Origin of the sequence: Paeniglutamicibacter antarcticus, from assembly GCF_039544305.1 — a bacterium.
In the GTDB taxonomy this organism is placed as follows: domain Bacteria; phylum Actinomycetota; class Actinomycetes; order Actinomycetales; family Micrococcaceae; genus Paeniglutamicibacter; species Paeniglutamicibacter antarcticus_C.
The window spans coordinates 283,122-324,436 of record NZ_BAABLK010000034.1 but is presented as its reverse complement, the minus strand read 5'-3'; the positions used below and the strand labels follow the sequence as shown (position 1 = coordinate 324,436).

Annotated in this window: 37 protein-coding genes (1 of these 37 only partly in view); 20 read left to right on the top strand and 17 right to left on the bottom strand. The window is 63.6% G+C overall.

The features are described 5' to 3' along the window. Positions 1–486: 486 nt before the first annotated feature. The 3 genes from ABEA12_RS13085 to ABEA12_RS13075 all read left to right on the top strand — a co-directional run bounded on the left by ABEA12_RS13085 (position 487) and on the right by ABEA12_RS13075 (position 3,056). A complete protein-coding gene (locus ABEA12_RS13085) occupies positions 487–918 on the top strand; it encodes a hypothetical protein (RefSeq protein WP_210099907.1) in 432 nt (143 codons plus the stop codon). Positions 919–933: 15 nt separating this feature from the next. After that, positions 934–1,158, top strand: a complete 225-nt coding sequence (locus ABEA12_RS13080) for a hypothetical protein (protein WP_210099908.1) — start codon at positions 934–936, stop codon at positions 1,156–1,158. A gap of 767 nt (positions 1,159–1,925) precedes the next feature. Further along, positions 1,926–3,056 carry an FAD-dependent monooxygenase gene (locus ABEA12_RS13075; protein WP_210099909.1) on the top strand — a complete coding sequence of 377 codons (1,131 nt, stop codon included), beginning with the start codon at positions 1,926–1,928 and terminating at the stop codon, positions 3,054–3,056. A 762-nt stretch (positions 3,057–3,818) separates the two neighbouring features. Here the strand turns inward: ABEA12_RS13075 and ABEA12_RS13070 are convergent. Beyond that, positions 3,819–4,082, bottom strand: a complete 264-nt coding sequence (locus tag ABEA12_RS13070) for a YdeI/OmpD-associated family protein (RefSeq protein ID WP_345468545.1) — start codon at positions 4,080–4,082, stop codon at positions 3,819–3,821. 421 nt (positions 4,083–4,503) lie between these two features. Between ABEA12_RS13070 and ABEA12_RS13065 the strand changes: the two genes are divergently transcribed. Both ABEA12_RS13065 and clpB read left to right on the top strand, forming a co-directional pair. Next, positions 4,504–4,830, top strand: coding sequence for a GtrA domain-containing protein (locus ABEA12_RS13065; RefSeq protein ID WP_210099911.1), 327 nt, complete (start codon positions 4,504–4,506; stop codon positions 4,828–4,830). 1,034 nt (positions 4,831–5,864) lie between these two features. After that, positions 5,865–8,456 (top strand): ATP-dependent chaperone ClpB, encoded by a 2,592-nt coding sequence (gene clpB, locus ABEA12_RS13060; protein ID WP_210099912.1) that lies wholly within the window; start codon positions 5,865–5,867, stop codon positions 8,454–8,456. A gap of 101 nt (positions 8,457–8,557) precedes the next feature. On the opposite strand, the gene ABEA12_RS13055 is transcribed toward clpB, so the two are convergent. Further along, positions 8,558–9,100 carry a hypothetical protein gene (locus ABEA12_RS13055; RefSeq protein ID WP_210099913.1) on the bottom strand — a complete coding sequence of 181 codons (543 nt, stop codon included), beginning with the start codon at positions 9,098–9,100 and terminating at the stop codon, positions 8,558–8,560. Positions 9,101–9,347: 247 nt separating this feature from the next. Here ABEA12_RS13055 and ABEA12_RS13050 point away from each other — a divergent pair, with 247 nt between their 5' ends. The 3 genes from ABEA12_RS13050 to ABEA12_RS13040 all read left to right on the top strand — a co-directional run bounded on the left by ABEA12_RS13050 (position 9,348) and on the right by ABEA12_RS13040 (position 10,941). Next, positions 9,348–9,575, top strand: coding sequence for a DUF3073 family protein (locus ABEA12_RS13050; protein WP_210099914.1), 228 nt, complete (start codon positions 9,348–9,350; stop codon positions 9,573–9,575). Positions 9,576–9,747: 172 nt separating this feature from the next. Next, positions 9,748–10,665, top strand: coding sequence for a Sir2 family NAD-dependent protein deacetylase (locus ABEA12_RS13045; RefSeq protein ID WP_210099915.1), 918 nt, complete (start codon positions 9,748–9,750; stop codon positions 10,663–10,665). 84 nt (positions 10,666–10,749) lie between these two features. Beyond that, positions 10,750–10,941 carry a hypothetical protein gene (locus tag ABEA12_RS13040; protein WP_210099916.1) on the top strand — a complete coding sequence of 64 codons (192 nt, stop codon included), beginning with the start codon at positions 10,750–10,752 and terminating at the stop codon, positions 10,939–10,941. Positions 10,942–11,051: 110 nt separating this feature from the next. Here ABEA12_RS13040 and purM read toward each other — a convergent pair whose 3' ends face one another. The 6 genes from purM to ABEA12_RS13010 all read right to left on the bottom strand — a co-directional run bounded on the left by purM (position 11,052) and on the right by ABEA12_RS13010 (position 16,180). Then, positions 11,052–12,194 carry a phosphoribosylformylglycinamidine cyclo-ligase gene (purM, locus tag ABEA12_RS13035; protein WP_210099917.1) on the bottom strand — a complete coding sequence of 381 codons (1,143 nt, stop codon included), beginning with the start codon at positions 12,192–12,194 and terminating at the stop codon, positions 11,052–11,054. 18 nt (positions 12,195–12,212) lie between these two features. Continuing rightward, positions 12,213–13,763 carry an amidophosphoribosyltransferase gene (gene purF, locus ABEA12_RS13030; RefSeq protein ID WP_210099918.1) on the bottom strand — a complete coding sequence of 517 codons (1,551 nt, stop codon included), beginning with the start codon at positions 13,761–13,763 and terminating at the stop codon, positions 12,213–12,215. A gap of 62 nt (positions 13,764–13,825) precedes the next feature. After that, entirely contained in the window at positions 13,826–14,152 is a 327-nt protein-coding gene (locus tag ABEA12_RS13025) for a hypothetical protein (RefSeq protein WP_210099919.1), read from the bottom strand. A gap of 13 nt (positions 14,153–14,165) precedes the next feature. After that, a complete protein-coding gene (locus ABEA12_RS13020; protein WP_425571783.1) occupies positions 14,166–14,540 on the bottom strand; it encodes a sterol carrier family protein in 375 nt (124 codons plus the stop codon). Between the two features lie 6 nt (positions 14,541–14,546). Next, positions 14,547–15,554: an asparaginase gene (locus tag ABEA12_RS13015; RefSeq protein ID WP_210099920.1), complete on the bottom strand. Its 1,008-nt coding sequence runs from the start codon at positions 15,552–15,554 to the stop codon at positions 14,547–14,549. A 5-nt stretch (positions 15,555–15,559) separates the two neighbouring features. Then, entirely contained in the window at positions 15,560–16,180 is a 621-nt protein-coding gene (locus ABEA12_RS13010; protein WP_210099921.1) for a class I SAM-dependent methyltransferase, read from the bottom strand. Positions 16,181–16,365: 185 nt separating this feature from the next. Between ABEA12_RS13010 and purD the strand changes: the two genes are divergently transcribed. The 3 genes from purD to ABEA12_RS12995 all read left to right on the top strand — a co-directional run bounded on the left by purD (position 16,366) and on the right by ABEA12_RS12995 (position 19,003). Further along, a complete protein-coding gene (gene purD, locus ABEA12_RS13005; protein WP_210099922.1) occupies positions 16,366–17,652 on the top strand; it encodes a phosphoribosylamine--glycine ligase in 1,287 nt (428 codons plus the stop codon). Next, a complete protein-coding gene (locus ABEA12_RS13000) occupies positions 17,653–18,558 on the top strand; it encodes a phosphoribosylaminoimidazolesuccinocarboxamide synthase (RefSeq protein WP_210099923.1) in 906 nt (301 codons plus the stop codon). A 193-nt stretch (positions 18,559–18,751) separates the two neighbouring features. Further along, on the top strand, positions 18,752–19,003 hold the full coding sequence (locus tag ABEA12_RS12995; RefSeq protein WP_210099924.1) for a hypothetical protein: 252 nt from the start codon (positions 18,752–18,754) through the stop codon (positions 19,001–19,003). Positions 19,004–19,140: 137 nt separating this feature from the next. Here the strand turns inward: ABEA12_RS12995 and ABEA12_RS12990 are convergent, their stop codons facing one another. The 4 genes from ABEA12_RS12990 to ABEA12_RS12975 form a co-directional block, all read right to left on the bottom strand. Continuing rightward, positions 19,141–20,949 (bottom strand): ABC transporter ATP-binding protein, encoded by a 1,809-nt coding sequence (locus ABEA12_RS12990; RefSeq protein ID WP_210099925.1) that lies wholly within the window; start codon positions 20,947–20,949, stop codon positions 19,141–19,143. Further along, positions 20,946–22,736, bottom strand: coding sequence for an ABC transporter ATP-binding protein (locus tag ABEA12_RS12985; RefSeq protein ID WP_210102459.1), 1,791 nt, complete (start codon positions 22,734–22,736; stop codon positions 20,946–20,948). Before ABEA12_RS12985 ends, ABEA12_RS12990 begins: the two co-directional genes overlap by 4 nt. Positions 22,737–22,870: 134 nt before the next feature. Next, complete coding sequence (locus ABEA12_RS12980) at positions 22,871–23,824, bottom strand: metallophosphoesterase (protein WP_210099926.1); 954 nt, start codon at positions 23,822–23,824, stop codon at positions 22,871–22,873. Positions 23,825–23,828: 4 nt separating this feature from the next. Further along, positions 23,829–26,225 (bottom strand): transglycosylase domain-containing protein, encoded by a 2,397-nt coding sequence (locus ABEA12_RS12975; RefSeq protein WP_345468538.1) that lies wholly within the window; start codon positions 26,223–26,225, stop codon positions 23,829–23,831. 37 nt (positions 26,226–26,262) lie between these two features. Between ABEA12_RS12975 and sp36 the strand changes: the two genes are divergently transcribed. From sp36 to ABEA12_RS12960, 3 genes are read left to right on the top strand one after another with little or no spacing between them, the layout of a single operon-like run. Next, positions 26,263–26,418: a Sp36 family protein gene (gene sp36, locus ABEA12_RS12970; protein WP_181578252.1), complete on the top strand. Its 156-nt coding sequence runs from the start codon at positions 26,263–26,265 to the stop codon at positions 26,416–26,418. 21 nt (positions 26,419–26,439) lie between these two features. Then, positions 26,440–26,916 (top strand): RidA family protein, encoded by a 477-nt coding sequence (locus tag ABEA12_RS12965; protein ID WP_210099927.1) that lies wholly within the window; start codon positions 26,440–26,442, stop codon positions 26,914–26,916. 22 nt (positions 26,917–26,938) lie between these two features. Continuing rightward, positions 26,939–27,889: an NUDIX hydrolase gene (locus ABEA12_RS12960; RefSeq protein ID WP_345468536.1), complete on the top strand. Its 951-nt coding sequence runs from the start codon at positions 26,939–26,941 to the stop codon at positions 27,887–27,889. Between the two features lie 124 nt (positions 27,890–28,013). Here the strand turns inward: ABEA12_RS12960 and ABEA12_RS12955 are convergent, their stop codons facing one another. Continuing rightward, positions 28,014–28,691 carry a Crp/Fnr family transcriptional regulator gene (locus ABEA12_RS12955; RefSeq protein ID WP_210099928.1) on the bottom strand — a complete coding sequence of 226 codons (678 nt, stop codon included), beginning with the start codon at positions 28,689–28,691 and terminating at the stop codon, positions 28,014–28,016. A gap of 209 nt (positions 28,692–28,900) precedes the next feature. Between ABEA12_RS12955 and ABEA12_RS12950 the strand changes: the two genes are divergently transcribed. Continuing rightward, positions 28,901–30,085 (top strand): MarP family serine protease, encoded by a 1,185-nt coding sequence (locus tag ABEA12_RS12950; protein ID WP_210099929.1) that lies wholly within the window; start codon positions 28,901–28,903, stop codon positions 30,083–30,085. Positions 30,086–30,115: 30 nt separating this feature from the next. On the opposite strand, the gene ABEA12_RS12945 is transcribed toward ABEA12_RS12950, so the two are convergent. From ABEA12_RS12945 to acs, 3 genes are all read right to left on the bottom strand, one after another. Next, entirely contained in the window at positions 30,116–31,117 is a 1,002-nt protein-coding gene (locus ABEA12_RS12945) for a DUF2332 domain-containing protein (RefSeq protein WP_210099930.1), read from the bottom strand. A gap of 41 nt (positions 31,118–31,158) precedes the next feature. Then, positions 31,159–31,611 carry a type II 3-dehydroquinate dehydratase gene (gene aroQ / locus ABEA12_RS12940; RefSeq protein WP_210099931.1) on the bottom strand — a complete coding sequence of 151 codons (453 nt, stop codon included), beginning with the start codon at positions 31,609–31,611 and terminating at the stop codon, positions 31,159–31,161. A gap of 129 nt (positions 31,612–31,740) precedes the next feature. Further along, a complete protein-coding gene (acs, locus tag ABEA12_RS12935; RefSeq protein ID WP_210099932.1) occupies positions 31,741–33,726 on the bottom strand; it encodes an acetate--CoA ligase in 1,986 nt (661 codons plus the stop codon). 420 nt (positions 33,727–34,146) lie between these two features. Between acs and ABEA12_RS12930 the strand changes: the two genes are divergently transcribed. From ABEA12_RS12930 to ABEA12_RS12920, 3 genes are read left to right on the top strand one after another with little or no spacing between them, the layout of a single operon-like run. Next, positions 34,147–36,093 carry a hypothetical protein gene (locus ABEA12_RS12930; RefSeq protein ID WP_210099933.1) on the top strand — a complete coding sequence of 649 codons (1,947 nt, stop codon included), beginning with the start codon at positions 34,147–34,149 and terminating at the stop codon, positions 36,091–36,093. Positions 36,094–36,095: 2 nt separating this feature from the next. After that, entirely contained in the window at positions 36,096–36,881 is a 786-nt protein-coding gene (gene nth / locus ABEA12_RS12925) for an endonuclease III (protein ID WP_210099934.1), read from the top strand. After that, complete coding sequence (locus ABEA12_RS12920) at positions 36,878–37,579, top strand: NUDIX hydrolase (protein WP_210099935.1); 702 nt, start codon at positions 36,878–36,880, stop codon at positions 37,577–37,579. Before nth ends, ABEA12_RS12920 begins: the two co-directional genes overlap by 4 nt. Positions 37,580–37,616: 37 nt before the next feature. Here ABEA12_RS12920 and ABEA12_RS12915 read toward each other — a convergent pair whose 3' ends face one another. Then, positions 37,617–39,329, bottom strand: coding sequence for a bifunctional 3'-5' exonuclease/DNA polymerase (locus tag ABEA12_RS12915; RefSeq protein WP_345468533.1), 1,713 nt, complete (start codon positions 39,327–39,329; stop codon positions 37,617–37,619). A gap of 220 nt (positions 39,330–39,549) precedes the next feature. Between ABEA12_RS12915 and ABEA12_RS12910 the strand changes: the two genes are divergently transcribed. After that, positions 39,550–40,878 (top strand): CpaE-like family protein, encoded by a 1,329-nt coding sequence (locus tag ABEA12_RS12910; RefSeq protein ID WP_210099936.1) that lies wholly within the window; start codon positions 39,550–39,552, stop codon positions 40,876–40,878. Then, positions 40,875–41,315 carry the start of a TadA family conjugal transfer-associated ATPase gene (locus ABEA12_RS12905; protein ID WP_210099937.1) on the top strand. Its footprint extends 828 nt past the window's final position, so only the first 441 of its 1,269 coding nucleotides appear in the window; its start codon is at positions 40,875–40,877; its stop codon lies off the right edge, out of view. The genes ABEA12_RS12910 and ABEA12_RS12905 overlap by 4 nt, the downstream gene beginning before the upstream one ends.

The window sequence follows — 41,315 nt, the reverse complement described above, 5'->3', positions numbered from 1 at the left end:
GTGACAGCACCCCCCGGATCATGAAAGAACAGGGGGAGTGAATCATGCCGAGACCGACAGGCCAGCAACCCCAATTCTTCCTCAATGAGTCCGTTTAAGGGGCTAGTTAAAAGGTAACGGGGGGGGCTTCTTGTTGCCCGCAGACACCAGCTTGTGGCAAGACCGGAGCATAGCGACGATGGCGATGCCTGGGGCGCCGTGTAGTCCGTGCTGCCAGCTGCTGGCGCATGGCATTGCTCCGAAGCCTGCCTGAACGGGCCTTGGGCGCGGTGTCCCTCCGCAAGAACCGCAGGTCGCCGGACGGGCAACTTCACGGCCGCTCGGAGAGGCGCAAACCGCCACATCCTGGTCCTTTGAGCGATGGTTCGGGTTTCGAGGTGGGGCGACATTTGGGAAGACCCAGGGCGCTCCTCCGTCAGAGCCCGCGCCTCAAGTAGGCGGTGGTGGTACCTAGAAGAGTTCGATCCCCACTTGAAAAGACTCGAGTTGCCCGAATCCAGAGCCAGGCAATTCGGTCGCCGGACGGTGTTGTCCGCCGGCGCCATCTCGCTGGCGGCGGTCTTGGCCGGATGCGGTTTCTCTGTGCGCGGGGCAAGTGATCCAACCGGATCCACTGATGGGCAATTCGTTGACAGTGCGGAGTTTTCCACGCTTGATAAGCAGGGGATCGCCAGGGCGTTGAATTCAAAATCCTTGAGGCTCGACTTTCGCAAGGGTTTCATTGCCAAATCCGATGTCGGGCTGCAGGATTCAGATTATGCATCAGATGTCATGGCGGACAAACGCAGGGGAGAGAAGTTCCGCCTGACCGTCAAGGGCACCGCGGGCACCCTTGAAGCGGAAACCGACCATGTTCGATTCCTCACCTCGGATTCCATCCCGACGTTGGAAATGGTCACCTACTTCCTCACCACCTAAAGCTTGGACGAGTATGTGCAGCTACTTCGTGCTGCTGTGCAGGACTACGGTCTCTCGTCGGAACCCGTGGAGCGCTGGATCGAAACGACACGCAACAACCCGGGACGACAGTTCGACTACTCACTCAATGTTGGCAGTAAATTGGGATTCGATGTGGGCTACGAACTCAGCTACGACGGCAGCAAGAACGTGCAGGTCATCATTGTTTCCGTTTCGACGCTCGATCACGTAGTTGGATAAAGAATTCCCCGGTTCCCGAAGGCCTTCGGGAACCGCCCGGAAATCTAAGGCCGTGCCGCGCAGAAGAGCAAGGGTTCTCGTTGGCGGACGGTGTTTCCCGCGGGGGATGAACCGGTGATGTCCCGATTGTTTGGCACGCTATAGGCATGGCCGCCATTCAACCTGATGTCGACTTGTGCGCATCCACTGATGACCCCACACTGCCTCTTGCCCAAGTAGTGGTATCCGCAGACACCATTGGAGAGATAGTAGTCCGAGACGGTCTCCACCTCGTGCAGGGCAGGACGGGGCCGGATCCCGGCGGAGAAAAGATGTTCTCCTTCCGCACTGACCTTGGCTGTTGTCCTCCGCCATCGAGGATCAAGGAGCAGCAGGATTGCACACAAAAGATCCATCAAGGGCAACGAGATCACTCCATTCGCTGCTGGAGGATTCACCCGACGGTAGAAAGCGGTCCCAGCAGAAAGAAGCCGAGGACCAGGGCCCCGGCGCAAGCAGTCACGGTGTGGTGGCACAGTCGATCCGATCGAACTATGCCCCGGAAGAGGAACGCCAAATAGACCCATAACTGGTAGCACTTTGATCGGCGCAACCGGATGAAGTGCGCCATCCGCGAACCAACTCGAACGTCGCTCATTGCCAGGTATATGGTGGCCAGACCTGGTGGCTGTTGTTCCAATGGCCGAGGCGCCGACGGGGTGGACGAATCGCGACTGTGTGGAAGCCACCAGGTTATTCGACAACATCCCTGCAGGAAAGGGAAGAACGTGACCCAAGCAGAAACGACCGTTGGGGCGGTTCCGCAAAGGGGCACTGCCGTCGTGGTGGGTGCGTTGCTGGCAGGTTTGGCGTTGTCCATATCACTGGCCCGGTCGGGACTGGCCGTGACCGTTATTGAACGGGCCATGGAAAAACGAAACGGCGGTACCGGGCTTCGGCTTTGGGGAGGAATGGGTGAGAGCGTCCAGAGGCGGGACGGTTCGGGACCCAGGGTTCCCACCATCGCCTCGATCGCCTCGGCCGGTGTCCCGGGCCCCGAAGGCTGGGCTACGGTCCTCCGTCGCCTTTCCGCTGCTGCTGCCGATGAACCGGGCATATCGATTCACTACGAGATAGAGGTCGCCCAAATCGGGCAGGATGCCGACTCGGCGTGGGCCACGGACACCACTGGCACGGTCCATGCGGCGGACATCCTCTTAGGTGCGGACGGACACCGCAGCCTAGTGCGTCGAAGCGTGGACCCGGAACACCCCGATGCCACGTATGCGGGGTATGCGATCTGGACCGGCAAGGCGCCCTACGATGCGGCGCCCGGGTGGCAGGAAGGCTACAACTACATGAACATGATCACCCTGCCCAACGGGGATGGGGCAATGATCGTGGGAGAAACACAGACCAACGACGAGCCTCGACGGTACTTCTGGCAGTGGTACGACCCCACCAGTGATGATTATTTGCGCGAAGCCGGTGCCGTGGTCGGCAAAGTCTCCCGGTATTCACTGGTCAACGAGAATATTGCAGGGTCGAAATATGATGACATCCGACGCCGTGCGGCGCACTGGCCGGCACCGTGGGATGACATCGTCCGCCACAGCGTTGAACGGCATAACGTCATCGCCACACCGATCGCCGAGTACGTCCCTCGGCGCCTGGCCCGCGGCAGGATAGCGATCATCGGAGATGCTGCACATGTGCCCTCGCCCATGACCGGCGCCGGCTTCGATACCGGGCTGGGGGACGCAGAGACGTTGGGTGAGCTCACCAGCCACGGCGTCATCGGCGAGCAGGGCAGGAAAGTTCTCAGGGCCTATGAGAAACAGCGGCTAAGGACAGCGCAAAGGATGGTCAGATCCGGGCAGGGCTTTGGCCAGAACCTGCTTGAGGGTACCAACAACTGACGCGGGATTCACTTGGCGTGCTTGCCCATTTTGAACATCGTTCATGGAAGACCGGCATTCAATGCAGGCGGTTTTCCAGGGCAATACCCGACACCGCCTCAAAAAAACGGTTTCATAAGACATGATGCGCGACGTGGCTGAGATACCGCTCCAATGGAACGCGACACTCGACGAATGCTTGGTGGCGAGCTCAATGCCCACGAGCGAGCTTTGCCGGACCTCTTGTGCTCGGGGAACTGGCGGGGAACCAGCGAAGCACGCCAGCAGGCGGCTCATGCCCGCTGGGACGGGTGGCAGTTTGATGAGTGTGAGTGCTTTCTTGTCGATGTGCCCGAAGACCTGAACCTTGCCCGGGTTCCGTCACGTTCGGGCGGGCCGTTCGCGACCTTGGATGTCGTCGATGGCGACACATTGCTTGGGCATCTGAACCTCTGGCAAGCCAACGGAGTCATTCACTCGGTGGACTATATGCCGTTCGATGCTTCCGATGAGAGGCTCCCGGTCTTGGAGCAGATCGTTGGCGGACCGTTTGGATGGCGGTCACGCCAACAAGGAGGAGCGCTTCGATGGGGACCCTTTCGGGCGAACAGCTTTCCAAGGTGGGGGACCTTAGGCCTGTGTCCAAATCCGCACCGACATGGTTTTTTGGAGGCAACCACGCGAGGCTGATGGCTGCGCGGGCGACGTCGGCCCTGCCGCCAAGGATCCGGCTCCGAAAGTGCATTCGGGAAGGCTCATGGACCTTCACATGTCATTGACCTGTTACCCGTTGCGCTCGCGGTGCTTGCAGCCCGGCCAGCAGCAGGGCCGGCGCTTGCCCTCCTCGAGCTCCTCCTGGGTCCGGCGAATCCGGCGCTCTCGGGTCGTGTCCTGTTTGGCGTCCTGGACCCAACAAATGAATTCGTTGCGAGCCAACGGAGAAATGTCGTTCCAGGCAGCAAGCACCAAGTCGTTGGCAAGGAGAGCCGTGCGCAGGTCCTCTGGCAACTTGTGGACTACTCCACCGGGCACTTGTTCACTACTCATACGACTACGATAACGCCCAAGTGCCGCAACCGTCGGGGCTTTGGCCATCCAACTTCAGCTCACCCGTTGATCCACTGCATCACCATCGGGATCATCACCAGAGCACGCTGCCCAGTGGGACCGGTACGTTCCAGGGCCTTCACAAGCTACAAGCCCTGGTCACCGGGCTCCGAGCGAACATGGACTGCGATTCCACTGATTTCTGTTGCTGGCACAGCTCGGCGAGAACCAGTGAGAGCGCATCCTCGCTATCGTCGGGACATGGAGTTCACTATCCCGCCAAGGCTGGCCTCAGGGCATTTGCTGCGCATCATCGCTCCTGCGCAAAGCCGGGCCGTGGTCAACGAAAACAACCATGGTGCGCTCGTTGAGCAAAGACTCTCCGAGACGGGCCTGAGGGTTTCATACGGTAACCACGTCGATGAACGGGATCAATTCGAATCTTCATCAATCGCCTTTCGCGTGGCAGACCTCCACGACGATCTGCTTCATCGTCCCCGGAGGCCGTACTTGTCATGTGCGTCCCCGGGCTGACACCCTGATGGAAATGAAACAGTACCTGATCGTCTTTCTGGCTGCGCTGGTTGTTCTTGGTGTCAATATCGGTCTGGGTACGAACCCTGACGTTCCGATGCTGCTTCGCTGGATTGTGGCCCTCGGCGTCGGACTTCTCGTCACTTTCGTGCTGAGCAAGTGGTCACAGCGCTACCAAAAGAGAAGCAACCGCGATGCATTGGAGCCTCGGTAGCCCGTTTACGTCAATGGCGGACCCATTTTGCGACTACGGCGTTCCTCCAGCTCCGGGCACGCCATGGATACGTGTCTTCCACGAACCAGCGGCAAGTTTCTCAGGCAAGGGTCCTTTCAGGCACTGCACAGCTGCGTGGTTGGCTGCTAAGGCTTCAAAGGTGTTGGTACCAGCCAGGCGACTGTTGGATTCGAGCCTTGGCACCGAATACGGCCGAGCGAAATTCGTCTGTGGATTGGACGCTAGCGGTGTACTCGCGGCCGTCCCTCATGCCGATGTCGACTTGCGCCCCTCCACTGATGAACCCGCGGTGGCCTTTGCCTAGGTAGCGGTATCCGTAGCCCCCACTGGGAAAATGGGAGTCCGTGACAGTCCCAACCGCTTCCAGGGGCAACCGTGCTCGTATGCCTGCGGAGGATAGCAGAATGTCATTCTCGCCAACTTTGGCTGTCGTCCTGAGCCACCGCGGCCCAAGAATGACAAGGAGCGCCCCAAAGGCTGCCAACACGGAGATCAAAATGGCTTCTTGCCACGTCGTTGTCGTTGGTGGTTCCGACGGCAGGAGTTGCCCCAGAAACAGGGATCCGATGGTCAGGATACCTGCACCACGCATGAGGATCCGGGCAGTGAAGTCGGCGTCGACCCTTGAAACGTGGTTCCACTGCGGTGACGAGGAGTTTTGCTGGTCGATGCAGCGATGTCCCAGGTGAATCCCTCGGCCTGCTTCAATGCTGTTTCTCGCGGTGCCCGGCGGGCGCGCCCGGTGTCATCGCGTTAGCTCCGTTCATCTCTTGTTCTCACCGTATTACGAAAGCCGGGGCAACCGGTACGTGGGCAGGGGCTGGAACGGTGTTTTTTGGGATGTGCCGAGGTGGCACTAAGAGCAAGCTACCGGCTGTACGCGCGGATACCGAACGAGAGGATTAAAAACTGAAAACAGAAACCCCCTGCGCGACGGGAATAGGCCTATGCATTTCAAAGTTGAGTTAGGTAGACTCAAGTTTGAGTAGTCTCCCTACTTTGAAAGGACGAGCGTGGATACTAAGTTCACTACCAAAAGCCAAGAGGCGCTTTCCGCTTCGGGAATGAACGCTTCAACCGCAGGCAACCCGCAAGTGGAACCCGCGCACTTGCTCAAGGCGCTGGTCGATCAGCGTGAATCCGTCGCGGTTGCTCTGTTGAAGGCAGCCGGAATTGATCCCGAGCAAGTGTCGGCCCAAGCCAGTGCCGCTATCAAGGCCCTGCCGGCCTCCTCGGGGGACAGCGTGGCCCAGGCCCAGTATTCCCGCGGCATCCTGCAAGTTATTAGTTCCGCACAGCAGGCAGCCGGCTCGATGGGCGATAGCTACGTTTCCACCGAGCACCTGTTGCTCGGGCTCAGTGAAGACACCGGTGCCGCCGGCAAGGCGCTCCGCGACTCCGGTGCGACGAGGAAGGCGCTGGACAGCGCGCTTCCCGGAATCCGTGGGGATCGCAAGGTCAACAACCCGGATCCCGAGAACACGTTTGAGGCCCTGGAGAAGTTCGGCACCGATATGACGGCCATCGCCCGTTCGGGCAAGCTCGATCCCGTGATCGGCAGAGATGCCGAGATCCGCCGCTTGGTGCAGGTCCTTTCACGCCGTACCAAGAACAACCCGGTGCTCATTGGTGATCCCGGGGTGGGTAAGACAGCGGTTGTCGAGGGCCTGGCGCAACGGATGGTGGCTGGGGACGTCCCTGAATCACTGCGTGGCAAGTCCTTGATCGCCTTGGACCTCGGAGCAATGATTGCCGGGGCCAAGTACCGTGGTGAGTTCGAGGAGCGGCTCAAGGCCGTCCTGGAGGAGATCAAGGCTTCGGATGGACAAATCGTCACGTTCATCGATGAGATCCACACGGTTGTGGGCGCCGGCGCCTCCGAAGGCGCCATGGATGCCGGGAACATGCTCAAGCCCATGCTGGCCCGTGGTGAGTTGCGCCTGATCGGTGCCACCACGCTGGATGAATACCGCGAGAATATTGAGAAGGATCCGGCCCTAGAGCGCCGCTTCGCCCAGGTCTACGTCGGGGAACCCAGCGTGGATGACACTATTGCAATCCTGCGCGGGCTGAAGGAACGCTATGAGGCACACCACAAGGTGACGATTTCCGACTCTGCCCTGGTGGCGGCAGCGACCCTGTCGAACCGCTACATCTCAGGGCGCCAGCTTCCGGACAAGGCCATTGACCTGGTCGACGAAGCTGCCAGCCGGCTGCGCATGGAGATCGACTCCGCACCCGAGGAAATCGACCAGCTGCGCCGCTCGGTGGACCGGCTGACCATGGAAGAACTCGCTCTGGCCGGGGAAACCGACCCAGGGTCTCGCGAGCGCCTCGAGGTGTTGCGTGCTGACATGGCGGACAAGAAAGAGGAGCTGGATGGCCTGAACGCCCGCTGGGAAGCGGAGAAAGCAGGCCTGAACCGCGTCGGCGATCTCAAGGTCAGTCTGGATGAGCTGCGTTCCCGCGCCGAGAAGCTGCAACGCGAAGGTGACCTGGAGAGTGCCTCGCGCCTGCTCTACGGTGAAATCCCTGCCTTGGAAAAGGACATGGAGGACGCGGCCCAGGCCGAGGCCTCTGCCGGAACCGAGGACCTGATGGTTGCCGAGGAAGTCACTGCCGACGGTATCGCCGAGGTTATTTCCGCCTGGACCGGGATTCCTGCAGGCCGGATGCTGCAGGGCGAAAGCCAGAAGCTCCTAGAGATGGAAAGCTTCTTAGGCCACCGGTTGATCGGCCAGAAAAAGGCCGTTGCCACGGTGTCAGATGCCGTGCGCAGGGCCCGGGCAGGGATCTCGGACCCCGACCGGCCAACGGGCTCTTTCATGTTCCTGGGCCCAACGGGCGTGGGCAAGACCGAGCTGGCCAAGGCATTGGCGGATTTCCTCTTCGACGACGAACGCGCCATGGTTCGAATCGATATGAGTGAATACTCGGAGAAGCACTCGGTGTCCCGGTTGGTCGGTGCTCCTCCGGGTTACGTCGGCTACGAGGAAGGCGGGCAGCTCACCGAGGCGGTGCGTCGCCGGCCCTACTCCGTGGTGCTGCTCGATGAAGTGGAAAAGGCCCACCCCGAGGTCTTTGACATCCTTTTGCAGGTCCTGGACGATGGACGCCTGACCGATGGCCAAGGTCGCACCGTCGACTTCCGCAACGTCATCCTGATCATGACTTCGAACCTTGGTTCCCAGTTCCTGGTTGACCAGACGATGGAGCAGGAAGCCAAACACGCGGCCGTGATGAACGTGGTCAACGCGTCGTTCAAGCCCGAGTTCCTGAACCGGCTTGATGATGTGATCATGTTCGATGCGCTGTCGCTGGAGCAGCTTGGATCCATTGTCGCCCTGCAGGTCGACCTGCTGGCCCAGCGTTTGGCCTCCAGGCGGCTGACACTCGAAGTCGATGACGGGGCCCGGGACTGGCTGGCGTTCACGGGGTTCGACCCGGCCTTCGGTGCCCGGCCGTTGCGCCGCTTGGTGCAACGTGAAATCGGTGACCGGCTGGCTCGTGAGCTGCTCGCCGGAGCCATTCAGGAAGGCGACACGGTGATGGTCGGCGTCAACGAGGCCGGTGACGGACTGACCCTTGGTTCACGCCAGGGCTAGCCGCAGGCCAAGTACTGCCGGGATGAAAAGTCTCCATGACCCACCCATCCCGGCAGTACTGCGTGCTCCAGTGGGCATGGCCTGCTGGCGGGGTCTTGGACTCAGCTGCCCAGCTCGGGCCCCTTGGAAGGTAGGACTGACTCCCGCACGCTTCCCTCATCGAGCGCCACGAAGCAAGCGACCAGTCGGTCGCCCTCTTTCCACGTGGCTTCGGAGGGTCGGGAGAAATGATAGGACCAACTGGTGTCCAGGGGGCTGGCCGGATCCAACGGAACGGACTTGCACAGGTCCTGTGACTCGGCCAGGATCCCCGCGGGACCGGGGAACACATCGCCATTGAGCTTGAACGTCTCGACCAGCTGGGCGTTGTGGGCCGTCAGGCAGGTCACTACCGTTGTGTCCTCCAAGGGACTGACGAATCCCTGCAGGCAATCACCGATCCGCAATTGATTGGGCGGAACATCGGTGGCAATGATGCCGTCGAGGCCAGGAGATGCATTTCGGGTAACCTCGTCGACCGGCGCCGCCGTCTGGTCATGGGCGAAGAACTTATTGGCGCCGTAGATCACGATCAAGAGGATCCCCAACGCGCCCAGCAGGGCCCAGAGCGCAGGCGCGCGCCACCACGAACGCTTCTTTGACAAGGCACTGCGAGCGGGAAGCGCGGCTCTTGGCTCTGGTGATGGCTGGTCAGGCAAGCAAGCTCCCGGGTGGCTGGCAGTCGACTTGGTGGATTAAATAATACTCTACCGGCGGAACGAAGGTTCCGGGCAGGCACTCGCCGCGGAATCATGTTAACCTTGAAATACGAAAGAATTAGTCACATATTCTGGGGCCTCCGTCTGATTCAGGTGGACCACCTCCAGATCTACTGAAAAAGGGGGTCACGCCATGGGGCGCGGCCGTCAGAAGGCAAAAGCGACACGACAGGCCAGGGACATCAAGTATTTCTCCCCGGCCACTGATTTGTCCGCCTTAGAACGCGAGCTTGGACGGAATCGTGGGCACAGCTCCTCGAGTCCAAGCCCAGTCGACGTACCTTACGAATCCGATTATTCGGATTACGAGGACAAATACGCAGATGACGATGACGAGGACGACCAACGGCGCATCAGCTGATGCGCCGACTCCCTGAAGTGAACGCCGGGAAACCGGTGGTTGTGGTTTTTCCAGTACGTGAAAACGACAGCCGTGGGCACCATGCATTTTCTGCCTTGGTGACCGCGGCATTTGTCGTACCCGGCTGGCAGGTTTCCTGAGCATGCTTCACGAAGACAGGCTTGGCAGAGACATGGCCCACCGAGCCGCCATTCGTTCCATTGAACGGGTAGTGGGGGAGAACGCTCCTTTGCAGGACGCGGAGGAGGCCCGCAGCGGTATCCGCGCGATGCTCGACGCCGGATCGGTCCTGGTGCTGACCGGTGCGGGGGTTTCCACGGACTCCGGGATCCCCGACTACCGCGGGCCCAACGGATCGCTTCTGCGTCACCGGCCCATGACCTACCAGGAATTTTTGCATGAACCCGCCGCGCGCCACAGGTATTGGGCCCGTAGCTTCGTTGGTTGGCGGCACATGGCGCAGGCCTCGCCCAACGCCATCCACCGGCGTCTGGCCCAGTGGGAGGCGATGGGCCAGCTCAGCGGCATCGTGACCCAAAACGTCGACGGACTGCACGTTGCCGCGGGCTCCATGAACGTCATTGCGCTGCACGGGGACCTGGAACAGATCAGCTGCCTGGACTGTGGCGCCCTGGAAGGCCGGGGGCATCTTGATACCCGTTTGCACGAGGCGAATCCCGGGTACCTCGAGCGCATTGAACTCGATCCCGCCCTGGTAAACCCCGATGGCGATGTGTCGCTGGATGATGTCCACGTGGAGCAGTTCATCATGGTCGGATGCCTGGTGTGTGGATCACCGGCATTGAAACCCAACGTTGTCTACTTCGGCGAGAATGTCCCGGCCGAACGCAAGGCGCGTCTCAAGAAACTTGAAACACGCTCGGCCTCGCTGTTGGTGATCGGTTCGTCGTTGGCCGTCATGAGCGGTTATAAGCTGTTGCTAGATGCGCGCAGTGCCGGCAAACCTGTCGGGCTGATTAACGGTGGCCCGACCCGAGGCGACGCCAAGGCCAACTACAGGTGGCGCAGCAACATTGCCGAGGCGCTGGGCATCCTTGATGCGCACCAAGGACCCGCAACGCACCTTTAGCGCATGCTTGGTCCCGCGTAGGCTGGTATGCCGAGACCTCGGATCCAAGCGGTGGACCGACCCGAAACAACGGAGGCTTCCGGCATGAACCAACGCAATACCCCGGCAGTGGTCCTGCTCCTGCTGGGCAGCACCAGCATTCTCTTGGGTACCCTGGATTCTTTGGTGAGCCTTGCCGCGGTTTTTTGGGCCTTGGGGCTGGTGCTGTTCCTCGCAGCGGCCGGTGTCGCTGCCAACGCATACCGCAAGGCACGAAAATCCGTCCGCCGCACCTAGAAGCACGGCTGCACCCTGATAACGATTCATGTCTGCTCTTGACGGTGTGGTTAAGACGTGAGGGGGTGGTACCCGCAGGTACCATCCCCTCACGTTGAGGCATTGAATCGCTAGCCGGCGAAAACGCCGCGCATCAGCACCGCGCCGCCATCGACGCCCTTGGCGCCCTGGACGTAATCCAGACCGGCACCCTTGGCGTCCTCGCTCACGATCCCGATCTTGCCCATGACCCACGAGGTCATGCCACGGGCGTTGAGCCGGGCCAATGCCGCGTCAGCCACGGAGGCGTCAACGATGGCCACCATGCCGACACCGAGGTTCAGGGTGCGCTCCAGATCCGGCTGCGGCACCGAACCGAGTGCGGCGACGACCTTGAAAACGGCCGGCAATTCCCAGCTCGATCGCTCCACCGTGGCCATCAGGCCCTGGGGCAGCACACGGGCCAGATTGGCGGCCAGGCCACCGCCGGTGACGTGGCTGAAGCCATGGATGTCGATGGCACCGTCAACGTTGAAGGCACGGATCAGATCCAGGCAATCAGCGGTGTAGATGCGCGTGGGTTCGAGAAGTTCCTCGCCCAGGGTCCGGCCGAATTCGGGAACGTGCCTATCCAGGGCCCAGCCTGCATGCGCCACGACGTTGCGGACCAGCGAATAGCCGTTCGAATGGATCCCGGAGGCTGCCATGCCGATGACGACGTCCCCGTCCTTGACCCGCTCTGGGCCCAACAGGGAATCGGCTTCCACGATGCCCGTTGCCGCGCCGGCGACATCGTATTCGTGTTCACCCAACAGACCCGGGTGTTCCGCGGTTTCACCGCCGACAAGGGCGGTGCCGGCGATCTGGCAGCCCTTGGCAATACCTCGGACGATGTCCGCGACGCGCTCCGGGACGACCTTGCCGCAGGCAATGTAATCGGTCATGAACAGGGGCTCGGCGCCCACGACGACGATGTCATCGACGACCATGCCGACCAGGTCCTGGCCAATGGTGTCGTGGATGTCCATGGCCTGGGCGATGGCAACCTTGGTGCCCACGCCGTCGGTCGAGGTGGCAAGCAACGGTTTCTTGTAGGAAAGGAACTTCGAGGCGTCGTAGAGGCCTGCGAACCCGCCCACCCCGCCAATGACGTTGGCGTTGTGCGTAGCCTTGATCGCACCCTTCATCAACTCAACGGCGCGGTCACCGGCCTCGACATCGACACCGGCCGAAGCATAGGTGATTCCGGAATTCTCAGGGGTGGCGCTGGTCATCTCTGATGTGTCCTTTACTTAGTTGCGCGGTGTTTTGTCTTCGGCGGTGAGGGCGGATTCGAATTCGGCATCCGGTCCCGGCTCACATCCGGCCTGGTTGCTGCGTTCGAGCAGGTTCTTGCCGATCCGCCCGGAACCCGGCAGCGGGATCGGGTAGTCCCCGGTGAAGCATGCGGTGCACAGGCGTTCGCGCTTCTGCTCGGTGGCATTGATCATGCCGTCCTCGGAGATATACGCCAGCGAATCGGCACCGATGGACTTGCTGATTTCTTCCACGGCTGCGCCGTTGGCAATCAGCTCGGCGCGGGTGGCGAAGTCGATGCCGTAGAAGCACGGCCACTTCACCGGCGGGGAGGAGATCTTCACGTGGATCTCGGCCGCGCCGGCCTCGCGCAGCATGCGCACCACGGCGCGCTGGGTGTTCCCGCGCACGATCGAGTCATCAACGACCACAACGCGCTTGCCCTTGATCACCGGTTCCAGGGCGTTGAGCTTGAGCTTGATGCCGAGCTGGCGCAGTGTCTGCGAGGGTTGGATGAAGGTGCGTCCCACATAGGCGTTCTTCACGAAGCCGTGGGCGAAGGGGATCCCGGACTGTTCGGCGTAGCCAATGGCAGCTGGGGTTCCGGATTCTGGCACGGGGATCACGATGTCCGCATTGGCGGCATTCTCGCGCGCCAGCTGGCGGCCCATCTCCACGCGGGATTCATAGACCGAGCGGCCGTTGATTGAAGCATCCGGGCGGGCCAGGTAGACGTATTCGAAGACGCAGGCCTTCGGGGTGGCGGCGCCGAAACGCCGGGAGCGCACGCCCTCCTCGTCGATGGCGATGAACTCGCCCGGTTCGATCTCGCGGATGAAACTGGCGCCCACGGTGGCCAGCGCGGCCTGCTCGGAAGCCACGACCCAGCCGCGTTCCAGGCGGCCCAGCACCAGGGGGCGCACACCGTAGGTGTCGCGTGCCGCATACAGGGTGTGCTCGTCCATGAAGACGAAGCAGAAGGCGCCGGTCAGCTTGGGCAGCAACGCCAAGGCGGTCTCTTCAAGGGACTCGCCCTCGGCACCATTGAGCAGGGCCGTGACAAGTGCGGTGTCTGTGGTGTTGCCCTGGGCTAGCTCGCCGCGAACCTTCTGCCCGGATTCCTCCTGGACGGCGTTGACCATGTCCAGCAGTTCCGCGGAATTGGTCAGGTTCCCGTTGTGGGCCAAGGCGACCGTGCCGGCCGAGGTGGGACCAAGGGTCGGCTGGGCGTTGGCCCAGTGGCTTGCCCCGGTGGTGGAGTAGCGGCAATGGCCGATGGCCAGGTGCCCCTGCATCGAATTGAGGGTGTTCTCGTCGAACACCTGGGAGACCAGACCCATGTCCTTGTAGACATTGATCCGTTGCCCGTCGCTGGTGGCCAATCCGGCCGATTCCTGCCCGCGGTGCTGCAGCGCATACAGACCGTAATAGGTCAGTTTCGCTACTTCCTCGCCGGGAGCCCACACTCCAAAGACCCCGCACTCATCCTGCGGGCCTTTCTCGTTGGGTAGAAGATCATGATTTAGGTTTCCGTCACCACGCGCCATATTAATTATTCTCTCACGAGCGGGAGGTTCCAACTGGCGTGAAGTCACACACCGCTGCGGTTCTAGGGGTGTTCTGGCTCACCCATCGGCACGGCAAGCGCACGACGTCCCTTTTTGCGGGTGATGCGATCCACAACAAGGAAAACGATGCCGGCGACCAAGACACCGACGAAAGCGAAGCCGACCGCCAAGAAGCCGGCGACCGAGCCGCGCGAGATCTCGGCCGACTCCGGCCCGAGATATGCCGAAATGAAGGCGATGATGACGCCGACCAGCGCTCCGACACCCATGAACGGCCAGAATTTCGGTGCCGCGTACACCTGGACCTCGATGTTCTGGGGGGCCGGCTCGTGTTCGGGGGTATTGCTGGGGTTATTGCTGGAGTCCATACCCTCTAGGGTACTAAACCAGTGGGAGCTCGGCGGACAGGTCTGCGCGGAGCCCGGAAGCTGCGACCTTCCCGGTGGCCACCGCTGCTTCCCAGCCTATCTTGCCCGCCGCAAGCGCCAGCCAGATCTCGGCGGGTAGTTCAATGACGTTCGGGGGTGTGCCGCGGGTGTGCCGCGGGCCGGCAATGCACTGGGTCACGCCGAAAGGCGGGACCCGCACCTCGACCGAGTTGCCCTCGGCCCGGCTGGCCAGTTCCTCGAGGGTGTAGCGAACCGCCATGGCAATGACAGGCCGGGGAAGCGCCGTGGCTTCCTTGCTTGCGTTGTCGATCCACTGGCGGAAGGCGCGTGCGCCCTTGGCCGGATCGATGCGTCGTTTGATGGCCACGATGTCCTAGGCGTCCAATAAATCCATGACCGGCTTGGCCAGGCGCACGGAACCTACCTGAATCCCGCCACCAAGGACCGGATGCGTCAGCTTGGCCAGGGTGTCGGCGAGCTCGGTGGTGCTGATGGCGCCCGCATTGGCCAGCAGCGTCAGGGCCAGCAAGTCGCTTCCGCGCCCCGAGCCGTCACTCATCTTCACCGCAACGGCGATCCCGCACGGCGCGGCAAGCACCAAGACACCCTCGGCACCGAGCTTGGCTATGACTCCCAGGTCTTCCATCACCACGGAGTTGGGCTTCCCGTGGCCCTGGACAGCCCACGGATAATCAAGCATTGCTGTGGCAATCGTTGCCGCCCGGGCATCGGCGTGCTTGTTGCCTGGGGCTTGGGCGAGCTTCGAACCTGCTCGGGCCAGGCCCGCGAGGGAGATGACAGGGACAGGGGCGCCGCACCCGTCCACACCCAGGTGTGAGATCGGTTCGCCGGCGTATTCCTCGATGACTTCGATGACCCGCTTCTGCAACGGATGCTCGGCGGACAGATAGGTCTTGGTGTCCCAGCCTTTTTCCTTACATGCCCACAAGAAAGCGGCGTGCTTGCCGGAACAGTTGAAGCACAGTGCCGACTTGCCCAGCCCCGCCCGGATCCGTTCGGTGCGGGTCTGCTCATCCGCCGGCCAAGCAGCGGGGCACAGTAGGTCCGATTCGGACAGCCCGGCCTTGGCCAGCATCGATTGGACAACCTCGGTGTGTTCGATGCTGCCCACGTGGCTGGCGCAGGCCAACGCGACCTGGGCGCCACGCAGCGGAACACCGGACTGCATCGAGGCCAGCGCCTGGAACGGCTTGAGCGAGGAGCGCGGATACACCAGGACCCCGGGGTCGCCCAGTGCGCCGAGCACCCCACCTGTCGCATCGACGACGACCGCGGAACCGCGATGGCGGGATTCAACGAACCCGTTGCGTTCGAGCACAATAAGGTCCACGGTCTCGGAAGCAAGCAAGGTTTCGGCCATATGACCTAGTTTACTGTCTGCTCCGGGTCCAGAAGTGCAACGACGAAGTCGGCTCCCGGGGTGATCGAGCGCATATCCCAGCTGGAGAACCGGGCGGTGATCCCCAATCCGGCCGCCGCCGCATCGGTTTCAAAACTCGCAACCGAATAACCTTTCAGGGGAGAGAACCCCACAACGACCCGGCCTCCCGGTGCCAAATGCGCGGCCAGCGACCTCAAGACCTTTCCCGCGGTTCCCGGTGCCACGAACGCGAGCACGTTGCCCGGACAGATGACCCCGTCGAAGGTCTCCTGGTTTCCGCTTCTATCCAGCAACTCAAGTGTTTCAAGGTTCCCTTGCATCCAGCGCGAATCCGGATGGTCGATCCGGGCGGCGCCCAGCAGCTCTCTATCGAGGTCCACCCCGGTGACGTGGTGGCCGCGGGCGGCCAGCGCCCCGCCGACCCGCCCGGTTCCGCAGCCGGCATCAAGCACGCGTGCCCCGCGGGGGAGCACCGCATCGAGGAACCGGGCCTCGCCGTCGAGATCCTCACCGGATTCGCGCAGCTGCGCGAAGCGTTCGATGTAGTTCCTGGCCTGCCGGGGATCCCGGCGCGCCTGCTGCTGCCAGAGGGTTTCGTGTTCCATGTAATGAGCATAGATGCAGGGGGCCCAGGCGCCGCGGTGGGACCCGAGGCCGGCCCTGGGTACGGATGGCAACGTGGTACGGACGTGTGGCGGGAACCGGAGCGTGAAACCGCGGTTGGGCCAATGCGTCGGGACCGCGTCCCGGGGAGGCGTTCACCGGGGCAAACCCGGTAGGCTAATGCCTCGTGAAGGTACTGGTTATTGGCCCCGGCGGCCGCGAACATGCACTGATCCGCTCTTTGGCTGCGGATCCCTACGTCACCGACCTGCATTGTGCACCTGGCAATGCAGGGATATCGAGTGAAGTCACCACCCACGACATCGATGCCCAGGACCCCGCAGCAGTGGTGGCCTTGGCCACCGATCTGGAATCGGACCTGGTCGTGGTTGGCCCCGAGGCGCCCCTGGCAGCAGGAGTGGCGGACGCTCTGCTCATCGCCGGCATCCCGGTCTTCGGACCCACCCAAGGCGCTGCTCAGCTAGAGGCCTCCAAGGCCTTCGCCAAGAAAGTGATGGCCGAGGCAGAGGTGCCCACGGCCATGGCCAAGGTGGCCACCAACACGCGCGAAGCCGCCGACGCGCTTGATGCTTTTGGTGCCCCCTATGTGGTCAAGGACGATGGATTGGCCGCCGGCAAGGGAGTCGTGGTCACCTCCGACCGCGCCGAGGCCCTGGCCCACGCCGAAACCTGCTTCGAAGCCGGCGGCACGGTGGTCATCGAGGAATTCCTTGACGGCCCGGAGGTTTCCCTCTTCGTGATCTGCGACGGAACCCACGCCGTTCCGCTGGCCCCAGCCCAGGACTTCAAGCGCATCTTCGACAACGATGAAGGCCCTAATACCGGTGGCATGGGTGCCTATTCGCCTCTGCCATGGCTTCCGACGGGATTCGTCGACGAAGTCATGGAGCGAGTCGCCTACCCGACGCTGCGCGACATGGACTCCCGCGGCACCCCTTTCACCGGGGTGCTCTACTGCGGCCTGGCCATCACTACCCGCGGAATCCGCGTGATCGAATTCAATGCGCGCTTCGGGGACCCTGAAACCCAGGCGGTGCTCGCACGGCTGAAGACCCCGCTTGGCGGGTTGCTGCTGGCCGCGGCCAAGGGCGAACTGGACGAGGCGGAGCAACTGCACTGGCACCCCGAGACCGCTGTCGGGGTGGTCATGGCCGCGGAAAATTATCCGGAGAACCCCGTCAAGGGTGCCGTGATCCACGGCCTGGAACAGGCCGAATCCCTCGAAGGCGTCTCGGTCCTGCACGCCGGAACCAGCGTCAACGCTGCCGGCGAGACCGTCGTGGCCGGCGGCAGGGTGCTCGCCGTCGTAGGACTCGGCGCGGACCTGCACGCGGCCCGCGCAAAGGCCTACGCTGGGATCGCCGCCATCTCCTGGGACGGTGCCCAGCATCGCACCGACATCGCCTTGAAGGCCGCCAACGGCCAGATCAAACTCTCGGAAGGAACCCACTAAATGTCAGGTCTGAATACCGAGACCCTGGATCTGGAGGGCTGGACGCACTTCTACTCGGGCAAGGTCCGTGACCTCTACGTCCCGGCCGGTTCCACCTTCGAGGAAACGGACCGCGTACTGGTTGTGGCCAGCGACAGGATCAGCGCTTACGACTTCGTCCTTGAATCCGAGATCCCGGACAAGGGCAAAGTCCTGACCCAGCTGAGCCTGTGGTGGTTCGAGCAGCTCACCGAGATCCCCAACCACGTGATCTCCACCGATGTGCCAGAGGCCGTCTCCGGACGTGCCATGGTTTGCAAAAAGCTCGAGATGTTTCCGATCGAATGCATCGCCCGCGGTTACCTGACCGGCTCCGGACTGCTGGAGTACCAGAAACGCCAGACAGTGTGTGCGCTTCCGCTGAAGGCGGGTATGGTCAACGGCTCCAAGCTTGAGCCGACGATCTTCACACCCTCGGCCAAGGCCGAGGTCGGGGAACACGACGAGAACATCACCTTCGAGGAAACCGCGGCGCGCATCGGCGGCCAGCAGGCAGCTGATCTGCGTGATGCCACGTTGGCCCTGTACACGCGCGCCGAGGACATCGCCCGCACCTGCGGCATCATCCTGGCAGACACCAAGGTCGAGTTCGGAATCGATCCCTCCAATGGAGAGATCACCCTGGGTGACGAGGTTCTCACCCCTGATTCCTCACGCTTCTGGGACGCCGAGACCTACGAGCCCGGAGCTGCACAGCCTTCCTTCGACAAGCAGTTCGTTCGTGACTGGCTCACTTCCGAGGACTCGGGCTGGGACAAGGACTCCGGCCAGGAACCCCCCGCGTTGCCCACGGAGATCATCGAGCGCACCCGCGAACGTTACATTGAGGCCTACGAGCGACTGACCGGCCTGTCCTTCAGCGCCTAGTCCACGCCGGGATCGAGAGGCCCGGTGAAACGCATCTTCGGATGGGCTTCACCGGGCCTTTTGCCTGCCCGTTGGAAGCCTTGCTTTTTTGCGGATACCAGGATGTTGTTGTTCAGCCGGGCCCACCGGCCGGCTTCGCGTTCCGAGGTGTCCGCACCGTCCTTGTCAACGATGACTTTTTTGGTGGGGTGGGATGGGATCCCGTGGCCTGCACGACCTCTCCCGCAGCGCCCGGTGCGCCGCAGCCTGCGACCCAGCCTTAAGCATCTTCCGCGCGAGAGACGATGACGCATCCTACGGATTTGTCCTCGCCATTTTGTGCAAGCAGGCGCACGCTTGGGGCATCAATACTCTCGGGGAGCTCGACTTCGACGGGCAACGTGCCGTTCTCGGTGGCGTCGAGATCAAAGGCATTGCTGCCGGTATCCCTGGATCGCCCACCTAACCGCAGGCCAGCGCACAACACGCCAAGCGCCACCGGAACGCCAAATCGTCCCAGGGTATGGGCGCCTGGCTTCTAGTTGCCGGAGGACTACATTGAAAGGATGCCTTGAGGGCTTGCGCGGTGGGGCCGAGTACGACCTAGACCAGTGACTCGCGCCATGCCTTGTGCAGGGCGGCGAAGCGCCCCTGGGAACCGATGAGCTCTGCAGGGGAGCCGTCCTCGACGATCTTCCCGTCATGGACCACCAGCACCCTGTCAGCGATCTGCACGGTGGAAAGCCGGTGCGCAATGATCAACGCCGTGCGGTTGCCCAGCAGGGTCTGCAGGCCGCGCTGGACGGCACGCTCGGAGGGGATGTCCAGCGAACTGGTGGCCTCGTCGAGTATCAGCACGGCCGGGTCAGCCAGGAAGGCCCGGGCAAAGGATATGAGCTGGCGCTGGCCCGATGAGACGCGGCCGCCGCGCTTGTTCACATCCGTGTCGTACCCCTCGGGCAACGCCGTAATGAATTCGTGGGCGCCCACCGCGCGGGCGGCCAGGATGATCTCCTCGATGCTCGCCCCGGGCTTGCCCAGCGCGATGTTCTCCGAGACCGTCCCGGAAAACAGGAACGACTCCTGGGTCACCATCACCACATGCCTGCGCAGATCGTCGTTGCCGATCTGCTCGATGGGCACCGAATCCAGGGTCAGCGATCCGGAGCGCAGGTCGTAGAACCTGGCGATGAGCTTGGCCAGCGTGGATTTTCCCGCGCCTGTCTGGCCGACCACGGCAATGGTCTGCCCGGCCGGGATGTCCAGGTCGAACCGGTCCATGATCACCGGTCCGTCGCCATAACCAAAGACCGCGTTGGAGAATCTCAGTGCACCGGCCACGTCGCCAAGGGGCCTAGGTTTCTCCGGTTCCACCACCGAGGGAGCTTCCTCGAGCAGGCCAGAGACCTTTTCCAGGGCTGCGGTTGCGGCCTGCAGCGAGGAGTAGAACATCGCGATGCCTTCAACGGGCTGGAAAACGCGCTTGGTGGCCAGCAGCAGGGCCACCAGCACGCCCACGGCAAGTGTTCCGTCAAGGATGCGGAATCCGCCCCAGGCGAGGACCGCGGCCACTGCAAGGTTGCCGATGAGCACCAGCCCCGGTTGAAGCACCCCGAAGAGGTTGATGGAGCGGATCGAGTTGTCGCGGAATTCGGCGGCGACCTTTCCGTAGCTGGCATCGTTGGCCTTTTCCTTGCGGAAGGCCTTGACCGCGCGGATCCCGGTCATGGTTTCAACGAAGGAACCGATGAGCCGGGCCGAGACCACCCGGGATTCGCGGTAGACGACCTCGGAGCGGTGCTGGTACCAGGCAAAGAGCAGCGAGATCGGGATGGCGGCGATCATCACAAGGAATCCCGAGCGCCAATCAAGAAGGAAGATCGAGAGCAACGTGAACACCACGAAGACGCCCGAGGAGACGAGTTCGGAGATGCCTTGGTCCAGCAGCTCGCGCAAGGTCTCCAGGTCGGAGGTCTGCCGCGAAATGATGCGCCCGGAGGTGTAGTTCTCGTGGAATTCCAGGCTGAGGCGCTGGGTGTGCCTGAAGACCTTCAGGCGCAAATCCAGCAACATCGCCTGGGACATCCGTGCGGTGCACAGGATATACCAGCCCAGCAGGGTGCCAGCCAGGATCGCACAGAGCACGTATGCCCCGCCGGTGATACCCAGGGCAGCCACGTTGCCGCTGGTGACCTGCGGCAGTCCCCAGTCGATGGCCCAGGCGATCAGCAGCGGGAAGGCCGCGCGGGCGGCATTGGAGATCACGACGAGCACCAAGGTCAGCACCAGCATCGGTTTCTGCTTGGCTGCAAGGGAGGCGAGCAACCGCCAAGAGCGGGCGCGCACGCGTTTGCGTTGGTCCTTGGTCAGGGTGAGCGCGTCCTCGTTGGACACTCCGGTGTTGGTGCTCATGACCGTGGCCCGCCTCCCAGGGTGGTGGTGTCGGGATCTTCCTCGTCCTCGAGGCTGGCGATCACGAATCGGTAGTGTGTGTTCCCGGCGAGCAATTCCGAGTGGGTTCCCACATCGTGGATGGCGCCGTCCTTGAGCAGTGCGACCCTGTCGGCCAGCATCACCGTGGAAGGCCGGTGTGCGACGATCAGCGTGGTTGTCCCGTCCAAGGTGGTGCGCAGCTTCTCGGTGACCGTTTCCTCGGTGCGCACATCCAGCGCAGAGAGCGGGTCATCGAGAACCAGTATCCGCGGCTTGGCGGCAATGGCCCGGGCAAGGGCGATGCGCTGGCGCTGGCCTCCGGACAGGGAGAGCCCCTCCTCGCCGATGACGGTGTCCAGCCCGTTGGGCAGCGAGCGGGCGAATCCGGCCTGCGCAGTGTCGATTGCCTCATCGAGCAGGGCGCCGAGGTGAGCCTCGGGCAGTTCGGGGGCACCGAGGAGAACGTTTTCGCGAATGGAAGCGGAAAACAAGATGGTGTCCTCGAATGCCACGGCCACGCACCGGCGAAGTTCGGTCAGGTCCCAATCGCGCACGTCGATCCCGTCGATGAGCACGCGGCCGGAGGTTGCCTCGTGCAGGCGGGGGATGAGCTGGAGCAGCGTGGACTTGCCGGTGCCGGTCATCCCGACCAGGGCCATGGTTTCCCCGGGCCGCACCCGCAGGTTGACGCCTCGCAGCGTGGGTGCGCTGGTTCCGGCCGCGTCCGGGAACGAGAAATGGACGTTGCTCAGCACCAGTTCACCGACCGGGTCGGCTGGCCTGCGTGGATCATCGGGGGAGGTGATGGTGTTTTCGGCGTCCATGACCTCGAAGTGGCGGTCCAGCGCGGTCTTGGTGGTCAGCGTCATGCCCAGCAGCATGCCCATGTTCTCCACCGGGCCCGCCAGCACCGTGGCGGTGGCGAAGAAGGCGACCAGTGCACCGATGCTCAGTTGGTCCTGGGAGGTGAGCCAGAGGCCGGCCACTAGGCCCAGACCCAGTGCGGTCTCGGGGATCGAAACGATGAAGACCAGGAAACTGGCCAGGGTCCTGGCCTTGGTGACTTCGGTGTCACGCAACTGGCTGGCCCGGGAATTGAATCCGTCATACATGTGCCGGCCCCGGCCAAAGGCCTTGATGACACGGATCCCGTGCACGGATTCCTCGACGGCCGTGGCCAGGTCTCCGGCTTGGTCCTGGCTGAGGCGGCTTGCCGTCTTGTAGGTGTTGCGGAAGTGGAAGGCCTTGATGGTGATCGGGATGGCGCCGACGAGATAGATGCTGCCCAACACCCAGCTGCTGTTGAACATCAAGACCAAGCCGGTCAGCACGGTGACAGTGGAAACCACCAGCATCAACGATCCGAATGCCAGCCAACGGCGCAGCAGGCTGAGGTCCGACATGGACCTGGAGAGCAGCTGCCCGGAGCCCCAGCGTTCGTGGAACGCCACGGGAAGCCGTTGGAGGTGTTCGTAGAAACGCACCCGCATCTGGGTTTCCAGGCGTGCGGCAGGGGTGATAACGAATTGCCGGCGAAGGAACACCAACGCCGCCTCGAGTGCGCCCAGCCCTGCGACCAGGCCCACCGCCAGCCAGACATCGGAGCTGTTTCCCTCGGGATGCAGGACGTTGTTCACCAGCCAGGCCAGGACCTGGGGGATGGTCAGGGCGACGATGCCCGCGGCAAGCGCGCATATGAAACCGAAGAACAGTCTCGGCATGATGGGTTTGACGAACGGCAGCAGCCGCGCGAATGTCCGACCCATCGTGGGTGTGCCCTCGGTAGGGGCGTGTCCTAGTTGTACTGCCACCTTTGTCCGACCCCTAATCCCGCACACCAATTCGCTATTGGGAATACCCTACAGCGTGGGGTTGGGATTGTTCAATCGGATGCGGCGGGTTAGCCCCTGGCGGTCAATGTCAACAGCACGGCCTCGGGTGGGCAGGCAATGCGCACCGGGGCAAAGCGCGAGGTGCCAATGCCGGCCGACACGTTCAGCTCGGTGCTCTTGTCCTGAAAATCCCATCGGTTCAAGCCGCTTGCACGCCACGTGGGCAGGTCGCAATTGGTCACCAGGGCCCCGTAACCGGGGAGGCACACCTGTCCACCATGCGTGTGCCCGGCCAGCACCAAATCGGTGTCCGCGGCGGTAAAGGCGTCAAGGACGCGTTGGTACGGAGCGTGAGTCAGTGCAATGCGCAAGTGGGGGGCAGCACTCGACGTCGAGGAACCTGCCGGCCAGCCGGCAAAGCGCTCCAGTCCCAAGTGCGGGTCATCGACCCCGGTGAGGTCCAGCCGGGTGCCGCGTACGGCCAATGAGTGGTTCCTGTTGGTCAAGTTGATCCAACCGCCGGCACCGAACCCCCGGTGCATCTGCTCCCAGGGCAATTGGTGCTTGGGGGAGTTGCGCGGGGTGTCCGCGCGATTGGCCAGGTAGCGCAGGGGGTTCTTGGGTCGTGGTGCGAAGTAGCAATTCGATCCCGGCACGAACGCCCCGGGGAACGCCATGAGCGGGCCCAAGGCCTCCAACAGGGGGTCCAAGCCCTTCGGATGGCCAAGATTGTCACCGGTGTTCACGACGAAGTCCGGTTTCAGGTCTGCCAGTGAGTGCAGCCACCGACGCTTGAGCTCCTGCCGGGGAACCATGTGAATGTCCGAGATGTGCAAAACCTTGATCGATTCCGAACCGGGGGGCAGCAGCGCGAGGCTTTCCTCGCGAAGAACGAATCGGGTGGTCTGGGCCAGGCCGTAGCCAAAGGCAACACCGGCGGAAGCCGTTGCTGCTGCAGCCGCCAAAGCGCCCACACGCACAGCGCGTGAGGCCGCTTTGGGCAGTGGGGATGAAATCACCATGGCTCTAGTCGGATTTCTTCGGAGGGGTGGGAGCCTTGCTGCTGCCGCTGTTCTGCTTGGAGCTGCCCTTGTCCTTGCCCTTTTCCTTGTTTTCGCTCTTGGGGATTTTTACTTCCTTGGGGGCCGTGGAATTCTTTGGCTTGTTGCTCGGCTTGTCCTTGGAGCTGTCCTTGGAGCTGTCCTTGGCCGACTTGGACTCATCCGAGGACTTGGAGTCGTTGGAAGAGTCCTTTTTGTCTTCCTTCGGCGGCGCCTTGGGGGCGGACTTGGCGTTGCCGAACTTCTTGGCCGGGTATAGTTCCCCGACCTGCTTCATGTAGTTCGTCCACAGCGGGGAGGCCCAGGTGCCCGAGTCGGTCCAGCGACGGGTCACGCCGGCGATTTCCTTGTCCATGGTTTCCAGGTTCGACTGCTTGTCGTAGCGACCGACCCAGGCCGCGGAGGTCATGCCTGTGGTGTAGCCCACGAACCAAGTCGAGTTGGCCCCGTTGTTAGTACCGGTCTTGCCCGCGATCGGGTAGCCGATGCTTCCCTTGGCGACCTTCTGCGAAGCGATCTTCTTCATGGTGCCGTTCATGTCGGCAACGACCTGCGGACTGACTTCCTGTCTGCACTCCACCGGCTTGACCTTGTATTCGGTGCCCTTGGCGTCGGTGACGGAAGTCAGCGCACGGTTCTCGCAGAATTCGCCATCGTTGGCCAAGGCTGCAAAGGCGGTGGCCTGGGCCAGCGGGGTGATGCGCGCCGAACCGATCACGAATGATGGGTTGGCAGGAGAAATCGGTTGAGCCGTGGTGGTTTTCTCGCCGGTTTTAAAATCCGTGTAGTTGTCATAGTCGAGAAGGCCCAAGCGTTCGGTTGCTTTCGAGATGTCACAAAGGTCCAGCTTGGAGGCTTCGGTGATCGTCGCGGTGTTTACGGAATTGAATAGTCCGTAGTCGACACTCATCGATGACGGGTAGCCCTTGACGGCGTTCGCCGGAGACCAGCCCTCGGCCCCGCCGCCGGACGTAGCGTAGCCGCGAGCAAGGCATGAAGCCTTCCATTTGAATGACTCCGGGTAGTTCTTCTTATTGGGGGCACTGATCCTGTCCCACATGTTGTGCCCGGATTCGAGCCACGCCATGGTCGTATAGGGCTTCATGGTGGACCCCCCCTGGAAGCCGCCTGCACCGCCAAGTGCCTTCTCCACGGCGAAGTTGATCATGGTGACAGGACCCTTGTCCTTGTCCGTGGGGCCGTAGGTCTTGTTCTGGCCCATGGCCAAGATGTTTCCGGTACCGGGTTCCACCGTCACGATGGAAGCGCCTATGTTCGACTTGTCGTCGGCCGGGATGATCCGCTTGGACTGCTTTTCCGCTTCCTGCTGCAGGCGCAGATCCAAGGTGGTCTGGATGGTCAGGCCACCGCGGTAGAGCAGGTTCTCACGATCCTTCTTGGTCTTGCCGTATGCCTTGTCGGTGGTGATCAGCCTGGTGACGTAGTCGCAGAAGAAGGCTCCGGAATCAGCTGCGATGCAGCCGGACTTGACCTGGTGCGGCTTCAGCGCAAGCTTGGACTTGGCAGCCTTGTCATATTCCGCCTTGTCGATTGCACCGGTACGCAGCATGGCAGCCAGTACGGTGTTGCGACGCTTGAGGCTACGCTCGGGGCTCTTTTCCGGGTTGTACGCGTTGGGCAACTGAACCATGCCGGCGAGCATCGCTGACTGCTGCAGGTTCAGGTCCTTGGCGTCCACCGAGTAGAAGCGCTGGGCTGCGGCCTGGATGCCGTAGTTGCGTCCGGAGAACAACACGAGGTTCAGGTAGCCCTCAAGGATCTCGTCCTTGGTCATCTTCTTCTCGATGGAGACCGCCAGCTTGGCTTCGCGGGCCTTGTCGGCAATGTCCTTGCTGCCCGAGACCGTCATCTCTGAGCGGTCCACCCCGTTGACGACGTCGGCGTTGACGATGAGGTTGTTGACGTACTGCTGGGTCAGGGTGGAGGCGCCCTGCTGGGACGAGGAGGTGAAGTTGTTCACCGCTGCGCGGGCAATGCCGCGGATATCCACACCGTTGTGCTCGTAGAAGCGTTCGTCCTCAATGGAAACGATCGCCTTCTGCATGATCTTGGAAATGTCTTTGAGTTCTACCGGCTGCCGGTTTTCCGAATAGAAGGTGGCGATCGTCGACCCGTCTTTTGCCAGGACCTTCGAAGGCTGGGCGATGGGCTCACCCTTGAAACTTGCTGGCAGCGCATCGAATACCTCGGAGCCGGCGCTGGCGCCACTGCCGGCAAGAGAAGCGACGGGGATCATCAACCCTGCCGCAAGTACGCCACATAAGGCGCTCACCCCAAAGAAGGCAACGATCTTGCCGAGGGTGGTAGCCGTATCAAAAAACGGGGACTTTTTAGCTGCCATGCCCACTAGTTTACAAGGACGCGCTAACGTATCGGTTATGACCAAATGGGAGTACGCCACTTTGCCGCTAATTATTCACGCCACAAAGCAGATCCTGGACCAGTGGGGTGACGACGGTTGGGAGCTTGTCGCCGTCGTTCCCGGTCCCAATGGAAACGCACCGGTCGCTTACCTCAAGCGTCCCAAGGCCTAAGAAAAGAAACGAGTCAAACCCATGCAACAAGAGACTTCTTCAGCAGTTGAAGCACGCCTGAACGAGCTCGGGCACACCCTGCCCGCAGTCGCCGCACCGGTGGCCGCATACGTGCCGGCCACCATCACCGGAAACCTGGTTTACACCTCGGGGCAGCTGCCGTTTATTAACGGGGAACTCACAGCCTCGGGCAAGGTCGGAGCCGAGGTCTCGGCAGAGACCGCCGCAGGCCAGGCTCAGGCCTGCGCACTAAACGCGCTGGCAGCCATCAAGGACGTCATTGGCGATCTGGATCGCATTGTCCGCGTGGTCAAGGTCGTGGGCTTTGTGGCCTCCGACCCGTCGTTCACCGGCCAGCCGGCAGTGGTCAACGGCGCCTCCGAATTCCTTGGTGCAGTGCTCGGCGACAAGGGAATCCATGCCCGCTCCGCCGTCGGTGTTGCGGCACTTCCCCTGGACGCTCCGGTAGAGGTCGAACTGATCGTTGAGTTTGCGTAACCAGCACAATGGCGACAGCCCCGTGAACGAGACTCCCGCGGCGAGTCCGCGCAATCCGTCCACGGGGCTGCTGCGTCGGCTTTTCGACCTTCCGCCGACTCAATACGATGCCGCGGAAAACTGGGTTTCCTTCGGTAGCAGGACCCCGCGCACCGCCAGAAGCGCCTCCTCGGTGGTGCTGATCAGGGACTCTCCCAAAGGTGTCGAAACTTACTTGGGATATCGTCCCGGTGGTTCGCCGCTCGGGAGTGTCGCGTTTCCCGGCGGAAGCCTGGAGCGCGACGACGAGGCCGAGATCCCGTGGTACGGGCCAAGCCTGTCCGACTGGTCCAAGCGCCTGGGAATCCTTGACCAACGCATGGTCAGGGCACATATTGTTTGCGCCATCCGAGAACTCTTCGAGGAAACCGGTGTTCTGCTCGCAGGTACCGATGAACTCTCGGTGGTGGAAAACACCGACAGCAAAGACTGGATGTCCGTCCGTGAAGCTGTCGCTGGCCAGGACAAGTCGCTTGCCGACGTCCTGATGAAGCGCGGGTTGGGCCTGCGCACCGATCTGCTGCGACCGCTCTCGCACTGGATCTCCCCGAATTTCGCGTTGCGACGCTTTGATACCCGCTATTTCGCTGCTGCCTTGCCGGTACGCCAAGAACCGAGGCTCTTGCGGGGCAAGGGCGTGTGGGCGGGCTGGAAGGTGGCATCCGAGGTCATCGAGCACCGCAGCACCACGGCCCTGGGCGACGAAGTGGGTGCATCGGACACGGTGGGCCTGCCGCTGAGCATGCTCACGACCCCTCCCGTGGAGGTCGTCCTGGAAAAAATCGCTTCGACCCGCGGCACCGTCGCCTACCTCTCCGTGCGGCGCGAGCTAAAAAGCTACCATCCCGAACTCGTTGAAGTGGGCGGGAAGTTCTACCTCGATGTCACCACCACGACCGCTGCCGAAGGTGGCGGCCGCGGCCGCGGCCGCTAGCTGCTCTGTAGGCACCACGGGTAAGAGCCTGCCCAGGGCCAGGCAGCCTCTGCGCCGGAAACAGGTGTGGCGGGGTTCCCCGTAAAGGGGAACCCCGCCACACCGGGTCAAGCACTGGTGCGTTCTAGCGTGAACGCTGGCGCAGACGCTGGATATCCAGGATCACGACGGCGCGCGCCTCAAGGCGCAGCCATCCACGCTGTACGAACTCGGCCAGGGCCTTGTTCACTGTCTCGCGCGAGGCGCCGACAAGTTGGGCCAGCTCCTCCTGCGTCAGTTCGTGGGCGACCAGGATGCCATCGGTGGCCGGACGTCCAAAGCGGTCCGCCAAGTCCAGCAGTGCCTTGGCGACACGACCCGGAACATCGGAGAAGACCAAGTCGGCCAGCGACTCGTTGGTGCGGCGAAGGCGTGAGGCCAGTGCCTGCAGCAACTGGACCGAAACCTCCGGGCTGCTCAAGATGACCTTGCGCAGGTTTTCGTGGCGCAGTCCAGCCAGTCGGGTTTCGGAGACCGCAGTCGCTGTTGCGTTGCGCGGGCTGGGATCGAACAGGGCCATTTCGCCAAACAGTTCACCCGGGCCAAGCACGGCAATCAGGTTTTCACGACCGTCAGTTGAGGTGCGCCCCAGCTTGATCTTGCCCGAAACAATGAAGTAGAGCTGGTCGCCCTGGTCGCCCTCGCGGAAAACCGAGGCGCCACGGGATAGATCCACTTCAGTTAGTTCTTCAGTCAATGCAGAGAACACCTCGTCGCCCAATGAAGCGAAGAGAGGTGCTCGGCGCAGTACCTCGATATCCATAAAATCTCCTGTCAACTGTCGTTAGCGCTGTTCCAATTGTGCCGTACACATTGCCTATGTGACAGCTTCCACACGCGTCGTGGGCCCGAATGTGGTTAGAATCGCGGGAAATCCCGCGCTGTCCAGACTAGACTTGGGGCTGCGAGTAGTGTTCGGGGGACTTTCTTGGGGTTCCGCCACACGGTTAGAGAAGTTGGGGTCCACGCTGAATGTTCGGATTGACATGGTTGGACTTGTTGCTTGCCATTTCGTTGGTCAGTTTTCTGGTCTCTGGCCTGCGCAAAGGCTTCTTCGTCACGCTCGGCGCCATCATTGGTTTTCTTGCCGGCGGCATTGCCGCTTTCTACGCAATCCCCTTGGTTTCGACCTGGGTTACCAATCCAGGATGGCGAATCTTCTGGATCGTGGCCTCGGGCCTGCTCTTCATCCTGATCGGCCAGGGAATCGGCATGGCCATCGGAGCGAGAATCCGCTTATGGCTGAACTTTCCGGTGCTCAAATCCTTCGATCGGCTCATTGGAGGCATCGCCAACACCGTCATGGCGGCCCTGGTGATCTCGGCGATCGCACTCTCTGCGGCCACCATGGGAGTGCCCTGGGTATCCCAGCAAATCGCGGACTCGAGGGTGCTGAGCACCATCGCGTCCTGGACGCCCAAGCCGATCACCAACCTCGTCACCGCGGCGCGATCCCAGGTCATGGGCCAGACCATCCCCGAGCTTTTCGAACCCTTTGCCCCCAAGGTCGCCGTCGATGTGCCGGAGCCCGAGTCCCTGGGTGCCGGTGTCGATGCCGCGGCGGCCTCGGTGGTCAAGATCATCGGCACTGCCTACGCGTGCGGTGTTAACCAGGCGGGGTCCGGTTTTGTGCTGGCACCTGACCGCGTGATGACCAACGCCCACGTGGTCGCCGGCATCAGCGAACCCTCGGTGACCACCCAAGACGGGAACGTGCTTTCGGGATCCGTCGTGTACTTCGATTCCGTGGCCGACATCGCGGTGCTGGATGTCCCGGACCTGGGCCTGGAACCGCTTCAACAGGGCAAGGACCTGGAACGAGGAGACAGTGCGGCATTCCTGGGCTTCCCCGGCGGAGGATCCTTCCGCTCCATGGGTTCGGTCGTTGAATCCTTGAGCACCGTAGCGATCCAGAACATCTACGGCGCTGAACCAACCCCGCTTCGCATCTACCAGCTTGCCGGGAAGGTCGAACAGGGCAACTCGGGCGGACCGATGCTCGATGCCAGGGGCAAGGTGGTTGGCATGGTCTTCGCCAAGGCAAAGGGAGGCGCTGAAGTCGGTTATGCGTTGGCGCTCGAGGAGATCGACAAGGCTCTGGCAAAGTCCGAAACCGCCCGCCGGCCGGTCCCCACCGGCGCGTGTTCCCCGCACTAGCAGGTGCGGGGCGCATGCGAAGCCCCGGGTTCATAACCAGTGCAGCTCTGCTCCGTGCTGTCCGGCATGTGCCAAGGGAACCCGGTCCAGAGCCAGGGTGAAAAAACTCGCGACGTTGCCCTGCCGGGAACGGTTTTCCAAATCCATGAAAAATCCCTCGTTGGAGATCCAGCGGCAACCCAGGCCGGCGATCGTTTCGGCGAAAAGGGCTCGCCGGGGTTCATCCAGGTATGCCAGGACCGCCGAATTCATCACGACGGGTACCTTGTCCTTCGGTGCTGCGTCAACGAGGTCCGAGATGCGGTCGTTCAGATCGCCGGTGAGGATCAACGGCGCCCCTGCGCTGCTGGGGATGGTCCCGTCCTTCAGCGCAGCCAAGGTGAGCAGCGCCGCATCGAGTCTCTCCAGCCGATCGTGCTGGCCAGGCCACACCAATGCGCGCAGCCAGGCAACGGTTTCCGGGTCTGTTCCATCGAGCGGGTTCAAATCGACACCGGCCCGCCAGGCGATCTCCGGAAGGTGCCGTGGCAGCGGGGGAGATCCGGTGGTGGAGCAGCGCAGCAGCGGGGAGCCGGTGCCCAGGGGCGCTGCCCCGTCGTAGGAATAGGAGTAGAGGTCCGGCAGCAGACACAAGCCCGCGGAGGGCCCTACTTCGATGAGCGCCAGCGGCCGCTCTTCCTGTGTGGCGACCATCCCCAGGGCCGGGATCAGCGTTGCGCAGCGTCCGACCTCGTTGGTCTGGGTGGCGCGTTCCATGACGATCCGGCGGATCTCCTCCCAGTATGTCAGGAGGTAGTCCTGCAGGACCGGGAAGGATTCGTCGGGGCAGCCGTGGAAGCGGGCGGCGGAAAAGACAAGGTTTGGTTGGCGTTTGGGCGAGGGCAGGCCCGAAACGAGACCGCGCAGCGTCGTGCTGCCTGCGATCCCGAGTGCCCACTGCCTGTAGACCTCGCTGTGGCCGGTAAACCAACGCTGTGCGTAGTCGTCGTAAAGCGCTGCGACCTCGTCGTCGGTCGTTGGATCATTCCCCATGTACGCATCCCCTTGGCGCATCGAATCAAGATTGGAGCTGGCTACCTCCCCACGAGGTGAATCAGTTGCTCCACACCCAAAACATACCCATTGGTCCCGGCTCCCACAATGACCGAGGCGGCGACCGCGGAAATATAGGAGTGGTGGCGGAATGCCTCGCGCTGGTGGACGTTGGAAATGTGGACCTCGATAACCGGCAACTGGACCCCGGAAACCGCGTCGGCCAGGGCCACCGAGGTGTGGGTGAATGCGCCGGGGTTGATCACGATGCCCACCATCGTGGTGCGGGCCGCATGGATCGCATCGATCAGCACGCCCTCATGGTTCGATTGCAGGAATTCCACCTCGTAGCCGGCCTTGGCTGCGGCTGTGCGGCACAGCGCCTCGACGTCGGCCAGGGTTTCACGGCCGTAGGTCTGCGGCTCACGGATGCCCAGGAGGTTCAGGTTGGGGCCGTTGAGGACCAAGATGGATCCGGTGGTGGTTTCGCTCATGCCTCCACTCTAGGCAAAGCCGGGGTGCCGGGATGTCGCCCGGGCACGGTTGGACGTTAAATGACGCGGTGGGCGGGGCATACCCGAGGGCACTGCCCCACCCACCGGTGGTTGTTGCGAAGCGTTGGGCTACTTGTGCATTGAATCCGCGATCTGCGTCATGACGGTGTTGTCCGCCAGCGTGGTCGCGTCCCCGACCTCGCGGCCTTCGGCGACATCCTTGAGCAGCCGGCGCATGATCTTGCCCGAACGGGTCTTGGGCAGCTCGGGGACCACCAGGATGTGGCGTGGCTTGGCGATCGGGCCGATGTCCTTGCCCACATGGGCCCGGAGCGTGGCAACCACGTCCTCGCCCTCTTCGGGCTCGACCTGCAGGATCACGAAGGCGACAACGGCCTCGCCGGTGGTCTCGTCCTTCGCCCCGACCACGGCCGCCTCGGCGACGTACGGGTGGGCGACCAGCGAGGACTCGATCTCGGTCGTTGAGAGGCGGTGCCCGGAAACGTTCATCACGTCATCCACGCGGCCCAGCAGCCAGATGTCCCCATCCGTGTCCTTCTTGGCGCCGTCCCCGGCAAAGTACATGCCCTCGAAGCGTGACCAATAGGTCTCCTGGTAACGGTTCATGTCGCCCCAGATGCCACGCAGCATCCCCGGCCATGGGTCGCGGATGACCAGGAAGCCACCCTCGCCGTTGCCCACCGAGACACCCATGTCATCGACGACGTCCACGGTGATGCCCGGGACCGGGCACTGTGCGGAGCCCGGCTTGGTGGAGGTGACCCCGGGAAGCGGGGCGATCATGTGCGCACCGGTCTCGGTCTGCCACCAGGTGTCCACGATCGGGGTCGGGTGTTCCTTCTTTTCCCCGTTGGGCCCGTTGTTGGAGCCGATGACCTCGCGGTACCACATCCATGCCTCGGGGTTGATGGGCTCACCCACCGAACCCAGCACGCGCAGCGAGGACAGGTCGTAGGAATCCGGGATCGCCCGGCCCCACTTCATGAATGTGCGGATGGCGGTCGGCGCGGTGTACAGGACGGTGACGCCGTAATTGGCGATGATTTCCCACCAGCGGCCCTGGTTCGGGAAGTCCGGTGTGCCCTCGTACATGACTTGGGTGGCCCCGTTGATCAACGGGGCATAGGTGACGTAGGTGTGCCCGGTGACCCAGCCGATGTCGGCGGTGCACCAGAACACGTCGGACTCCGGGTGCAGGTCAAAGGTGTCGCGGTGCGTCGCCGCGGCCTGGACCAGGTACCCGCCGGTGGTGTGGATGATGCCCTTGGGCTTGCCGGTGGTACCGGAGGTGTAGAGCACGAAAAGCGGGTGTTCCGCCTCATGTCCCACTGCGGTGTGTTCGGTGGAGGCGGTGTCAACGACATCGCCCCACCACTTGTCCAACTTTTCGTTCCAGTTAACGTCCTGGCCATTGCGCTTGACCACCAGGACATTTTGGACCGTGTGGCCGTCCTTGGCCAGGGCCTCGTCGACGGCCGGCTTCAGCGAGGAAGGCTTGCCGCGGCGCCACGTACCGTCGGCGGTGACCACGAGCTTGGCCTCGGCGTCATCGACGCGGCTACGCAGTGCATCGGCGGAAAAGCCGCCAAAGACCACCGAGTGGATGGCGCCGATGCGGGCGCAGGCCAGCATGGTGATCACTGCCTCAGGGATCATCGGCAGGTAGATGGCTACGCGGTCGCCCTTGGCGATGCCGAAGGACTCGAAGGCGTTCGCCGCCTGCTTCACCGCATCGGTGAGCTGGGAGTACGTGTAGGAGCGGGTGTCGCCCGGCTCGCCCTCGAAGTGGATGGCGACGCGGTCACCAAGCCCGTTTTCGACGTGGCGGTCAAGGGCGTTGTAGGCGGCGTTGACCTTGCCGTCGGCAAACCACTTGGCCACCGGGGCCTGCGACCAGTCCAGGACCTCGGTGAAATCGGTGTCCCAGGTCAATACCTTGCGGGCTTGGTCCTCCCAGTAGCCCAGGCGGTCGGCCTTGGCTGCCTCGTACTGTTCGGCCTTGCCGACGGCAGTGGCTACAAACTCGACGCTCGGGGCAAAGGCGCGGGTTTCATGCGAGAGGTTATCAAGCGTGGAGGTATGGGTGTCCGACACAGTTTTGGTCCTTCCGACAACAAAAACGGGGTTCTAGTGATTCAGGTTACAGCCGCCGGGCACGCCAAGGTGTGCCCCATCACAAGTATGACAGTGCAGGGGTGCGGTTTGTGCGGTGAGCGGCTGATTTCCGCGTTCAATGGTTGGTGGTTCCCCTTTCGCGGACCGTTTGGCACCGGATCACGGTTCGCGCGTGCGCGGGACCTGCGGGCCGAAGCGACGGGTATCCGCGGTGCGCCGAATGCCGCACGTTGTGCGTTGGCGCGGATAAGGTTGTAGCTAGCCCTGTGTGAAGCGACGCAACCGGCAAGGCATGCACCGCACACCATGCGGGGCACTGGGTGTTTCCACACGGCAGCAGGCTTGCCGGGCTCCGAAGCGGGCCCGGAACGCAACACGAACAAGAAGTGGGGTCTTGAGATGGACAAGGTGAACACCAAGGCAACGGGCGAGAAGTCCGGGCAGCGGGCGAAGTCGGCCATTGGGCCGTTGACAATGCGCGATGCCGTCGTCGTCCTGGGCGGGATACTGGTGATCGTGGGCTCCTTGTTCCCGATCCCGTGGTCCAAGACCGTGTCGGTGAATATGTGGATCTTCCCGGGTTTGCCCTTCCACCTGCTTATCGCGCTGGTGTTGCCGTTGCTTGTCGCCGGCGGATTCGCCTGGCGCCGGTTCACCGGGCGCACCCGGGTTCGCATCGGCTCGCTGAGCCTGGACCAAGCCGGGTCGGTGGTTGCGCTGGTTGCTGCCGCGTACTTCTTCAACTCCTATGTGGCCTCCATGTCACCTGCCTACCTGATCGGCTTCGTCGGTGCGCTGGCGATGGTTATCGGAACCACGTTGGCCAGCTACTTCGGTGCCTTCCGCCGCGACTTCGCGACCGGTGGGGAAACCGTGCTGGGCTCCGACCTTGCACCGGCGGCACGTGAGGACCAACCGGCGGCCGGCAAGTCCGGGAAAAGCGAAAACAAGGACTCCGAAATCCCTGCATCCAGGGTGGCAAGCATCCCAAGGACCTCCAACGCCGCGTCGCGTACCGGGAAAACGGTGGCCGGCAAGGAAGAGGCCCCCGGTGCAGCCCCGGCGAAGGAAGCCGCCCCAAGCACCGCGGGGGTGAAGCCAGGTGCCGCAGCGACGCCGACGGCCAAGACGGTTTCGGATTCCGCGGCAGGCACCGGTGCAGCGGCAGCGGGTGCCGGAAACACAGGGGTGCCCAAGGCCGATGCCTCGCCGAAATCCGGATCGACCCCGGCCGGACAGGCATCCGAGGCAATCCCCAAGCGCAAAACCCCCGGAGAAGAGACCCAGGTTCCCGAGGTGCCCGGTTCCAGGGCTGCGACCCCTGCCCCGGTTGGCCCCGGCGCAGGGACCCCGGGCAGCGATGCGAAAACACCATCACCCGGGGCCCGCTCGGCAGCGGATTCGGGCGTGCAGGATGCCAAGGCCGACCCCTTGAAGCCCGAGGCGCCGGCGAACCCAAGCACGCCTGGGGCATCCTCTCCACGGACCGAGGACAAGCCAACGCAGTCGGCCCCGGCGTCCAAGACGCCAAGGGACGTGAGGGAGTCGAGGACCGGAACCGGTGCAGCCAAGCCGGAAACCAATGCCGGCAGGCCCACCGTCCCGGCGGCTTCCACGGGCTCCGGCACCCTGGTGGTTCCGGGCTCGGTCGCATCCTCCTTCGAAGCGAGCAAGGACAAGGGCGATGTCCTGGCCAAGGAAAACGTCGCCGGGTCCCACGGGGGAGCCGCAGCCAAGCCCGCCTCGGCCGATGGCTCCGCGTCCGATACCCCAACGCCGGAACAGGGCAAGGAAAGGGACGCAGCCACCAGCGATGGCAGGAGGGACAAGAGCGAATCGGCGATCGCCACCGGTACCGGGGCAGCCGCCGGCGCGGAGGCCGGGACGTCCCGGCAGGATGGGCCAACCCCGCCACCGGCAGACCAGGCCAAGGTCTCCGGGTCCGCAACGGACAAGGATGAGCCGGCAACCAGTGCACACCCGGCAGCGAAACCAAGCGTTCCGGTGAGCGGGGGAGCCCAGGCAACCGCAGCCCTATCGCGGGCGGATTTCGACGCCCACCGGGCGGCTGCCGAGAAGGCCAAGGCGGAGGCGGAAGCCGAGTCCTCCTTCGGTGCCCGCGCCGAAAGCGAGGACCCGGAACCGGTGCCCACCAGCTTCTGGTTTGCACTGAACCACCCGCGCCCGGTCTTCCACCACCTCAACGGCACGATGCTCGAAACGCTGTACCCCGGAACGTGGATCCTGTGCGTGGAGGACCGCGGAAGCGACTACTTCATCAACCTGCCCGACGGGCGCCCGGCCGTGCTGCGCAACCTCGATGACCTGCAATTCCCGCAGCAGTAGGCATGGGACCCGAAGAGACCCCGCTGGGGCGCAAGCGAAGGGCCCGGAAGATCAACCGGGTGCTGGCTGAAACCTACCCGTACGCCGTCGCGGAGCTGGACTTCACCAACGCCTTCGAGCTGCTGGTGGCCACGGTGCTCTCCGCGCAGACCACCGATGTGCGCGTCAACGCGATCACCCTGGCGCTCTTTGCCGCCTACCCGGATGCCCTGGCCATGAGCCAGGCGCAGCCGGCGGCGCTGCAGGAGATCATCCGCTCCACCGGGTTCTTCCGGGCCAAGGCTGCCTCGCTGCTCGCCCTGTCCAACCGCATCGTCGATGAATACGACGGGGAGGTGCCGGGACGGCTGGAGGACCTGGTGACCCTGGCCGGGGTAGGGCGCAAGACCGCCAACGTGGTGCTGGGCAATGCCTTCGGGGTCCCGGGCATCACCGTGGACACGCACTTCATCCGCCTGGCCCGGCGCTTCGGGTGGACCAAGGAAACGGACCCGGTGAAGATCGAACACGCGGTGGGTGCGCTCTTCGAGCCCAAGGACTTCACGATGCTCAGCCACCGGGTGGTGTTTCACGGCCGGCGCGTCTGCCACGCACGCAAGCCTGCCTGCGGTGCCTGCCCGCTGACCACCTTGTGCCCGTCCTACGGTGAGGGTGAAACCGATGAGACCAAGGCGGCCAAGCTGCGCAAGTACGAGCTGGCCCCGGGCCGAGAAGAACTGGCGGCAAAGATGCGCGCCGGGGCGACCCGGCGCGAACTGCGCGCCCAGGGTTACGGATTGGAAGCATGAGCGTACGCGACCAGCTCCTTGACATGCTCCATGCCAAGGAACACCTGGTGGGCGGCGGCGTGGCCCAGGCCACCAAGATGCCCGACTCCTGGGTGTTCAACCCGTTGAACCCGGATACTGCCAAGCACGCCGCGGTGCTGATCCTCTTCGGGAGGCTCGATGACGTGATGGCCGCAAGCGACGTCGGCTCGGTGCCCGAGGACCTGGACGTGCTCTTCGTGACCCGCGCCCGCACACTGCGCAAGCACCCCGGACAGGTGGCCTTCCCGGGAGGGAAGGTCGATGAGCAGGACAACGACGCGATCGCCGCCGCGCTGCGCGAGGCCGAGGAAGAAACCGGCCTTGACCCTGCAGGGGTGGAGATCCTGGGGGTGTTGCCCGATGCCGAACTGCCCATCACCAACTTCATCGTCACCCCGGTCATCGGCTGGTGGCGCGATCCCTCGGAGGTGTTCGTGGTCGACGAGGGCGAATCGGCCAAGGTGTTCCGCGCACCGGTGGCCGACCTGCTTGATCCCGGGCACCGGGTCAGCTCGGTGGTCACACGCGACGGGGAGCGTTTTTCCGCTCCCGCCTTCGACGTGAATGGTGGCTTCATCTGGGGTTTCACCGGGATCCTGCTGGATCGGATCTTCGATGACCTGGGCTGGACCGTGCCCTGGAACCACCACCGCGAGGTCGCCATCCCGCTTGGCTGAGGCGGGCGGGGCCCGGCCGGATTCCGCTTCTGGGCGGCTACTTCGCCTGGTCGTAGGAATCGACGATGACCGCGCTGACCGGGAAGTCCACCGGGATCTTTCCGAAGAGGAGCTCGGCGGCTGCCTGCGCGGATTCGTGCACCAGCGCCACCACTTCATCGGCCCGGCCGGCCGGCACGTGCAACATGATCTCGTCGTGCAGGAAAAACACCAGTTCCCCGGGATCGTCTCCTGCCTCCCTCAAGTTGTTCATCCGGCGGCGCAGCTCGCCCATCCAGCACAAGGCCCACTCTGCGGCGGTGCCCTGGACGATGAAGTTCCGGGTGAACCGGCCCCGGGAACGCGCCTCGGTTTCCACGGCGCGCTGCTCGGCGTCGGTGGAGGCACGCGTCCTGGCACGCATCCATGCCTCGGGCGCCGCCGGTGAACCGCGGCCCAGGAACGAAGCGACCGCCGCCCCGGATTCGCCCTGCGCCGCTGCCCACTCCACCAGCGCCACCGCCCGCGGGTAGGTGGACTTGAGCTTGGGCATCAAACGGCCCGATTCCCCGCTGGTGGCCCCGTACATCGCCCCGAGCATCGCGACCTTCGCATGCGCCCTGTCCCCGCCGAACCCGGCATCGGCAATGCCTTGGTACAGGTCCTTACCCCGTGCGGCCGTTGCTAGCTCCGTGTCACGCGAGAGCGCGGCCAGGATCCGCGGCTCCAGCTGCGCGGCGTCGGCAACGACCAGCAACCTGCCCTCATCGGCACGCACCGCCGAGCGCACCTGGTGGGGGATCTGCAGCGCTCCTCCGCCATGGGAGGCCCAGCGCCCGGTGATGACCCCGCCGACGATGTACTCGGGGCGGAAGCGGCCCTCGGCGACCCAGCGCTCAAGCCACGCATGGCCGTTCGCGCTGGCCAGCCGGGCGATCTTCTTGTAAGCCAGCAATGGTTCGATGACAGGATGCTTGATCTCGGCCAGCTCCCAGGCACGCGTGTTGCTCACCGCGATGCCCGCCCGGTTCATGGCCTTGAGAAGTTCAGCCGGCGAGTCCGGATTCAGCGTCGGGGCACCGAGGAGGAGGCGCAGTTCTCCGGCCAGTTCCTCCATGTGCGGTGGGCGGACGCCCGGGGCGACCCTGGGTCCCAGGGCCTCGTTGAGCAAGCGTTGATGTTCGGCCACATCCCACGGCACCCCGGCGTGGGTCATTTCCGCGCCGATGAGCGCGCCGGCGGATTCGGCGGCCAGCAGGAGCCCCAACCGCTTCCCGCGCTCGGTGTCCGGCACCGCGGTGCGCTGGGCAAGGAACTCCGCCACCACGTTTTCCAGGGCGCCGGTATCGTCCTTGGGCTCGGAAAACAGTTCCCCCTGGTCCGCGGAGACCCTCGCCGGGGGCAAGAGGTGGGCCGGGGCGCCATGGGCCGGATCCGCCAAGCGGGTGATCGACTCGAGGTAGGGCCCGGGTAGCGCGTAGGGGGCAAGATGCAGGATCGCCCGGACCAGCGAGATGTCGTGGGCGCGTTCGATGCGCACCCCGGCGGCGAGCAATCCCGGGTACCAGGTATGCACCGAGTCAAAGACCCAGCGCGGCTTGCCTGCCTCCAACTCAGCGACGATTGCCGCAAGACCGTTCCCGTAAACGTGAATGGGCGGGCGCAGCGCGGTGCCGGCGGCGTCGAGAAGCTGCACCACGGCGGTGGCGGAACCGGCTTCGGACTCGGACTGGGAACTGGAGTGGGTGGCCACTACCGCAAATTGCTGCACGCTTCATTCTTGCAGTTCGGCAGCGGGCAACACCCTTCGCAACACCCTGGCCCCCGATGGCTCCTCCCCGCACACCCGGTGCCGGCAGCGGACCCGGTGTTGTCCCGAGGCAGCGGACAGGGGCTTCACTCGAGATGGGGCGGGGCAGCAACCTGAGAGGCAGGGCGAACAAATGCGATTTGTGGCCAGCCCGCCGAAGCAAAGGAAGCGGAATCTGCAATTGCCGGCACTGCGTGCAACGCGTACTTCCCAAGAGGCGCCGGCGTCGGGGCAGCGCCGTCGTGAGGCGGCCGCCTGGCTCCAAGTGATATCCCCGGGAGAGCAGGAATCGGCCGACCGAGCTGCCCTCCACACCGGCCTGCCGACGGCGGTTTCCGTTGCGGAGCCAACGGTGCCCGCACCTGCACTCGGGGCGAGCGGCGGGAAGTTCCGTGCCGGTGAGCCCCTGGGGATGCCGGGTCCCGCACGTTCTGCGGGGAACGCGGCAACGGGCAGGCCGGCGGAACTGGCCGGCGCCATCGTGTTCAGCCGGGATGTGGAGCTCTCTCAGGTGCTCGCAAGTGTTGCCGTGGGCGCGGGGATCGCCCTGGCGCCGTGCCGCAATGCCGACCAGGCAGCCGAACATCTCCAGGAGGTGATCCTTGTCGGATCGGATTGCGTGGCAGAAATCGATGCCCGGTTCGCCGGCTCCACCCTGGTGCTCACCGGCCAGGAGGAACACCAGGATGTGCTGTGGCGTGCTGCGGCCAGCTGCCCCGGTGCCCGCGTGGCGGTGCTGCCCCAGGCAGGCGCCTGGCTCGGGGAGTACCTGGGCGAGCTGGGACTGCACTGCGGAAAGGCGCACACCACGATCGTCGCCGGGGCAGGGGGCGGGGCCGGAACAAGCACCTTCGCCGCACTGCTGGCCGCCACCGCAACGCTGGATGGATACCGGACTCTGCTCCTGGACGCAGACCCGCATTCACCCGGGCTGTGGCCGATGCTGCGGGCCAGGGAACCCGACGGGCTGGGATGGGAGGACCTGGAGAACTCCCGCGGGCAACTCTCCCCGAGCCAACTTGCGGAGATCCTGCCGTTGTCACAGGGCACCGCGGTGCTGTCCTGGGTGCGCAGCCCCGGATGCTTCGTGCCTTCCGAAGCGCTGCTGACCGAGGTCTTGGCAGCATCGCGCCGCATCTACGAACGAATCATCATTGACGCCGGGCACCTGATCGGGGTCCCGGCCTCCGTGGTCGCGCTGGCGAACACACGCTTGCTGATGCTCTCCGCCCGTCCCGGAGCCGCACGTGAAGGCACCGGGCAGCGTCCCGGGGTCCATGCAGCTGCTTGGCGACTGGTCCTTTCCGGCAAGCTTGCCCCGGGCACCGACACCCGGGTCCTGGCCCAACGGGCGGGCATCGAGCTGGGCGGCTATTTTCCCCCGAAGCGGCGCATCGAGCGGGCCACGGCAGAGGGTTCCCTGATGACCGTGTTGGTGAGCCGTTCGATTCGCCGCACCGTGACGCGGCTTGGAACCTTTGACCGGTACGAGAGCGAGAGTGCGGCATGAGCTCGAATCTTCCTCCGGCACCGGGATACCCATGGGATCCCGCGGGCGCTGGTGCATCGCGCACGGGCTCCGGACGACGACGTTGGTCTGCTCCCGTCCCGTCGCGGGTACCCGGGGCTGTGCCGAAGGTGCTCGAAGAGGTTCGGCGCAGGGCCATGGAGAGCGCAAGCGGGCTCAACCAGGTCGAGTTGGCTGGCGCGGTGCGCTCCTCGGGCAGCGCGATGGGCGCGGCCAGCAGCACGGAGATGCTTCGCAACCTCAGCGATGACATCCATGGGCTCGGCATTCTCGAGCCACTCGCCCGGGTCCCGGGAACCACCGACGTCCTCATCGATGCCAATGGCCGGGTGTGGGTCGATGGCAATGAGGGGATGCATGCTTCTGAGCTGGCTTTCGGAGAACCGGCGCAGGTCCGCGCGCTCGCCGTACGGCTAGCC

Excerpts from the sequence above, each read along its gene's own strand:
- ABEA12_RS13070 (WP_345468545.1), bottom strand. The coding sequence starts at position 4,082 with ATGAGTAGTGAACAAGTGCCCGGTGGAGTAGTCCACAAGTTGCCAGAG.
- ABEA12_RS13065 (WP_210099911.1), top strand. The coding sequence starts at position 4,504 with ATGAACGGGATCAATTCGAATCTTCATCAATCGCCTTTCGCGTGGCAG.
- ABEA12_RS13050 (WP_210099914.1), top strand. The coding sequence starts at position 9,348 with ATGGGGCGCGGCCGTCAGAAGGCAAAAGCGACACGACAGGCCAGGGAC.
- ABEA12_RS13045 (WP_210099915.1), top strand. The coding sequence starts at position 9,748 with ATGGCCCACCGAGCCGCCATTCGTTCCATTGAACGGGTAGTGGGGGAG.
- ABEA12_RS13040 (WP_210099916.1), top strand. The coding sequence starts at position 10,750 with ATGAACCAACGCAATACCCCGGCAGTGGTCCTGCTCCTGCTGGGCAGC.
- purM (WP_210099917.1), bottom strand. The coding sequence starts at position 12,194 with ATGACCAGCGCCACCCCTGAGAATTCCGGAATCACCTATGCTTCGGCC.
- purF (WP_210099918.1), bottom strand. The coding sequence starts at position 13,763 with ATGGCGCGTGGTGACGGAAACCTAAATCATGATCTTCTACCCAACGAG.
- ABEA12_RS13025 (WP_210099919.1), bottom strand. The coding sequence starts at position 14,152 with ATGGACTCCAGCAATAACCCCAGCAATACCCCCGAACACGAGCCGGCC.
- ABEA12_RS13015 (WP_210099920.1), bottom strand. The coding sequence starts at position 15,554 with ATGGCCGAAACCTTGCTTGCTTCCGAGACCGTGGACCTTATTGTGCTC.
- ABEA12_RS13010 (WP_210099921.1), bottom strand. The coding sequence starts at position 16,180 with ATGGAACACGAAACCCTCTGGCAGCAGCAGGCGCGCCGGGATCCCCGG.
- ABEA12_RS13000 (WP_210099923.1), top strand. The coding sequence starts at position 17,653 with ATGTCAGGTCTGAATACCGAGACCCTGGATCTGGAGGGCTGGACGCAC.
- ABEA12_RS12995 (WP_210099924.1), top strand. The coding sequence starts at position 18,752 with ATGGGATCCCGTGGCCTGCACGACCTCTCCCGCAGCGCCCGGTGCGCC.
- ABEA12_RS12990 (WP_210099925.1), bottom strand. The coding sequence starts at position 20,949 with ATGAGCACCAACACCGGAGTGTCCAACGAGGACGCGCTCACCCTGACC.
- ABEA12_RS12985 (WP_210102459.1), bottom strand. The coding sequence starts at position 22,736 with ATGGGTCGGACATTCGCGCGGCTGCTGCCGTTCGTCAAACCCATCATG.
- ABEA12_RS12980 (WP_210099926.1), bottom strand. The coding sequence starts at position 23,824 with ATGGTGATTTCATCCCCACTGCCCAAAGCGGCCTCACGCGCTGTGCGT.
- ABEA12_RS12975 (WP_345468538.1), bottom strand. The coding sequence starts at position 26,225 with ATGGCAGCTAAAAAGTCCCCGTTTTTTGATACGGCTACCACCCTCGGC.
- sp36 (WP_181578252.1), top strand. The coding sequence starts at position 26,263 with ATGACCAAATGGGAGTACGCCACTTTGCCGCTAATTATTCACGCCACA.
- ABEA12_RS12965 (WP_210099927.1), top strand. The coding sequence starts at position 26,440 with ATGCAACAAGAGACTTCTTCAGCAGTTGAAGCACGCCTGAACGAGCTC.
- ABEA12_RS12955 (WP_210099928.1), bottom strand. The coding sequence starts at position 28,691 with ATGGATATCGAGGTACTGCGCCGAGCACCTCTCTTCGCTTCATTGGGC.
- ABEA12_RS12950 (WP_210099929.1), top strand. The coding sequence starts at position 28,901 with ATGTTCGGATTGACATGGTTGGACTTGTTGCTTGCCATTTCGTTGGTC.
- ABEA12_RS12945 (WP_210099930.1), bottom strand. The coding sequence starts at position 31,117 with ATGGGGAATGATCCAACGACCGACGACGAGGTCGCAGCGCTTTACGAC.
- aroQ (WP_210099931.1), bottom strand. The coding sequence starts at position 31,611 with ATGAGCGAAACCACCACCGGATCCATCTTGGTCCTCAACGGCCCCAAC.
- ABEA12_RS12930 (WP_210099933.1), top strand. The coding sequence starts at position 34,147 with ATGGACAAGGTGAACACCAAGGCAACGGGCGAGAAGTCCGGGCAGCGG.
- nth (WP_210099934.1), top strand. The coding sequence starts at position 36,096 with ATGGGACCCGAAGAGACCCCGCTGGGGCGCAAGCGAAGGGCCCGGAAG.
- ABEA12_RS12920 (WP_210099935.1), top strand. The coding sequence starts at position 36,878 with ATGAGCGTACGCGACCAGCTCCTTGACATGCTCCATGCCAAGGAACAC.